Raw genomic sequence first — 56,250 nt, 5'->3', positions numbered from 1 at the left:
CCGCGTCCACGGCGCTCAGTTCGCCGCGGGAGTGCCGGGCCAGCAGGTCGTCGATGTAGGCGCGTCCCGCGCGGGCGGTGGTGACCATGTCGGCCAGCTGGAAGCGGGTGTTCTGGAAGGAGCCGACGGTCCGGCCGAAGGCCTTGCGCTCCTTGACGTACTCCACGGTGCGCTCCAGGACGCCCTCGATGGACGCCACGGCGTTGGCGGCGATCGAGATCCGTTCCTGGGGGAGGTTGCGCATCAGGGCCTTGAAGCCGGAGCCCTCCGCGCCGAGGAGGTTGGCGGCCGGAACGCGGACGTCCTGGTAGAACAGCTCGCTGGTGTCCTGGGCGTGCAGGCCGACCTTCTCCAGGTTGCGGCCGCGGGAGAAGCCGGGCCGGTCGGCCTCGACGACGAGCAGGCTGATCCCGCCGTGCCGGTCCGGCCCGGTCCGTACGGCGGTGACGACCAGGTCGGCGTTCTGGCCGTTGGAGATGAAGACCTTGCTGCCGTTGACCACGTAGTCGTCGCCGTCCCGGACGGCGGTGGTGGCGATGCCGGCCAGGTCGCTCCCGGTGCCGGGCTCGGTCATCGCGACCGCGACGACGAGCTCACCGGCGGCGATGCCCGGGAGCCAGCGGGCCTTCTGTCCGTCGTCGGTCAGATCGGTGAAGTACGGCACGACGATGTCGTTGGACAGGCCCACCGCGGCGAGGCCGTCGGACGCGGGGTGGCGGGAGAACTCCTCGCCGATCACCGCGTTGAAGCGGAAGTCGGTGACCCCGCCGCCGCCGTACTCCTCGGGGATGTTGAAGCCGAGGATCCCGGCCCGGGCGGCCTCCCGGAAGAGGGCGCGGTCGACCTTGCCCTCGGCCCGCCACCGCTCGGCGTGCGGCGCGGCGTGCCGGTCGACGAACGCCCGCACCGTCTTGCGCAGGAGTTCGTGGTCGTCGTCGTACAGCGACCGTTCGGTGCGGATCGCACGCGTCATCAGGACTCCGATCTGGTCTGTTCAACTGGCCGGAAGCAGAACGGGCTTGAGCGTGCGGCCCGCCCGCTGGTCGGTGACCGCCCGCTCGAAGTCGCCCAGGGCGTACGGGGTCACCAGGTCGTCGAGGGGCAGGCGTCCCGTCTCGTACCGCCGGATCAGCTCGGGCACGAGCAGCGACGGGTCGGCGTCGCCCTCGACGCAGCCGCGCAGACGGAGCCCGCGCAGCATCAGGTCCCGCAGGTCGATCGCGGCCTCCGCGGGCCCGAGGCCGACCACGGCCAGGGTGCCGCGGGGCCGCAGCAGGGCGAGCGCGCGGGCCACCGCTTCGGGGCGGCCCGTGGTGTCGAGCGCGTGGGTCACCGGCGGCAGCGGGTCGTCGAGGGAGGTGACGGCCGTAGCTCCGTGCCGGACGGCGAGGGCGCGGCGCGCGGCGACGGGTTCCGCCACCACGACCTCGACGCCCTCGGACAGCGCGGTCAGTGCGGCCGCGGTGCCGACCGCGCCGCAGCCGACGACGAGGAGCCGGTCGCCGGGACCGGGGCGCAGGGCGCCCAGCACGGCGCCCGCGCCGGTCAGGAATCCGCACCCGAGGGGCGCGGCGACCTCCGGGGGCACGGCGCCGACCGGCACGCACGACCGGGCGTCGGCCAGTGCGGCCGCCGCGAACGACGACTGTCCGAAGTAGGCGCCGAACACGGGCTCGTCCCCGACGCGGATGGTCGGCGATCCGTCGGACCGCCCGCCCGAACCGTTGAGCACGGTCGCCAGGTCGCAGTACGCCGGATGCCCGGCCCGGCACTGTCCGCACCGGCCGCAGGACGCGAAGGAGATGACGACCCGGTCCCCCACGGCCAGCGTGTCGACGTCCTCGCCTAGCTGTTCCACGACGCCGCAGCCCTCGTGCCCGAGCACCGCGGGCCGGTCGCCGAGCGCTCTGCGCATGGCGAGGTCCGTGGGGCACACGCCGACCGCCTCGACGTGGACGACGACCTCGTGCGGGCGCGGGCCGTCCAGTTCGGCCTCGACGATCTCGCCGGGCCCGGGGCCGCGCGAGAGGAGCACCCTGGTCCTCATTCGCGCTCCAGGCCGAAGTAGAAGTGGCGGCCTTCCGCGAGTACGACGCCGGGCTTGCCGTTCATCACGCCCATGAGGGTGTTCTCGTCCACGCGCTTGAAGTGGTCCAGCACGGGCATGCCGTCGTACACCATCGTGGCGGTCACCTCGCCGCGGAACTCGACGTTCCACAGGCCGGCCCCGCCGCGGCCGGACGTGGTGTCGGAGTAGAGGCTGCCGTCCTCGGCCCGGCAGATGAGCGGTTGGGCGTCGTCCAGCGCGTCGAACCGCTTGCCGTGCCATCGACTGGCGGCCAGCACCTTCTCGATGGGGTGGCCGGTCAGGAACGCGAACCCGCGCCAGGAGCCGAGGATCGACGACGCGTCGACGACCTCCAACTCGGCCCACAGCGCGTCGAGTTCATTCGGGTCGTGCGTTCCCCGCGCCGCCCGGAGCGCCTGCCACCGCTCGTGGACGGTCGTCGCGTGGACGGTCGTCGTGCGGTCGGTCATCGTGCGGTCGGTCATCATGTGGTCGTTCATCGCACCCCCAGGCGGCGCAGCAGGGCCAGTTGTTTGTTGGTTCGGCGGACGAAGTTCTCGACAGAGGCCCGCGTCGGTTTCGGCGGTCCGAGCGGCAGGAGTCGCTGGACGGCGACGGTCTGGCTCTCGGTGTACTTGCGGATCCCCTCGGCCCCGTGGCGTCGGCCGAGTCCGCTGTCGCCCATGCCGCCCATCCCGGCCTCGACGCTGCCGGCCGCCGCGGCGGCGCCGTCGTTGATGTTGACCGATCCGGCGCGGATCCGCTCCGCCATCCGCGCGGCTTCACCGGTGTCCTTCGACCAGATCGACGCGGACAGTCCGTACGTTCCCCGGTTGGCCAGGTCCACCGCTTCGCTGTCCGTGCCGTAGGGCTGGAGCGAGAGCACCGGGCCGAACGTCTCCTCGCCGCACACGGCCATCTCGTCCGTGACGCCTTCCAGGACCGTCGGCTCGTAGAAGAGCGGACCGATGTCGGGGCGGGCCCGGCCGCCCACGAGGACGGTCGCCCCCTTGGCCACCGCGCCGTCGACGTGCGCCTCGACCGCCGCGAGTTGCGCGGCCGATGTGAGGGAGCCGACGTCGGCCGCGTAGTCGTAGGACCGGCCGAGCCGCAACTCCCCCATTGCCCGAACGAGTTGGGTACGGAAGGCGTCGTGGACGGTCTCGTGCACGTAGACGCGTTCGATGTGGATGCACATCTGCCCGGTGTTGGCGAAGGCCGCCGTCACCGTGCCGGCCACCGCCGCGGCGATGTCGGCGTCCGCGCGGACGATCAGCGGGTTCTTGCCGCCGAGTTCGAGGGAGGCCCCGACCAAGCGGCGTGCGGCGCGCTCCGCGACGGTGCGCCCGGTGGCGGTCGACCCGGTGAAGCAGACGAAGTCGACGGCGTCGACCAGGGCGGTCCCCACGACCGCCCCGGGGCCGGTCACGATCTGCCACAGATCGGCGGGCAACCCGGCACGCGCCATCAGAGCGCGCGTCCAGAGCAGGGTCAGCGCGGTCTGCGCGTCCGCCTTGGAGACCGCGGCATTGCCGGCCAGCAGGGCCGGCAGCACGTCGCCGACGCCGAGGTACAGGGGGTAGTTCCACGGGGAGACGATGCCGACGACGCCCTTCGGCACCCGGATCTCCTTGACCTTCGTCAGGCCGGGCACCATCCCGCGCACGGGGTGCGGGGCGAGGTAGTGCCGGGCCCGGCGCCCGTAGTGCCGGGCGATCGCCGCGACCTGGCCCACCTCCTGCCAGGCGTGGTAGCGCGCTTTGCCGGTCTCCCACTGGATCAGGTCGAGCACCTCGTCCTGCCGCGCCAACAGGAGGTCGTGGAAGGCGAGTACGACGTCGCGGCGATGCCGCGGGGGTGTGCGCGCCCACTCCCGCTGAGCGGACCGGGCGCCGGTCACGGCCGCCGTGACGTCCTCCGGTGCGCACGCGGGAACGGCCGCGATCGGCGTCAGGTCGAACGGGGCGATCGCCGCCGACTCCGCCGCGTCGTCGCGCTGTTGAGGCGTGCCGTCCCGGCGCACCCACGCACACCATTGCGCGATCGCGTCGTCCGTCACCCATGCGGGGCGCGCGCTCGCCTTCTCGGGACTGTCGGGCGCCGCGCTGTCGGGCGCGGGGACCCGGTCCTGCTCCGTGGTCATGCGGGCTCCTCGGTCGTACGGGACTGGTTCGAGCCGGAACGCCGTCTCCGATGCCCTTGTCGACGGCAACGCACCTCGCTATGTTAATCAAAAATCACATCCTGGAACAAGCTCCGAAGCGTGGCCGCCTAGCCAACACCGCGCCACGTAAGGCGTGATGAGCCGCACGTCCTACCAGGAAGGCGAGTAAGTTAATGGACAATCTCAGCCGTAGAAAAGTCCTGTCCTTGAGTGCCGCGCTGGGCCTCGTGGGCGCGGCGGGCACGGCCGCTCCCGCGTGGGCGTGGTCCCCGACGGGCTCGGTCGCCGGAGCGGGCGCGGGCACCGACCCGGAGTACGTGTGGGACGACGAGGTGGACCAGCTGGTCGCCTCACTGATCGAGAAGGGCCAGGTTCCGGCGGTCAACACCGCGCTGGCGTCGTGGGTGAACAACAACGACCCGCTGCCCGGCGGGCTGCCGGCCGACCTCACCGCGTACCTGAAGAAGGTCAACGGGCTTCCCTCGTGGGCCGATCCGGCGAAACTGGCGCGTGCCGCCGACTTCAACCGGCGCAAGGACACCTACCTCTTCGTGCTCTACGGTCTCGGCAGCGGAATCATGAGCACGGTGATCCCCCGGGAGGCCAAGAGCGTCTACTGGTCCGCGGGCGGCGCGAACATGAAGGACCGCGCGGCGAAGACGTTCACGTTCGGCTACGACCTGGCCCAGTTGAAGGGCTTCGGGCCGACGGGCCAGTTCGTGGTCACCGCCAACAAGACGCGGCTCGTGCACGCGGGCGTACGGCATCTGCTGCCGCAGTCGCCCCATTGGTCGGCGGTGACGGACGAGTCGATCCCGATCAGCAACGCCGACATCCTGGTCACCTTCCACAGCCTCGGCACCTACGTGCGCAGGCGGCTGCTGGACTGGAAGGTGCCGTTCCCGGCCGCGGACCAGGAGGCGTTCCTGCACAGTTGGCAGGTCGCCCTGCACCTGCTCGGCGTGCGCGACGAGTACATCCCCAAGTCGTGGGCGGACGCGGAGGCGCAGTCGGCACAGGTGCTCACACCGATCCTCTCCCCGACCACCGAGGGCATCGAACTGGCCGAGGATCTGCTGGGGTTGACCGCCCAGGTCGACCTGGGCGTCACGCGCGGATTCCTCAACGAGTTCGTGCGCTACGTCCTCAGTGACGAGATCGGCGACTGGCTGGGGCTGAAGCGCGACTACGCGTCGGCGACCCTGATCCGCACCGTCTGGCCCGCCTTCATCCTGTTCCGCGAGGGCCTGTCACCCGTGGCGCCCGGCGCGTTCTACCTGTTCGACCAGTTCGTGCGCGCCCTGGCCATGGCGTTCCTGAACAACGGCACGTCGGGGACGACCACGCCCATCGTGATCCCGACCGGGAACAGGCCGTCCTCCTGAACCGCCGGGCTCAAAGGCCCAGAGCGCTCAGGACCAGGCCCGTCACGGCGGCACGGTGGCCGGGCGTGTCCCGCCAGCGCAGGCTGCGTCCGGCCTCGACGACCACGCCGAACCCGGCGTGCACCAGGACCCGGGCCTGGCGCGGGTCGAGCTCCGGACGGGCCAGCCGCAACTGCTGCTCCCAGACGGCGATGTGCTCGCGCTGCGCCTGCACCAAGGGGCGCTGCAGCTCGGCCGGCAGACCGCCGAACTCGGCCTCGGCCACGCTCGTCAGCGCGGTGTGCCCGAAGCTGTAGGCCACGTAGGTCGCGGCCAGCGCGGCGACGGCCTCGTGCGGATCGGTCACCTCGTGCAGGCTCTGGTCCACGGCCTGGGCCAGCAGCCCCGCCGCCTGCAGACATGCCGCCGCCAGGATGTCGACCTTGCCCGGGTAGTGGCGGTAGAGCGCGGACGGGGCGAGGCCCACCGCCCGGGCGATCTGGCCGTTCGTGACGTTGCTGAACCCGTCCCGGGCGAACAACGGGACGGCGGCCGCGAGGATCTCCGCGCGCCGGGAGCGGGGCACCGGCAGGGCGGGCAGTTCGACGGGGCGGCCACGGCCCGCGCCCGGCGCGGGCCCGGAGCCCCGTACGGGATCGGTGGCGATCACCCGCAGGGCGCAGGCCAACAGCAGTTCGTCGAGCCGACGTTGAGCGATGGAGGTGTGATGCATCGTGATGGACCCGATCGCGCCGAGCGCCGCCACCGTGCGCAACTGTTCGTCGGGCAGCGGGAATTCACGCCGCGCCGCCTCGGCCACCCGTCCGACGACGCGCGCGAACTTCGCCCTGAGCAGCCGCCGGTCCTCCCGGTCGAGGTACCGGGCCTCCCATCGGTACACGCCGCCCGACGCGCGATGCGCCACGGTGACCCGGACGAGGGCGGCGAGCACGTCCTCGGGGCCCGCCTCGGCCGGCGTCTCGTCGAGTGCGGCGACGAGCCGGTCCACCATGACGTGCGCGCATTCGGCGAACAGCGCGTACTTGTTGGGGAAGTGCCGGTACAGGGCCGTGGCGCTGATGCCCACGCCCGCGGCGATCTCCTCCATGGACGCCGCGTGGTAGCCGCGCTCGCTGAAGAGCTTGCCGGCCGCCTCGACGATCAGCTGCCGGCGATTACGGGGGCGGGTGACCGCGATCGAGTCGGCGGTCATGACCGGCCTGACGCGTACGGAGAAGGGGCCATACGGCTCAGTCAATCACACGCCGGGCCAGGCCAGGGCCCGCCCGCAGCCGGATCGCGCGACGGGCGGCGCGCACCGGACCCCATGTGATTCCTGATTAACAAACTTGCTCCACGCTCCTTCTCGCTCAGCGGACTTGAAAGGCACAATGCCGCAGCGGCCACCGCTCGATACGACGCCTCAGACGCCTCGAACGCCTCAGACACCCCTGACAGCCCTGACACCCCAGGAGTCGCCCATGTCGACAGCCACGGCTCCCGCCTGGTCCTTCCGGCACCACTGGATGTCCCAGGCGGCCACCCACGCGATGATGCGCCCGGACAAGCCGGCGCTGCGTCATCTCGGGGAGACCACGACCTGGGCGCAGTTGTCCCGGCGGTCCCTGCGACTGGCCGCCGCGCTCGCCGACCGGGGCGTCGCCGCGGGTGACCGCGTCGCTCTGCTCACGCTGAACCATCCCTGGTTCGTGGAGAGCGTGTTCGCGGCGAACAGCCTGGGTGCCATGGCCGTGCCGCTCAGCTTCCGGCTCGCGCCGCTGGAGCTCGGCCACATCCTGGCCGACTGCGCACCGTCGGCGATCGTCGTCGACGCACAGCTCCTGCCCCTGCTCCGGGCCGTGCCGAACGCCGCGTCGATCGGCACGGTCGTCGTCATCGGCGCGACGAACGCGCCGGAGGACGGCGACCGCCCCGCGTTCCTCGCGTACGAGGAGTTCCTGGCGGCGTACGAGCCGATGGAACTGCCCGACATCAGCGAGGAGTCGACCGCGCTGATCATGTACACCTCGGGCACCACCGGCCGGCCGAAGGGGGTGATGCTGTCCCACCGCAACATGCAGATGCAGGCGCTCACCTGTATCCGCGCGATGGAGATGTTCGACGACTCCGACGTCGGGTTCCTGACGGCACCCTTCTTCCACATCGCCGGGCTCGGTTCGGTCGTCGCGAACTTCGTGGTCGGCGGCACGGTCGTGCTCCATCCGCTGGGCGCCTTCGACCCGCGGGCGGTGCTCGACGCCTACGAACGCGAGGGCGCCACCGTCGTGTTCAACGTCCCGCAGCAGTGGGACCTGATCTGCGCGCAGCCCGACATCGACAAGCGGGACCTGAAGCTGCGGATCATCAGCTGGGGCGCCGCGCCCGCGAGCGACGCGACGCTGCGCGCGATGGGCGAGGCGTTCCCGGACGCGCTGAACGTGGCCGTGTTCGGCCAGACCGAGACCTCCCCGATCACCTGCGTACTGCGTGGGGAGGACGCCCTGCGCAAGCTCGGTTCGGTCGGGCGGCCGATCCCGAGCATCCAGCACCGCATCGTCGACGCGGACATGAACGACGTCGCCGTGGGCGAGGTCGGGGAGATCGTCTACCGCGGGCCCACGCTGACGCAGGGGTACTGGCGCAAGCCGCGGGAGACCGCCGAGGCCTTCGCCGGCGGCTGGTTCCACTCCGGCGACCTGGTCAGGCGGGACGACGAGGGCTTCGTCTGGGTGGTGGACCGCGCGAAGGACATGATCATCAGCGGCGGCGAGAACATCTACTGCGCCGAACTGGAGAACGCCGTCGCCGCGCACCCCCGGGTCCGGGAGGTCGCGGTGATCGGCAGGCCCGACGAGCGCTGGGGCCAGGTCCCGGTCGCCTACGTCACGGTCGCCCCCGGCGCCGACCTGTCGCTGGGCGAACTGACGGACTTCCTCGACGGCCGGCTCGCCTCGTTCAAGCGACCCAAGGACCTCGTGCTGGTCGACGAGCTCCCGCGGAACGCGGGCGGCAAGGTGGTCAAACCCGTGCTCCGCACCCGCGACGCCGAACACGGCCGGACACCGTAGGGCGGCCCGGCCCCACTCCATGGCCCTTGGTCGCCGGATCGGTGGACCGGATCTCCCGTGTACGCCGCTGGGCTACTCTCGCCGCGTGATCGGCAACCGGATTCGCGAACTGCGCCAGGCCCGCAAGATGACCGTCCGCGACCTGGCCGCGCACGCCGGAGTGTCGACCGGACGGGTCAGCCAGGTCGAGCGCGGCCTGACCGACCCCAGCCTGGAGACGCTGCGCAAACTCTCCGCCGCCCTCGGCCTCCCGCTCTTCGACCTGTTCCGGCAGGACGAGCCGGACGACGTCGCCGTGGTCCGGCGCGACCGTCGGATCGTGGTGCGTTCACCGCAGGGCGGGATCGAGTACACCCGCGTCTCGGCCGGATCCGCCCGCCTCGAAGTGCTCGAGGGCGTCCTGGAACCGGGCGGCGCGTCCTCGCGGGAGGGCTTCAGCCACCCGTCGGAGGAGTGCGTGGTGGTGCTGAGCGGTCGCCTGGTCGTCGAGGCGGGCGGCGGGCGGCACGAGCTGGGGCCCGGGGACAGCTGCACCTTCGACTCCCGGGTCCCGCACCGCTACCTCAACGAGGGCGGCGACCCGGCACGGTTCCTGGTGAGCGTGACACCGCCGAGCCGGTGACCCTCTCCCACACTTCGGCGGGACCGAACCGTTGACGGGCACACGCATCGACTGATTCGATCACTCGCACTGAACACGTTCACCGTGAATGAATTCACGAGGGAAGCGAGTCGCCCTGTGCCCACCGTGCCCGCCGCGCCCCCGGGTGCCGCCGACAGCTTTCGTGTCCGGTTCCCCTCCCTCAAGGACACGGTCCACCTGGCGAGTTGCAGCCAGGGAGCGATGTCCGAGCACGTACTGACGGCTCTTCAGGAGTTCCAGTGGTCCCTGCGCGACCGGGGAGCGCCCTGGGGCGAGTGGATGGCCCAGGTGGACGCCGCCCGCGCCGCGTTCGCCGCCCACATCGGCGCACGGCAGGACGAGATCGCGGTGGTGAGCTGCGCCTCCGAAGGGGCCTACCAGGTGGCCTCCACTCTGGACTGGTCCCGCCGCCCCGGCCTTGTCTCGACGGACATGGAGTTCCCGTCCGTCGCGCACGTCTGGCTGGCCCAGGAGCGACGCGGTGCCCAGGTGCGGTACGTGCCGGAGCGTGACGGCCGCGTCCCCGCCGAGGACTACGCCGCCGCGATCGACGACTCGACCAACCTGGTCTCCGTCCCCCTGGTCTCCTACCGCAACGGAGCCCGGCTGCCGACGGCCGAGACGGTGCGCGCGGCCCACGCGGTCGGCGCCCGGGTGTTCGTCGACGCGTACCAGGGACTGGGCGTACTCCCTGTGGACGTAAGGGAGTTGGACTGCGACTACCTGGTGTGCGGGGCGCTGAAGTATCTCCTCGGCGTCCCCGGCATCGCGTTCCTCTACGTACGCGGCGGGCTGCGCGACGACGTGGACCCGCAGCTCACCGGCTGGTTCGGGCGGGTCGACCCCTTCTCCTTCGACCCGCGCCACCTCGACTTCCCCGACACCGCGCGCCGCTTCGAGACCGGGACCCCGTCGATCCCGTCCGCGTACGCGGCCGCGGCCGGCCTGCGCACCCTGGCGGACGTCGAGCCGAAGGAGATCGAGGCGCACGTCGACGCCCTTGCCGGGTACGCCCATGCGCGGCTGACCGAGATCGGTGAGACTCCGGCCTCGCCCGCCGGTCCGGAGCGGCGCGGCCCGCAGGTGGCGATCGCCGACCCCGCCCCGGACGCGCTCGCGGCCGCGCTCGCCGAGCGCCGCATCGTCACCAGCCCGCGCGGCTCCCTGCTCCGCCTCTCCTTCCACTACTACAACAACCGGTCCGACGTCGACGCGCTGATCGACGCGCTCGGCGAGATACGCGCCCTGTAGCCCGTCCAGCAACACCGCACCCCACGGAGCGAGTCCGATGCCCGACGACGGCAGCAAGAACGGTCAGGAGCAGGGCCTGAAGCGCACCTTGACGGGGCGTCAGCTCAGCATGATGGGTCTGGGCGGAGCCATCGGCACGGGCCTGTTCCTCGGCTCGGGTCTCGCCATCTCCGCCGCGGGCCCCGCCGCCGTGATCGCCTACGTGCTCTGCGCGTCGATCGCCCTGGTGATCGGCTGGGCGCTGGCCGAGATGACGGCGGTGCACCCGGCGACCGGCTCGTTCGGCACCATCGGCCGCCACTATCTGGGCCCGCTGGCCGGCTTCGTGATCCGCTGGACGTACTGGACGATCCAGGTGATCGCGATCGGCGGCGAGGTCATCGCCGCCGGCATCTACGTCCGTTTCTGGTGGCCCCAACTGCCGCTGTGGGCCCCGGTGGTGGCGTTCTCGGTGCTGCTCCTGGCCGCGAACGCGCTGAGCGTCGGGGTGTTCGGGCGCCTGGAGTACTGGTTCTCCACCATCAAGATCACGGCGATCGGTGTCTTCGTCCTGCTCGGCTGCGCCTACGTCCTGCTCGGACTGCCCGGTCACGCGGCGGTCGGCACCGCGAACCTCTCGGGGCACGGGGGCCTGCTGCCGCACGGGCTGAGCGGCCTCGGCACCGCCTTCGTCTTCGTGATCTTCAGCTACATCGGGACCGAGATCATCGCGGTGACCGCCGCCGAGTCCGAGGACCCGGTGCGGGACATCCCGCGCGCCGCCCGGCGGATGGTCGTGCGCCTCGCGCTCTTCTACGTCCTGGCCATGGCGGTGGTGGTCACCGTGGTGCCGTGGCAGCGCACGGCCGCGGGCGGGGACGTCACGGCGAGCCCCTTCGTCCAGCTCTTCGACGTCGCCGGGATCCCGGCCGCCGCGGGCATCATGAACTTCGTGGTCCTGACGGCGGCGCTCTCCAGTGCCAACGCCAACACCTACCTGGCCACCCGCATGATCCACTCCCTGGCCGTGGACCGGCACGCGCCACGGCCGTTCGCCCGGGTCGGCCGCGGCGGGGTCCCGCACCGCGCGCTCGCCGTGTCCGGCCTCGGCCTGGGCGCCGCCGCGCTCCTCTCGGTCCACTCCGAGGACACGGCCTACGTCCTGCTCTTCGGCATCTCGGTCTTCGGGGCGCTCGTCGTGTGGATCCTCATCCTCCTCACGCACCTGATGTTCCGTCGCCATCGCGCCCGCCACGGCCTGCCCGGCTCCCCGGCCCGGCTGCGCGGCGCGCCGTTCACCACCGTCACGGCGGCCCTCGCCCTGGCCGCGATCCTGGTCTCCACCGCGTTCATCGACGGCCTGGAGGACTCCTGGAAGGCCGGTCTGCCGTTCTTCGCGCTGCTGGTCGTCGTGTACCGCTTCGGCGCGCGGCGCCACGAGACGGCCGAGCCGCTGCCGGACAGCACGCTGCCGCCGGAGGGTTCCGGGGACCGCGTTCCCGGCGCCCGCGCGCCCGGCAGCCGCGTCGTCGGCTGAGGTCCGCGCGGACGTCACCGCTCCGCCGCACGCACACGGGACGGGCACGAGGGCGCCTTACGGGATGCGAGGCCGTGCGGCATGCTGGTGATCGTGGGCGCCGACCTGTCGAGCATCCGTTGCGCGACCAGCTCCGTCTGCCGGACGTCTCGTTGCCGCCACCGCCGGATGCGCAGGGCCGCCCGACTCTCCCCCCACCCCACCGTGTGAGGAACTCGCCGTGCCCGAACAACAGTTACTCGTCCTGGACCCCAGCGCCGCCGACCACCATGCCGAGCACCGGGCCCTGCACGCCCGCGGCCCGGCCACCCTCGTGGACATCCTCGGGGTGACCGCCTGGTCCGTGTCCGACCCCGCGCTCCTCAAGAAGCTCCTGACCAGTGCCGACGTCTCCAAGGACGCCCGGGCGCACTGGCCGGCCTTCGCCCAGACGGTCACCACCTGGCCGCTGGCGCTGTGGGTGGCGGTCGACAACATGTTCACCGCCTACGGGAGCGACCACCGCCGCCTGCGCCGGCTGGTCGCTCCCGCCTTCTCGGCCCGCCGGGTCACCGCCATGAAGGCCGACATCGAGGAGCTCACGACCGGCCTGCTCGACCGCTTCGCCGACGTTGCGGCCGGTGGCGTCGTCGACCTGCGCGAGTACCTGGCGGTTCCGCTGCCGATCGCCGTCGTCGGCCGGCTGATGGGCGTACCGGACACGCACGGGGCCGAGTTCCGCAGGCTCGTGGACAACATCTTCTCCACGGTGCTCTCCGCCGACGAGGCGGCCAAGAACACGGCCGCCGTCTATCAGTTGCTCGACGAGCTGATCGGCGAGAAGCGGGCCCGGCCCGGCGACGACATGACCTCCCTGCTCATCGCCACCCGCGACGAGGAGGGCGACGGCAGCACCCTGACCGACGCCGAACTCCGCGACACCCTGCTGCTGATGATCAGCGCCGGTTACGAGACGACCGTCAACGTCATCGACCAGGCCGTCTGCTCCCTGCTGACCGACCCGGCCCAACTGGCCCACATCCGCGCCGGCCGCTGCACCTGGGAGGACGTGGTGGAGGAGACCCTGCGCCACGAACTGGCCGTCAAGCACCTGCCCCTGCGCTACGCGCTGCGGGACATCCCGCTGCCCGACGGTCGCACGATCCGGGCCGGTGAGGCGATCCTCGCCTCGTACGCCGCGGCCAACCGCCACCCGGACTGGCACGGTGAGAGCGCGGACCGCTTCGACGCCACCCGCCCCGCCAAGGACCACCTGGCCTTCGGGCACGGCGTCCACTTCTGCCTCGGCGCCCCACTGGCCCGGCTCGAGGTGACGACAGCCCTGCGGAGCCTCTTCGAACGCTTCCCGGGCATCGAACTCGCCGTCCCCGTCGAGGAGTTGCGGCCGCTCCCGACCCTGATCAGCAACGGGCACGTATCGCTGCCCGTGCGGCTGCGTCCGGCGCAGCCGGGCTGACATCGCCGAGGGCCCGCCTCCCGTGCGCGGGAGGCGGGCCCTGCCTCGGCCGGCACCTCAGTCGGCGAGGGAGCCCATCGGGTCCCAGGCCGGCAGGACGATCGGCGGCTCGTCGAGGACGGCGGCCAGCTCCGCCGGCAGCGCGGAACGCCGCACCGCGACCTCGAAGACGTGCTCGCCGAACCATGAGTCGTTCATCGTCCAGAAGCCCTTGTCGGCCCGCTCGTCGCCCCAGCTGTTCTCGACCCGCCAGCGGCGCGGCGCCCCGTCGACCACGTCCACGCCGGTGAACAGCATCGCGTGGGTCATCAGGGTCTCGCGGTGGAGGAGCCGGGCCGCCTTGTCCATCTCGAACGACGCGTCGTAGACGGCCTCGTAGTCGTACAGCTCGGCGTCCCAGATCCCGAGGTCGGCCCGCATCATCTGGCCGACGTCGCAGCCGAACCACACGGGTTCGCCGCCGACGACGGCGTCCATGCTCAGCTTCTTCAGCAGGTCCATCTCCACGTTCAGATAGACCACCGGCGGAGCCTCGACGATGTTGCCGAGGTGCTCGACGGTGAAGGTCCGCCCGACCGGGCTCGACTCGCGGGGGTCGTGGACGAGGCACACGTAGTCGTCGACGGGTATCTGCACGTACGCGGCGGCGAACTCGGTCGGGGTCATCCAGCCTTCGCGGTGGAACTCCTGGTCCTTGTCACGCCACTGCCACAGGAACTTCTGCGGCGGCGTGCCGAGGTGGATGCTGAGCACCCGGTGCACGGCGGCCAGCACCTCACGCTTGTGCTCACGCTGCGCCTCGACGCCCTCCGCCGCGAGTCGGCGCAGATCCCGGGCGCCTCGCCGCAGCAGTCCCTTCAGGGCGCGGTTCATCGGCCCGGTCGCGGACGAGCTGTCCGTCTCCGGCATGGCCGACTTCGGTACGAGGCCGTGCTTGGCGACGAGCGCCACGAACATGTTCCACTGGCCGCCGTCGCTGATGGGGTCACCGAGCAGGTGCGCCACCGTGCGGTCGTCGACATCGCGGTCGGAGGTGGCGACGATGCTCTCGAGGAAGTAGTTGGCCCGCTCGAACTTGTCCCACCACAGCACATAGTTCTGCGAGAACTCGAAGTCCTTCACACCGAGCTTCTCCGCGGCGCCGACGCGCAGCAGGTTCAGCCCGGCGAACATCCAACATCGGCCGCTCTTCTTCTGGTTGGTGACCTTCCAGTCGTCCAGGTGGTGGGAGACCGAGTGGTCGACGGCGGTCACGATCCGCCGGTCCAGGGCTATGTCGTCGACGGGCGTCTGGGTCACGGCGTTCTGCATCAGCCGGTTCGCCGGGCGGGCGGCGAACTCCTTCTCGAAGTGCTCGAGTTGCGCGGGGGTGATACTGCGGTCGTTGGCCTGAGGGGAGTGAGAGTGTCCGAGCGTCACAGGGATCCGCTTCCAGTTCTTGAGTCGGCCCGTGGTGGCGCGGGCCCGGGGGCAGGTGATGGGGGCTACCCGCTCTCACCGTTCCACGGCGCTTCCACCCCAGTCAACGGGGTCGCCGCCCCGAACCACGAGCTGACCTGCCCGTACGGGGCCCGCGACGGTCCGCCCCGCCTCCCCGGTCAACCGGAGTGCCGCACCGTCCCGGGCCGCGCGCACGCCGCCCAGTCGACGATCTGCACCGCCGCGCCTGCCCCCTCCTCGCCCCGGCAGTGGGCGTGGTGCCTGCGGGCGATGCCGTCCAGGTCGAGGTGGGAGCCGAAGGCGGGATGGGCCGTCAGGCGGCGTGCGTACGCCCACAGGCGGGGGTGGTCGGTGATGCGGTGCACCGCGGCGGCGTCCAGGTGGTGGCGGTGCACCGTGTCGAGCTGGACCAGCGTGACCCACAACTGCACGTCGGCGAGGGTGAGTCCGTCGCCCAGCAGGTGGTCCCGGGAGCCGAGCCGGGACTCCAGCCCGTCCAGCGCGTTCAGGAGCGTGGCGAGGGCGGTGTCGCGGGCCGCCGGGTCGTCGCCGGGCTCGCCCGCGCGCTGGGCGGCCTCGGTGATCTCCCGCTCGCAGAGCCGCCCGACGGCCTCGATCTCGTCCTCGGCGCCGCGCGGGTGCAGATCGGGGCCGTGCCCGCCGAAGCGCCGGGCGAGGTCCCGCAGGATGTCGGGGGTGTGCGTGCTGACGATGGTGCCGGTCCAGCCGTCGCTGAGGACGGGTGCCGCCGTCGCTCCCCGGTACTGGTGCGCGCTGGCCTCGTACAGCGGGCGCAGCGCGCGGTGCCCGCCGTCCGGGGCGTCCGGCACGGCGGACAGCAGTGTCACCGGGAGGGTGTCGCCGAGGTCGAGGAGGCGGTGCGTGACCGCGATCTGCAGACAGTGCGGACAGGACAGCGAGAGGTGGAGCCGGTAGCGGCGCGGCACGGCGTAGTAACCGCTGCGCGCGTCACATCCGATCCTGCTCCGGAAGGACGGCAGGGCGGTCTGGGGTGAGGCGGGCATACGACTCCCTCGGAGTGCTCGGACACAGGCGTACGACGGCTGCAGCGCGGCCGGGATGCGGTGGTTGCGCGCGCCGGTCAGGCCGGCGCGGGGGCATCCGCGAGCGGGGAACTCGCCGCGCTGCACACACGCGCGAGATCGATGTGACGGCGGGACGTCAGCAGGGGCAGCGGCCGGACGGCGACGCGGACAGCGTCACCACCGAGGTCCGGCACGGCACGACCCATGTTTCCCTACCAATTCACTAGGATTCCCGTAGTGGAGTGTCGGGCCCATGTCGAACCACGTCAAGAGGCCCCCGCGTCGTCCGGGTGCGCGAGCCCGAGGTGGTGGCGCAGGGTCGGGCCCTCGTACTCGGTGCGGAACACGCCTCGTTCCTGGAGGAGCGGGACGACCTTGTCGGCGAACTCGTCGAGGCCGGTGGGCGTGATGTGCGGGACGAGGATGAAGCCGTCGCTGGCGTCGGCCTGCACGTACGCGTCGATGGTGCGGGCGATCGTCTCCGCCGAACCGATGAAGTCCTGCCGGTTGCCGGTCTCGATGACCAGGTCGCGGATGGACCAGTTGTGGGCGGCGGCGCGCTCACGCCACTCGCGGGCGGTGGCCAACGGGTCGCGGTACATGCGTACTTGGGCCCGACCCTTGGAGATGTGGGTGTCGCTGACGTCGGGGTCGATGTCGGGGAGCGGCCCGTCCGGGTCGTAGGAGGACAGGTCCCGGTTCCAGACGAACTCCAGGTGCTTGAGCGCGGTGGCGCCACTGACCTGCCGGCGGCGCACCTCCCTGGCGAGCTCCTGCGCCTCGGCGTCGGTGTCGGCGAGCGCGAAGGTGGCGGCGGGGAGGATCAGCAGCTGCTCGGGGCGGCGGCCGTAGTGGGCGAGGCGGCTCTTGACGTCCGTGTAGAAGGCCTGTCCCGCCTCCAGCGTCGCGTACCGGCTGAAGATCGCGTCCGCGCCGGAAGCGGCGAACTCGCGGCCCTCCTCGGAGTCTCCCGCCTGGAAGACGACGGGGCGGCCCTGTGGGGAGCGCGGGACGTTGAACTGGCCGTGGATGTCGAAGTGTTGCCCGGTGTGGACGAAGGAGCCGGCCTTGGCGTCCCGCAGGAAGGCGCCGGTCTCCTGGTCGGCGAGGACCTCGTCGCCGTGCCAGGAGTCGAAGAGTTCGTTCGCCGTGGCCAGGAACTCCTTGGCGCGGGAGTAGCGTTTCTCCTGCGGCAGGAAGCCGCCGCGTCGGAAGTTCTCGCCAGTGAAGGCGTCCCAGGAGGTGACCACGTTCCACGCGGAGCGGCCGCCGGAGAGGTGGTCGAGGCTGGCGAACTGGCGGGCGACCTCGTAGGGCTCGTTGAAGGTGGAGTTGATGGTGCCCGTGAGCCCGAGGTGCTCGGTCACGGCGGCGAGCGCGGCGAGGACGGTGAAGGTGTCCGGGCGGCCGACGACGTCCAAGTCGTAGATCTGGCCGCCCTGTTCGCGGAGCCTGAGCCCCTCGGCGAGGAACAGGAAGTCGAACCTTGCGCGTTCGGCGGTCCGCGCGAAGTGGGCGAAGGAGCTGAAATCTATGTGGCTGCCGGACCGCGGGTCGCTCCACACCGTGGTGTTGTTGACGCCGGGGAAGTGGGCGGCCAGGTGGATCTGCTTCAGTGGCTTGCTCATGATCGTGGAGGTCCCTCCGGCTCAGGCGGTGGCGGCGGCGTAGCGGTTGGCGGGGCGGGCAAGGCCCAGCAGGCCGCGCAGGGTGTCGGCCTCGTAGGCGCTGCGGAACGCGCCCCGGCGCTGGAGTTCGGGGACGAGCCCGCGGGTGATCGCCGGCAGGTCGTGGCCGACGACGGCGGGCCGCAGCCGGAATCCGGTCAGCCCGGCGCTCGCCAACTCCTGCAGCAGATCGGCGAGTTCGCGAGGCGTGCCGGCGAAGATCAGGGCGTCGCTCGTGTACGGCTTTCCCGCGAGTTCGTCGAGCCGTGCCCGACGGGCGTGCGCGGTGGCCGCGTCGTCGTCGAGGAGGACCACCAGGTCGCCGAAGACGTGGAGGGGTTCGGCGGCCCGGCCCGCCGTGTCCTGCTCGGCGCGGATCCGCGCGACGATGGTGCGGGCCTCGTCGGGGTCGTGCGGGGTGACGTAGCCGATGTCCGCGGAGCGGGCCACGAGCCGGTAGGGGACGGTGTCGTGGGCGAGGGCGCTGACGACGGGCTGGCCCTGGGGCGGCCGGGGCGTGATCGAGGGGCCCTTGACGTCGAAGTGCCGGCCCTCGAAGTCGATGTAGTGCAGCTTGTCGCGGTCGATGAAGCGGCCGGTGGCGGCGTCCCTGATCTCGGCGCCGTCCTCCCAGCTGTCCCAGAGGCGGCGCACCACCTCGACATGATCGGCGGCCTCGTCGAAGAGGTCGGCCACCGTGTCCCGGGCGGCGGGGCTGTCGTAGGCCTCGATGCGCGGGACGGTACGGCGACCGAAGTGCGCGGCCTCGTTCGGACGGGCGGTGATCTGTACGCGCAGGCCTGCGCGGCCGGTGCTGACGTAGTCGAGGGTGGCGATCGCCTTGGAGATGTGGAACGGCTCCGTGTGCGTGGCGACGACCGTCGGCACCAGACCTATGTGCCGGGTCAGCGGGGCGACGCGGGAGGCGATGAGCACGGCGTCGAGGCGGCCGCGGACCTGGTCGGTGCGCTCGTCCGGGTCCAGGAAGTGGGAGGACTGGGGGCCGAGGCCGTCCTCGATGGTGACGAGGTCGAGCAGGCCGTGCTCGGCCTCGGTGACCAGATCGGCCCAGTAGGCGGCGGTGAACAGCTCGCGTGGGCGGGCCACCGGCTCGCGCCAGGAGGCGGGGTGCCAGCCGGTGCCGTCCAGGGCGACGGCAAGGTGCAACGGAGAAGGGGGTGTTGAGGACACGAGTGGGTGCCTTCCTGAAAGTCTTCCTGAGGGGCCGTGGCAAGAGAGCGCGCGGCGGAACGGGATCCCCGCCGGAGCCGGGAGGGGAAGGTCAGGGGCGACAGAGCGCGGCGGCCACACGCTGCAGATCGATGTGCGGCCGGGAGTGGAGGCGGACGACGCGGCGCGGGTGCAGGGCACGGGGGCGGGGCAGGTGTCGCACGAGCCGCACCTCCGTCCGCCGCGCGTCAGCGCGTCTCTCGTCGTGCGTCACAACGCCCCGACTCCCTGGTGTGTTCCCGGTGTGGGGCAGGGCCGGCGTCGAGCCGGTTCGCCGCCGAGGGGACCACCCCACCATGTGTAACAGGAAGTTCAGGGGTGGATCATTGCGGCTGCATGAAATCGAGCGCGCCCTCCGACGAGCAGGACTTCACCCATGACATCGCAGCCCGGACCCGACGCCTTCCACCCGCATCTGCCCGAGCCCGGCGAGCGGCCCCTGAGCTCCCGTCTGCATCACGTCCGTGCCGACGGGCTGGACGGTGACACCGCCCAGAGCGGCGGCATGCGCCGGTTCGCCGCCATCAGCGGACGCGGCGTCGGCTCCGAGCGCATCTGGATGGGGCAGACGCATGTCGCGCCCGTCACCGCCTCGTCCGATCACCACCACGGAGCCTCCGAGACGGCGATCCACGTGGTGAAGGGCCACCCGGAGTTCGTGTTCCTCGACGACTCCTCCGGCACGCCCGAGGAGGTCCGCATCCGCACGGCACCGGGCGACTACATCTTCGTACCGCCCTACGTCCCCCACCGCGAGGAGAACCCGAGCGAGGACGAGGAGGCCGTCGTGGTGATCGCGCGCAGCACCCAGGAGGCGATCGTGGTCAACCTCCCGGAGCTCTACGTCCTCGGGAAGGAGCCGGGCGGCGGCGCCGAATGAGCGTTGAGCGCGCCCCGTCAGACTGCCGCCGCGTTCCGGGTGGCGGCGGCCAGTTCGGCCCGCAGAGCGGCGAACCGGGGGTCCCCGCGCAGGGCGGCGACGTCGGTCGTCGCCTCGCGCGGGAGCGGCACGGTCACCTCGTCGATCACCCGCCCCGGGCCCGCCGCCATCACGACGACGCGGGAGCCGAGCAGGACGGCCTCCTCCGCGGAGTGCGTGACGAACAGAACGGTCGCCCCGGTGACCGCCGCCAGCGTCCTGACCTCCTCCTGGAGGCGTTCGCGGGTGAGCGCGTCCAGTGCGGCGAACGGCTCGTCCATGAGCAGGATCTGCGGTTCGGCGGCGAGCGCCCGGGCGATGGCCACACGCTGCTGCTGTCCGCCCGACAGCTCCCAGGTCCGCCGCCCGGCCATGCCGGGCAGGCCCACCAGGGACAGCAACTCCTGTGTGCGGGCGGCTCGTTCGGCGCGTACGACGCCGTGCCGGGCCAGCGCGAAGGAGAGGTTGCCGCCGACCGTGCGCCAAGGGAAGAGCCGTGGCTGCTGGAAGACGACGCCGACCTTCCTGCGTACCTCCACCGACCCGGTGGCGGGCCGCTCGAACCCCGCCACCAGCCGCAGCAGCGTCGTCTTGCCGCAGCCGGACGGGCCGACGAGGACCACGAACTCGCCGGGGCCGACGGCGAGCGACACGTCGGCGACGGCTGTCACCGGGGCCTTGGCCGTGCCGTAGCGGACGCCGACGCCGGAGAGTTCGATGTCGGAGGCGGGCACCGTGGCCTCGGCCGGCTCAGCCCGCGACACGGGACAGCTCCTTGACGGCGAGGGCCTCGTCGAAGACCGACTGCTTGGGCACCGCGTCGATGGCCTTCTGTCCCTTGAGGAAGACGGCCGCGTCGTGCAGGTTCTTCGCGAGCTCGCCGGGGGCGCCCGGCTTGCCGAGGTAGTCGGCGCCCTGCTGCTCCTTCGCGGTGAGCAGGACGAGCTGGGCGAGCTGCTTCTTCGCCTCCTCGGGGCTGAGGTTGAGCTCGGCGCCGATGGCGGTGGCCGCCTTCCCCGGGTCGCTCTTGGCCAGCTTGACGGCCTTGTCCTCCGCCGTGAGCCAGGCATCGACGATCTTCGGGTGCTCGGCCGCGAACGCGTCGGTGACCACGCCGAGGTCGGCGGTCGGCTTGCCCTGGTCGGCGATCTGACGGCTGGTGACCAGCACCTTGCCGTCCTTCTCCAGGTCGGTGAGGGCGGGGGTCCACACGTACGCGGCGTCGATGTCGCCGCGCTGCCAGGCGGCGAGGGCGTCCTGCGGCTGGAGGTCGACGAGGCTCACGTCGGATGCCTTGAGCCCGGCCGATTCCAGGGCCGCGAGAAGGGAGTAGTGCGAGGTGGACCCGAAGGGCGTGGCGATCTTCTTGCCCTTGAGGGCCTTGACGGAGGAGATGCCCTTCTTCGCGACGAGCGCCTCGTTCTCACCGATCAGGTCGTGGATCCACACCACCTTGTACGGGATGTCGAGCGGCGCCGACAGCCCCTTGGTGACGGGGCTGGAGCCGGCGAGCCCGAGATCCACCGACCCGGCGATCACTGCGGTGTTCACGTCGCCGCCCGAGTCGAACTTCACCCACTTCACGTCGACGTCCGGCAGCGCCTTCTCCAGGAGCCGCTGGTTCTTCACCACCAGGTCGGCGTTGGGTATCGCCTGGTAGGCGATGCGCACCTGGGTCTTTCCGTCACCGGTGGCGGCGTCGGCACCGTCGCCGCACGCGGTCGTGGTGAGGGCGACCAGGGACGCGGCGGCGGCGAGGAGGACGGTGCGGCGCGGGGACACGGGCATGACGGTTCCTTAGTACGGAGGGAGGAAAGGGCACGGAGACAGAGACGCAGGACCGGGGAAGGGACGCGGGCGAGGCCCTCAGGCGCGGCCCCGCCACGGGACCGCCACCCGCTCCACGCCCTTGAACAGGGCGTCGAGGAGGATGCCGGAGAGGCCGATGGCGATGATCCCGGCGATGACGACATCGGTCTGGTTGTAGCGCTGCGCGTCGCGGATCATGCCGCCGATGCCCGGCACGCCGTTGATCGTCTCGGCGGCGACGACCGAGGTGTACGCGATGCCGACCGCGATCCGCACCCCGGTCAGGATCTCCGGCAGAGCGGCGGGGAGGCGTACGGCGAGCAGCAGGGACACGGGTCCCGCGCCCAGCGCCCGGGCCGCCTCCACCAGTTCGGCCGGCACCCCGCGGACCGCCGCCGCGGTGGCCGCAGCGACGGGCGGCAGCGCGGCGATGACGAGCAGCCAGATCTTCGGGGACTCGTCGATGCCGAACCAGATGACGAGGAGGGAGAGGTACGCGAGCGGGGGCAGCGTGCGCAGGAAGGTGACGGCGGGTTCCAGGATCACCGCGATCGGTTTGACGGCGCCGATGAGCAGGCCCAGCGGCACGCCGACCAGGGCCGCGTACCCGGTGCCGATGCCGATCCGGCGCAGGGAGACGCCCAGGTGCTCGATGAGCAGGTGGTTGCTGAAGCCGCGCACTCCGTCGTGGACGGTCGAGGCCTCGACGAAGGCGTGCCACACGTCCCCGGGCGACGGCACGAGGACCCGGGGCCAGACACCTGCCACGACGACGGCCTGCCAGCAGGCGAGCAGCACGGCGAGGGCGAGGAGGCGCAGTGCCGTCCAGCGCAGGGCCGCTGCCGCCGCCCAGGTGCGCCGGGTCCGGGACGGCGCCCGGTGCGCGTCCTGGGCGGGGCGGACACTCGGGGATTCCGTTCCCTCGATGAGAGTCACGCCGCCGCCTCGGTGAGGGCCCGCAGCCTGGGGGCGACCTCTTCGCCGACGCGGTAGGCCTCCTCCAGGTGCGGATAGCCGGACAGGATGAACTCGTCGATGCCGAGCTGCCGGTACTCGAAGAGCCGCTGGGCGACCTCGTCGTGCGAGCCGACCAGCGCGGTCCCCGCGCCCTCGCGCACGAGGCCGATGCCGGCCCACAGGTTGGGCGCCACGGTCAGGTTCTCGGCCGAGCCGCCGTGCAGGGCCGCCATCCGCGCCTGTCCGGTGGAGTCCATGCGGGCGAAGCGCTCCTGGGAGGCGCGGACGGCCGCCGGGTCGATGCCGGCGAGGATGCGGTCGGCCTCCGCCCACGCCTCGGCGGCGGTGTCCCGGGTGATGACGTGCAGCCGGATGCCGAACCGCAGGGTGCGGCCCAGCCGCGCCGCCTTGTCCCGCACCCTTGCGATGCGTTCGGCGATCGCGGCCGGCGGTTCGCCCCACAGGAGCTGCACCTCGGCGTGGCGTGCCGCGACGTCCTCGGCGGCCGGGGAGGCGCCGCCGAAGTAGAGGGGAATGCGCGACGCCGTGCTCGGACCGTCGAGGCGGGCGCCCTCCACCCGCACGTGACGCCCCTCGAAGTCGACGGGCTTGCCGTCGAGCAACTCGCGGACCACGTGCATGAGTTCGCCGGTCCTGACGTACCGCTCCTCCTTGGGCAGCAGGTCGCCGTACGCCCGCTGCTCGACCGGATCGCCGCCGGTGACCACGTTCAGGGCGATGCGGTCGCCGAACAACCGCCGGAAGGTGTCGGCCTGTTGGGCCAGCAGTGTGGGCTGGGCGAGGCCCGCGCGGAAGGCGACGAGGAAGCCGATCCGCTCGGTGACCGCGGCGACGGCCGGGGTGAGCACCCAGGGATCGACACAGCCGAGCCCCACCGGGGTCAGCAGCCGGGCGAACCCCGACTGCTCGGCCGCACGGGCCACTTGGGCGAGATAGCCGAGGTCGGCGCCGCGCCGGGTGGCGGACGCGGTGCGGTTCTGGACGGCGGTGACGCCGCCGGGGTCGCGGCCGTCGCCGCCGGTGGGCAGGAACCAGTGGAGTACGGGGCCGGGCGTGGACATGCGGGGGCACCTCGGGGAAGAGCGGACGCGGACGGCAGCCGTCCGCACGAGGACGCACACCACACAGGCTCGGCCCGGGAGTTCGGGACCGAGGGAGTGTCGGCGAAGAGGATGCGGAGGCTGCGCCGGCCGACAGCGCATGACGCGGTCAGCGGCGAGAAGGGGTGCTACGGCGCGGTGGGGCCGTCAGCAACAGAGCGCGCTACAGCGCGTGGTGCCCTGACACAGCATCCCCGAGACACGCAGCAGATCCACGTGGCGGCGGGAGACCAGGGCGGGATTCATGGCCGCATGATGACCCGAAGCGCGTGTCCACAACAAGCCTCGTCCATCATGTGGAATCCGTAGTCTTCCATACTGGGATCCGGGCCACCGCCCTCCGGCCCGGATCCCCGTTCCGCATCGAGCCTCAGGCCTCGGGCGCGTCCCCGAAGTCCGGGATCTCCAGGCGCGCGCCGCCCTGGCGCGCGGAGTCGTGGGCGACGATGCCCGGCAGGGTGTAGCGGGCGGCCACCCACGCGTTCACCGACGGCAGGGTCCGCGTGTTGACCGCGGTGACGAAGTCGTCCACCAGGAAGTGGTGGCTGCCCTCGTGTCCGTTGGGCATGTGGTCGAAGACGCGGGGCAGCCGGGCCCGGTCGTGCACGGGCGCCGAGCCCGAGGTGAACGCGGCGCGCAGGGAGGGCGCGATCTTCTCGAGCGACGGGTCGTCCGGGCTCAACGACGGCTTCGGTTCGAGCAGTTCGGTGATGTCCTGCACCCCCTTCTTGTCCTGCCAGAAACTCACCGTGGCGAGCTGCTCCATGCTGGCGTCGGTCCCGAAGAACCGGAACCGTGACTCGCGGATGTGCGAGGGGTAGCCGACCCGCCGGAACTCGTTCGTGCGGAACGACCCGCCGCCCGCGACCTCGAAGAGCGCGGTGGCGTTGGAGATGTCGTTGCCGAACTGGCTGACCTCCGTGTCGAAGACGCCGTCGCCGCGCTCGTCCTTCACCCCGATCGCGGACACGCTGACCGCGTGCGTGCGCCAGGCGCCGAGCACCCCGCCCACGGCGTGCGTCGGGTAGAGCAGCGGCGGGTAGCTGGCGGTCTCCTTCCAGCGCTCGCCGCCGCTGTACTGGTACGCCTCGTAGAACCCGAGGTCCATGTCGTGGACGTAGTCGCCCTCGGCGTAGAAGAGCCGCCCGAAGGCGCCGTCGGCGATCTGGTTGCGGGCGTGCACGGTCGCCGGGTTGTACTCGCTGGTCTCCCCCATCATGTAGGTCAGGCCGGTCCTGCGCACCGCCTCGATGATGGCCGCGATCTCCTCCCGGGTGATCGCCATCGGGACCGCCGAGTACACGTGCTTGCCCGCGTTCAGCCCTTGCAGGACCAGCGGGCCGTGCGTCCAGCGCTGTGTGAAGACGGCGACCGCGTCGATGTCGGGGGACTCGAGCATCGCCTCGTAGGAGGGGAAGGTGCCCGCGAGGTGCTCTTTGGCGGCCATCTGTTCCGCCCGCTCCGGCAGCAGGTCGGTGACGTATACGTCGTCGACGCCCGGGTGCGCGAGGAACAGCTTCGCGAAGCTGCCGGAGAACTGCCCGGCGCCGACGATGCCGAGGGTGAACGTCATGGGTGCGTGCCTTTCGCTGGAGAGGTGTCTGCCGGTCGGGGACGTGGCTACTGGCCGAGCAGGAGGTTGATCTGGTCGTTGGTCTCGTCGAGCCGGCTCGCGGGGGCCCCGTTGCCGTAGACGTCCTGCATGGCCGGGTGCATGAGGGCGTAGACGTCGGCGGCATAGTTGGTGATCGGGAAGGAGAAGGTGCGGTACGTCTTCCGGTCGTCCACCGGGGTGGTGAACGCCGAGACGTCGATGCCCTTCTTCTTGTACGCCGCGGTGGCCGCTTCGGTCCCCGACGGTGTCGCGGGGAAGACGATCCCGTACCTGCCGACCGTCTTCTGGCAGGCGTCGGAGGCCAGGTAGGCGACCCATTTCTTGGCGCCCGCCTTGTTGTGGGCGCCCTTGGTGACGGAGTCGGCGAGCCCGTTCATCATGGTCGCGCGCTTGCCGGTGGGGCCGACGGGGTTGAGGGCGGTGCCGAAGTCGATGCCCTTGAAACCCGAGTAGGTGGAGATCATCCAGGCGCCGTCGAAGGCGGTGGCGGCCCGGCCCGCGGCGAACTGGGCGTTGGGCTGGTTCAGCCCGGAGTTCCAGTCGGTGAAGGGGGCCAGGTATCCCTTCTTCGCGAGCCCGAAGTACCAGTCGATGACGGTCTGGAACTTCTTGTCGCCGTAGCGGTACGTGTCGCCCCACCGCTTCTTGTCCGTGTACGACCAGCCTGCCGAGCCGGTGAACGGGCTCCACTGGGTCTGGCCGTCGGCGTCGCCCGCCCCGTTCGTCGCGAGGCCGTAGACCTTGACGTGGTGCTTGTCGAAGCCGGGTTCGTCGCCGCGTCGGCCGTTCCTGTCGACGGTGAGGTGGGCGATGGTCTTCTCGAAGGAGCCGCCGTCCTCGGGGTTCCAGTTCAGGTCGTTCAGGTCGTCGGCGGACACGCCCGCGTCTGCGGCCATCTTCTTGTTGTAGAAGAGCGAGACGGTGTCCCAGTCCTTCGGGGCGCCGTAGCGGTGCCCGTCCTGGGCGACCCAGTTGGCGGCCAGCCCCGGCTGGTAGTCGGAGTCCTGGATACCGAGGCCGTCCAGAGGTTCGAGCACTTCCAGGTCGGCGAACTGGCCGAACTTCTGGACGTGGTTGGTGAACACGTCCGGCTGGGTGTCCGAGATGAAGCTCGCCGTGAGCTTGGTCCAGTAGTCGCCCCAGCCGAGCTGGGTGAACTGCACGTCCAGGCCCGGGTTCCGCTTCTCGAAGTCCTTCGCGCAGGCTTCGTAGGCGGGCATCTGATTGGCGTCCCACAGCCAGTACGTCACGGTCCTCGACGACGCGCCGGTATCGCCTCCGGCGCAGCCGGTCAGCGACAGGGCCATTGCCCCGGTCAGCGCGATGAGCGTACGGAATCGCATCCGGTGCCTCCTACTTGATGCCGGTGAAGCTGAGGGAGCTGACGATCCGGCGCGCGAACACCCCGAAGAGCAGCAGCATCGGGAGGGCCGCGATGAGCGTCGCCGCCATGAGCCCGGACCAGTCGAAGCCGGACTGCGGGGTCTGCGCGCGGAACATCGCGAGGGCGACGGTGAGCACGCGGGAGCTGTCGCTGTACGACACCATCAGCGGCCAGAAGTAGTCGTTCCAGGACGTGATGTACGTGAGGACGGCGAGGGTGATCACGGGCGTCGACGCCATGGGCAGCAGCACCCGGAAGAAGATCCGGATCCGGCCGGCTCCGTCGAGCAGCGCCGCCTCCTCGACCTCGCGCGGGACGTTCATGAAGAACTGGCGGAGGAAGAAGACCGCGAAGGGCGTCATGAACATCGTGGGCAGGGCGATCCCCAACAGGGAGTCGATCAGGCCGAGCTCCTTCACGAGCACGAAGTTCGGCAGCAGCGTGAAGATCGTCGGCACCATCAGTCCGCCGAGGAAGAGCGCGAACACGGTGTTCCTGCCGCGCCAGTCGAGGCGTGCGAAGGCGTAGGCGGCCATGGCGGAGAACAGGATCTGGCAGACGGTGATCAGGGTCGAGACGACGATCGAGTTGAGCAGGTAGCGCCAGAAGTCGAGCCCGCCGCCCGCGCCGCCCTGCGCGACGGCCTCCTTGGTCGACTGCAGCCCGAGGGCCCGTTCGAAGCCGCCGCTGGTGAGGTCGACGGGGAGGGGTGAGGTCGGGTCGGCGGCGATGCCGGGGTTGGAGGACAGCGCGGTGCGCAGCACCCAGTAGAACGGGAGCAGGGTGATGAGCACGATGACACCCATCACGGTCCAGGCGGCGGCCCGTCCGAGGGAGAGGCGGCGCCGCTTCGGCCGTGCGGCGGGCGGGCGTGCGAGTGCGGTGGTGGCCATGTCGGTTCTCCTCTCCTCAGCCGAGGTCGGTCTGTCCGGCGCGGGTGATGCGGTACTGGACGACGGTGATGGCGCTGAGCACCACGAGGAGGGCCACGGACATCGCGGAGGCGTAGCCGAACTGGAAGCGGCCGAACGCCGAGCCGTAGATGTAGTACTGCAGCACGTTGGTGGCGTTCGCCGGGCCGCCCGCCGTGGTCACGGCCACGGTGTCGAAGACCTGGAACGAGCCGATCACCGTCATGATCAAGACGACGGCGAGGACCGGCCGCAGCAGCGGCATCGTGATGCGGGTGAACATCCGCCACTCGCTCGCGCCGTCGACCCGCGCCGCCTCGTACATCTCGTGGGGTATCGCCTGGAGTCCGGCGAACAGGAGAAGGGCGGTGTAGCCGACGTGCCGCCATACGTTGATCAGGGCGATCGTCGGGATCGCCCAGGTCTCGTCGGCGAGGAACGGGATCCGGTCGAGGCCGACGGCCGCGATGATCTCGTTGCCGATGCCCAGCTGGGTGTCGAGCATCCAGAGCCAGACGATGCCCGCGACGACGTTGGACATCAGGTACGGCGTGAGCACGATGCCGCGCAGCAGCGAGGACTGGGTGAGCCGGTGGAGCAGGACGGCGATGGCGAGCGCGGCCACCGTCTGCACCCCGATGTTGATGACGACGTACTCGACGGTGACCTTCAACGAGTCCCAGAAGATGGGGTCGTTGATCATCCGTTCGTAGTTGGCGAGGCCCACCCACTTCGGCGGTGTCAGGAGGTTGAAGCGGGTGAAGCTCAGCCAGATGCCGCGCAGGGTCGGCCACAGGAGGAAGACGACGAAACCGAGCATGGCCGGGGCGACGAAGAGCGCGGCGATCGCCCCGTCCCCGAGAGGGCGTCGGCGCCTGACCCGCACGGCGCCGCCGGCCCGCGGCAGGTGTCTCGGTGGGCTGCTGGAGGCGACGGTCATCGGAGACTCCCTCGTCCGCGGTTCGGCCTCATCTCGGCTCGATACTTTCGCGACAGAACTCTCGCGCCGTCAAGACGCGTGCAGGAGACTCCTGGAACAAGGATCTGCGCCCCAGGGTGACGTCGTCCCTTTCGCAACAGAAGGTAGGAGAGGTCGAGTTGGCGGTGTACGCCGAGGCTCGGGCGGGCCGGGGCCGCCGGCGTGGCGGCCCCGTCGCGCGCTACTTGCCGTACGTCTTCGCGTAGAGGTCGCCCTCGTAGGCCTGGGCCGAGTTCGGGTTGAGGACGAGCCGGTGCACCGGGCGGCCGCGACCGGCCGGAGCGCCGGGTGCCGGGGCGGCCTCTTCCAGGAGGACCGCGTCGGAGAGGAGTTGGCCGATGATGCCGGACAGCGTGGTGCGGGAGAGCCCGGTGACCTCGGCCACCTCGGCCCGCGTACTGGGCCCTTGCCGGCGCAGCACCGCGAGCCACCCGTTCCACGTTCCCGTAGCGCAGCTGTCGCAGCACGGTGGGGTTCTTGTCCACGGCCATGGGGCACGCGCTGCCCAGGCGCTTTATTTTCGTCAACAGTGCGAACGAAAATCAGCGGGCGGCGCTCGGCTCGCCCGATGCACGACGCGACCCTCCGGAACAGGCCGTGGGCCGGGTGTCCACCCGGCCCACGGTGGGGTGTGTACGGGGATCAGCTCACCCCGGCCACCGACCAGCGCCCGTCCTCGGCCTGTGCGGCCAGGCCGCCGTCGGCCAGGGTCTTCAGATGGCGGGTCACCGTGCGCGGCGTCCAGCCCACCACCTCGCACACCTGCTCAAGCGTGAGGCCTTCGGGCGCCTGCTCCAGGGAGTCCAGCGTGAGCCGGGTGTTCTTGTTCAGCGGCGCCGCCCCCTCGGGAGCGGGGCGGCGCGGGGCCGACTCGGCGGGCTTCACCTGTGCGGCGGGCGCGGCGGGCGCCGCCTGCGCGGTGGTCTCGGGGGGCGCGGCCTGTGCGGCGGGCGCGGCCTGCGCGGTGGTCTCGGCGGGCGTCACCCGTGCGGCCGGTACGGTCGGTGCCGGGACGCGCAGCCGCCCGTAGCCGAGCCCCCGCAGCACCCTGTCCAGGTCGGGTTCGCCCTTCTGCTCCGGCACCGGCATTGCGGCCGCCGTCCGGGCGCCGGGCACCGTGGCTTTGCCCACGGGCCGCGGCGTGCGGTTGACCGTGCGATGCTTGCGGCCCTTCTTCTTGGTGCTGTTACTCATCCGTCGCCTCCTCGAACGCGTTGATCATGGTCACGTGTTCAACGACGGAAGGGCCCCGAGGACGCGCCTTACTCGAACTCGGTTGCGAGCAAAGGGCTGAATGTCCGTCAGCGCTTGAGCACGCCGTCGAGCCATTCCAGGACCTCGGGCGTGACCGGGTCGGTGATGTCGGCGTACTCCTCGTGCTTCTTCAGGAACTTGGCCACGTACGGGCAGACGGGCACGATCCGCTTCCCCGCGCGGCGGACGTCGTCCAGGGCCTCCCGTACGAGCGTCGAGGCCAGGCCCTGCCCCGCGTAGGCGTCGTCGATCTCGGTGTGGAAGAAGACGCGCCGGTCGTCGCGGTCGCGGTAGGCGGTGAATCCGGCGGTGGCGCCGTCGACGTCGATCACGTAGCGGTGGCGCTCGTCGACGCGGCGGACGACCGGGGCGGCGGCGGGCTGGGGCTCGGCGGTCATGGCGGATCCTTCGGTCACGGGCGGGTTCTTACGGGGCGTGAGGGTGGCGTGCGGCAGGGCGGGGGCGGGCAGGCGGTCGCCGGGGTAGCCCACCACCTCGCCGAAGCGGTCGGAGGAGGCCTTCCACTCCGCGCCTCGACGATGTCCTGGTGGTCGCGGCCGATCAAGTTCCACCGCATAGAGAGTACTTCGCTGCTTTGCGCAGGTCAGAAGCACCCCAGTCCTCGGGCGGTCAGCAAACCGTCAGCATTGGGCTTCAGGAGTCGGCGACCGATGGCGAACAAGACCCTGGGACGCCAGCCAGTACGCCTCCACCGACGCCAGTGAGTGTGTGAAGCTCGGCGAGACACTCTTCCACAACGGACCCGTTGGCCTATCGGCGACCACAACTGCCGGTGTGGACACGGGATTCATCCGCAGCCCGCAGGGCTCATTGAATTCCATGCCCCGTAGCGGGAAGAGCTACTACTACCTCACCGACGCCCTCGGCTGTCTTCGCCTCATGTACGAAGCGCATGCTCAACGGCCTTGAGGCGGCCGCTCGCGGTCGGGTGGTTGGGATCGCGAGCGGCCTTCCGCCCGCGGGGGCACGGCGGACGGCGCACCCAACATAGTTGCCGGATGGAAAGTTTTGGCGGCAAAGCCGATCCCGGTCTGCGCCGACAGACCCCCGAGCCCATGTACGACTACCGGACCAGACGGCAAACCTGGACCGTCATGCCGAGGGCGGGGCCGTCCAGTGGCCGGCCCCGCCCTCGGCATGACGGTCGCGTGAGCGTCAGTGGTTTCCATGAGCGCTGGCAGAAGCACCACCGAAGAGCCGCGCGACCGCGCGGAACGGAAGCGTGACGACCGTGGCGATGGCTCCACCGATGGCTCGCAGCACGTCTGCAATCGCCTTCAGCATGTCGGGACCTCCAAGAACGGAACTTGATCTCTTGCACCACGAGCTACGAACTCCTGCACAAGCTGCTCCCTCCCGGCTGCCCGGTGCCCCACGGTGAAAACCAAGAGCGTCGAGGGTCCGATGGTGCGCTGGAACAGCGATGGCAGGCGCCACCACCCGTCCGTCGCCTATACCGTTCCCGCGTCCCTCGTCTCGGACCGTCGCAGGGCATCAACGGGCGTTACCGGCCTGCGCGGACTGGGACGCTACCTCCGTAGGCGTGAAGGCCGGCTACGCAACGGCGCCGTCTCCGTGGCTCAGCTGAAGCCTGTGCCCTTCAAGGCGTCGCAGGTGTGCTGGAATTCCTCCATGAGGCGGGGGCGCCTCGATGTCGAGTTCGGCGACGACGTGCGCGATGTCGCGCAGGCATTCCGCTCAGTCGGCGTAGGCGGCCGGCGCGGGACCGTGGTGCAGGCGTTCTCGCTGTCCCGCCGACGGCCCGGACTCCGGGTCAAGGAAGCCGACTGGAACACCGCGCGCTCCAGGGCCGCGAGGAGGCCGGGAAGCTTGCCGGGCACCAGGTCCCACACGCGGGTGGTGAGGTGACCGTGGACATCGACGGCATCCTGGTCCTGGCCCACTCCGGGAAGGAGCGGATCCGGGGAGCCCGTGGCGGGCCTGCTGCGACCGGGGAACGCGGGCAGTAACACCGCCGCCGACCACATCACCACAGCCCTGATCGCGCTGGCCCAGCTCCCGACCAGGTACCGGCGCGGGCGGCGGACACTGATCCGCGCCGGTACCGGCGACGCCCACGAGATCCACCACGCCGTACTCCTGGTTCCGGCCTCGGTCTGGAGCCCGGCCATCGAGCCCGGCGGCAAGGTCCGCGGCGGCGCACGGGTCGCCGACCTCGCCGGGGATGTCCTCATCGGCCGGCCGAAGGGCAAACGACTGATAGTGCGCGAGGAATGCCCGCACCCGGGCGCGCAGTTGCGCTGCACCGACGTCGTTCCACCGTTCCCAGGCGTCGGCTCCGTGCTCAAGGGTGGCTCCGGCGAAGCGGTGCAGCTGAAACCGGAGGGCGGGGGCATGGCCGGGGCCAATCCGGGCGAGCCGAAGCCGGACGCGAAGCAGTCCGTCCGACCCGCGTCGACGCGAGAAGTGCGGGGCGCCGAGGGGACGGCCCGCATTCTGCCGTCCCCTCAGCGGGCGCCGCTGCTGTGGGCCGCCCCTGCCCCTGTCTCCGAGGAGGCGGTCGCGACGCCCGACTCCGACGGACGACGTCGAGGCGCTGCTTCGCGCGGACGCCGAGGCCGCGTGGTCCGGGTACGGCCCGGCAACGCGACGATGACATATTCCTGCCGTGTTCCGCGGCTTTTGGGGTACGCGGCGACAGCACCCCGGGAAATCCTTCTGCTTCTGGAGATCCATGTCACTCAAAACCCTTCCTCTCCGGCGGCGCCTTCGTCGCAGCGCCCGGGACGTATTCGGCTGGAAGCAGTTGAGGCCCGCTCAGGTCGATGCGATGACCGCCGTGATGAAGGGGCAGGACACCATCGTCGTGATGCCCACCGGCGCCGGGAAATCGGCCGTTTACCAAGTGCCAGGGGTTCTCCTCGACGGCCCCACCGTGGTCGTCTCCCCCCTCATCGCCCTACAGCGCGACCAAGTGGCCTCGCTGACCGGAGCCCGGGGCCGGCCGGACGCGAAGGCCATCAATTCCGCGCAGGGCAAGCGGGCCAATGCGGCGGCTTGGGAGCGGGTACGCGAAGGGGCTCTGGACTTCCTGTTCGTCTCCCCGGAACAACTGGCCAAGAACGACGTCGTCGCCGAGATCGCCGCGGCACGCCCCGCGTTGATTGTCGTCGACGAAGCCCAGTGCGTCTCGACCTGGGGCTACGACTTTCGACCGGACTACCTCTCCCTGGGGCAAGTACGCGAACGGATCGGCCGGCCACCCCTGCTGGCCCTGACGGCGAGCGCCGCGGCGCCGGTCCGCGCCGACATCATCGAGCGGCTCGGCATGCGGGAACCCCATCAGGTGATCGCGGGCTTCGACCGCCCCAACATCCAGTTGGAGGTCGTCCGTCACCAGGAGGGCGCGGCGAAGCGTCGCTGGGTCGTGGAACGCGCGGCAGCCGAGGCGAAGCCCGGAATCGTCTACGTCGGAACGCGGCGCGAGGCGGAGCAGTACGCCGAGGAACTGTCCGGTCTCGGTTTCGACAGCGCCGCGTACCACGCCGGGCTCCAGGCCGCCGAACGCACCCGGACCCATGAGCGTTTCCGCGACGGCGCGCTGGACGTCGTCGTGGCCACCTCCGCTTTCGGGATGGGCATAGACAAGGCGGACATTCGTTTCGTGCTGCACGCCACGGTCCCCGGCTCCCTGGATGCCTACTACCAGGAGATAGGGCGCGCCGGACGCGACGGAGAACCGGCTGTGGCCATCCTCGCCTACCGGCCCGAAGACCTGTCGTCCCAGCGCTATCGCGCGGGCGGCGAACCCAACGCAGACGTCCTCCTGCGGCTGATGGACGCCGTACGTGCCCATGCGGACGGCGTCACCGGCACCGCCCTGCGTGACGAGCTGGAGATGTCGCAGACGGCGCTGACCTCGCTGGTGCACCTCTTGGAGGAGGCGGGCGGCGTACGGTGCGAGGCCGAGGGACTCATTCACGCGGTCCCCGGCGCCCGACGCGACACCTGCGCCAAGGAGGCGCTGCGCATCGCCGCCGCCCGGGTGCGACTCGAGCGCTCCCGCCTGGAGATGATGCGGGCATACGCCGAGACCGCCAGCTGCCGCCGACGTCATCTGCTGGGCTACTTCGGCGAGCTCCTCGGCGCCAGCAACTGCGCGAGCTGTGACGTATGCGCCCCCGTGTCACCCGAGTCTTTGTCCCGCGAGCAGCACCAGGGTGTACTCGCCGGCACGGGCGGAACAGCGCACCGCGGTGAACCGTGCGACGACGTGTTCCTTCCGGGCACGCGGGTGCGGCACAAGTCCTGGGGCGAGGGCGAGATCATGAGCCAGGAGGGGGACCGCGTCACGGCTCTCTTCGCCAGTGCCGGGTACCGCACCCTGTCACTCTCGGCTGTCAGTGACCACGGTCTGCTGACGCCCATGGCTGCGATCGGGCAGAAGACGTCAGCGTGAGCCAGGTCCGTCCCGATCGGGATCCGATCCGGCGACAGCGACCTGTCGACTCCCGCTCGGCGTCAGCGACGACGGCCGGCCCCGTGACCATGTGGCGGTCCGGGTCGCGTGGCCAGGACCGAGATCCGGACCATTCCCGGACCATGCCGCCACTCGCCCGCCGGCAACACGCCATCGCTGCAGTTCAGGGCGGGGCCGGCTCGTGTACCACCAGCAGCCGAAGAACCTGTTGGAACGCTGAGCGCACGGCTGATGCGACCCTCTGGGCACGAAGCACCCATGAGACCTGTCCATGCCTGCGCGACCGCCAGCGGGCAAGAGCCCCAAGTTGTCGAATGTCTCCAACCAGCCCGCTCTTCATCAAAAGGCCGGCCGCGAACCGAGGAGCATGTGCGCCCCGTCGCGCTCCGCCAAGTCAGGAGCGAGCACTGGAGTGATCGGCTCCCACAGAGCAGTGGCAGACAGGGCCGGCGGATCGCCGACACACGGGTCGAACTGACACACCATCAGAAAGATCAGCATCGGGTCAGCATTCGGTTTGCTGAACCTGCCTGCACAAGATCGCATCCTGCAGTCCAGCGCTCCCCCTCAGTACCGGCGCAGAGGATCTCGGCACAGCCTTGATCAGCCGCCTATCGAGCAGGGAACCATATGGATCGCACCCCAGGGCGGTTGGACATGCCTGCAGCTCAGCGCACCCGACCCCGAGGTTTCAGGGGCACAGACGGCAACTCCGGGGCCGGAAGCGGATCCCCGTCGTACCCCAGCACCTCGCCGAACCGGGTCCCGGCCATCCAGTCCGAACGCGCCTGAGCGATGTCCTCGTGCGACCGCCCGATGAAGTTCCACCACATGACGATCTCCTCGCCGAAGGGCGGGCCGCCGAGCAGGACCACACGGGCGGCCGCGTCCGTCTCGTTGCCGAGGGCGAGGGTGGCGCTCCCCGGAGCCGCGTACCCCAACTCGGCCTGGGCGAGCGGGGTTTCGTTCAGGCGGACCGTGCCGCGGTCGACGAGGAGGCCGTGCTCGAAGGCGGGGTCGACGGTGAGGGTGACCCGCGCGCGGGGTGCGAGGACGATCTCGGCGCCGAGCAGAGGAGTGAAGGTGCGCACCGGCGAGACGGAGCCGGCCAGCTCGCCCAGGAACACGCCGATCTCCGCCCCGTCCACCGTGACCGGGGAGGGCGCGTAGTGCTGGAAGTCCCGGTCGGCGTGCCGGTCCGCGTCGGGCAGCGCGACCCACAGCTGGACGCCGTGCAGCACGGTGGTCGCGGGGGTGGAGACCTCCGTGTGGCTGATCCCGTGGCCGCCGGTCATCAGGTTCAGCTCGCCCGGCCTGACCAGGGCGTGGCTGCCGAGGCTGTCGCGGTGCTCGATCTCGCCGCTGAACAGCCAACTCACCGTCTGCAGACCGGTGTGCGGGTGGGGCGCGACATCCATGCCACCGGTGACGCTCACGTCGTCGGGGCCGTAGTGGTCGACGAAGCACCAGGCGCCGATCAGGGTCCTCGCCCGCTGCGGCAGCGTCCGGCGCACGGTCATGGAACGCGGCCCGCCGAGCGGTACGTCCCGTGCGGTCAGGACCTCGACAGTGCTGCTCATGCCCCACCCACCCATATAGGTTAAAGTTCAACTATCTTTGAGTCGATCATACGTCCTCGCCCGCGAAGCGACGACCACAGCCCGCAACAGCCCGCCAAGGAGTCAGAGTTGAGCGCCAGCGCAGCCGCCCGGGACCGGCGTGTCTTCGTCGACAAGCAGAGCCCCGAGGCGTACCACGCCCTCGTCGAGACCGCGGAGGCGGTCCGCGCCACCGCCGCCGACGCGGGGCTCGACCGCAGGCTCGTGGAGCTCGTCAACCTGCGGGTCTCCCAGCTCAACGGCTGTGCCTACTGCCTGAACGTGCACACCCGTGCCGCACTCCGCGCGGGCGAGACGACGCAGCGGCTCGGCGTGCTCGCGGCGTGGCGCGACACCGCGGTCTTCACCGAGCGCGAGCGCGCAGCGCTGGCCCTCGCCGAGGCGACGACCGCCCCGGCGGACGCCGCGCTCCAGTCCGATGCGTACGACGACGCCCGCGCGCACTTCACCGACGCCGAGATCTCGGCGGTCATCTGGGTGGCGATCACCATCAACGCGTTCAACCGGGTCTCGATACTGAGCAAGCATCCGGTACGGGCCGACCGGAGCGGCGGACCGCTGCCGTCGGGAAGCCGGGAACTCGGGAAGCAGAGAGAGGGACTGTGATGGACGAGCGCGAACTGAACCATCTGCGCCGCTGCGTGGAGCTGGCCGCCGAGGCCTTGGACGCGGGCGACGAACCCTTCGGATCGGTCCTGGTGGACGGCACCGGCGCGGTGCGCGCCGAGGACCGCAACCGGATCGCCGACGGGGACTCCACTCGCCACCCCGAGTTCGAACTGGCCCGGTGGGCCGCCGAGCACCTGACGCCCCAGGAGCGGGAGTCGGCCACCGTGTACACCTCCGGTGAGCACTGCCCCATGTGTTCCGCCGCGCACGCCTGGGTCGGTCTCGGCCGGATCGTGTACGTGGCGTCGTCCGCCCAGTTGACGCAGTGGCTGACCGAGTGGGGCCGCCCCCAGGCCCCCGTACGCGCCCTGCCCGTCCAGGAGGTCGCCCCGTCCGTGAAGGTGGAGGGGCCCGTCGACGCGCTCGTGCCCGCCATCAAGGATCTGCATCACCGGCTCGCCCGGCGGTCAGGCGCCCTCTGACCTGGCCGGGTCGCCGCTGGGCCGCGGTGCCTCGTCGGCGGTCGCGGGAAAGGCGCCCGACGCCGTCCGGCCGCGCCGCGACGGTTCGACCGCCGGCGCGAGGAACGCCGCGCAGGCCACACCGCCGAGAACGACCAGCATGGCCCCGCGCAGGCCGACATGCTCGCCGAGGAAGCCGAGCCCGGGCGGTCCGACGAGGAACGCGACGTAGCCGATCGTGGCGACCAGGCCGACCCGGGCCGCCGAGTCGGGCCCCGACTCACCGGCGGCGGACAGCGCGAGCGGGAAGCCCAGCGCGGCGCCGAGGCCCCAGAACAGCACCGCGGCACCGGCCAGGACGGCGCTGTCGGAGACGATGACGATCAGCAGGCCGAGCGCACCGGACACGGCGCTGGCGCGCACGACCGCGGTGGGGCCGAACCGCTCCAGGACGTACGTTCCGCCGAACCGGCCGAGCGTCATGGCCGCGGCGAATCCGACGTAGACGAGAGAGCCCGCCATGGCGCTCATGCCGTGCCCGTCGACCATCAGGAGCGGCAGCCAGTCGTTGGCGGATCCCTCGGCCAGGGCCATGGCGAGCACGATCGCGCCGATGAGGAGCAGCTTCCGCTCCCTCCAGAGCGCCGGACGCCGTTGCCCCGAGGACTCTTCGGCCATGTCCGGCGCGGCGGCCCTGCCACGGTCGGCGTCCGCGGGGACGGAGCGCATCGCGTACAGGAACAGCGCGGTGGCGATCAGGGTGACGGCGGCGAGGTGCAGACTCACGGGCACGTCGGCGGCGACGGCCGCCATGCCCGCGCCGCCGCCGATGACCGTGCCCAGGCTGTAACTGCCGTGCAGGGCGGGCATGGTCGTCACGCCGGTGTCCCGCTCGACGAGCGTCGCGTCGACGTTCACCGCGACGTCACCGGAGCCCACGCCGAGCCCGAACGCGCACAGGCCCAGGGTCACCAGAGCCGTCGAGGCGGCGGCCGCGCCCGCGCAGATCGCGGCGAGGCCCACGACGAGCACGACCGTCCCTACACGCATGACGGCCCGAGTGCCGTACCGGGCGACCAGTCGGCCCGACGAGGAGATGCCCGCCATCGCTCCGAGGGACAGGCCGAACAGCACCAGACCCATCTGGGCCGTGGACACGTCCAGCCGGTCGCGGAGCGCGGGAGTGCGCGTCACCCAGGAGGCCGTGCCGATCCCGGCGAGCAGGAACAGCAGGAACAGCGCCTGCCGGTGGCGGCGCACGGCCTGGTTCATGTCATGCCCTTCCGCTGGCTCACATTGCTCGAAGTTGCTCGAAGAACCCTTCAATCACGCAACATTGACAGTGCATCACCAAGGTGGTCTAGTCCGCTAGAGCATGTGCCAACCGTGGAGGCTCACCTATGTTCCGCACGAAGCACAGAACCACCAGCACCCCGCTCATAGCCGTCCTCGCCGTGGCCGCCCTGGCCGCCGCTCCCCTCACGTTCGGCTCCGGACCGGCCGCGGCGGCGCCCCGGCCCGGTGAGAGCCCGCCCGTCATCAGCCCGACCCCGCACACCGAGCGGCAACGCGCCGACCGCGTCACCGTCACCCCTGACGTCACGCTGGTCACCGGCGCCGACTCCGACCCTGCCGCCGTGGAACTGACCACCGCCGTACTGAAGGCGGCCGGCGCCCGGGACGTCACCACCACCCGGCACGCCCCGGCCGGCTCCGGCTCGCTGACGGTCTACGTCGGCGGGCCGGCCGAGAACCCGGCATCGGCTTCGGCGCTCGACGCGCTGCACACCGACGGCCCGTCCGGACTCGGCGCGGAGGGCTATGTCCTCGCCCTGGGCGGAAAGGGCGCCGGCCGCATCGTCCTGTCCGGCGTCGATCCGACCGGCACGTACTACGCGGCCCAGTCGCTGCGCCAGGTCCTGCCGCACCGGAAGAGTCCGGGAGCCACCGTGCGCGGCCTGACGGTCCGCGATCAGCCGTCGACACCGGTCCGTGGGGTCATCGAGGGCTTCTACGGCACGCCGTGGTCGCACCAGGCCCGCCTGGACCAGCTCGACTACTACGGCAAGCACAAGATGAACATCTACGTGTACTCGCCGAAGGACGACTCCTATCTGCGCGCCAAGTGGCGCGACCCCTACCCGGCCGACCAACTCGCGCAGATCGAGGAGCTGGTGGATCGGGCGCGGGCGAACCACGTCGAGTTCACCTACGCGCTCTCCCCCGGACTCAGCGTCTGCTACAGCTCCGACGACGACCTCAAGGCCCTGACGGACAAGTTCCAGACGCTCTGGGACATCGGGGTGCGGCAGTTCGCGGTGCCGTTGGACGACATCAGCTACACCGACTGGAACTGCGACGCGGACAAGGCGAAGTGGGGCACCGGCGGCGGCGCGGCCGGGCAGGCGCAGGCGTATCTGCTCAACCGCGTCAACCAGCAGTTCATCAAGACGCACGACGGCGCGCTGCCGCTGCAGATGGTGCCGACGGAGTACTACAACACCACCTCCAGCCCCTACAAGACGGCTCTCGCCGGGCAGCTCGACAAGGACGTGCTCGTCGAGTGGACGGGCGAGGGCGTGGTGGCGCCGACGATGACCGTGGATCAGGCGAAGCGGGCCAAGGAGGTCTTCGGGCACCCGATCCTGACCTGGGACAACTACCCGGTCAACGACTACGCGACCGGGCGGCTGTTCCTCGGCCCGTTCACCGGCCGGGAGAAGGGGCTCGCCGAACAGCTCGCCGGGATCACCGCCAACCCGATGATCCAGCCGTACGCGTCGAAGCTCGCCCTGCACACCGTCGCCGACTACACGTGGAACGACTCCGCGTACGACGCCGACGCGTCCTACGACAACGCTGTCCGGGAGGCCGCGGGCGGCGACGCCGGGGTCGAGCGGGCAATGCGGGCGTTCACGGACGTCAACCACAGCTCGCCGATCAACTCGGTCGAAGCGCCGGACCTTTCGGCGCTGATGAAGGGCTACTGGGCGGGGTCGGTCCCCGCCTCCCGGCTCAAGGCGGCGTTCGTGGCGCTGTGGGACGCGCCGGCGACGATCCGCGACGGCGCCGAGAAGGGCTTCGTCGAGGATGCCGGCCCCTGGCTCGACGCGGCGCGGGACTGGGGCGTCGCCGGGATCGCGGCGGTCCGCCTGCTGGAGGAGCAGCGTGCCGGTCACACGGCCGCGGCCTGGACACTCCGCCAGCAACTGCCGGGCCTGATCGCCGAGGCGAAGGCGCACCGGTACACCGACCTCAACGGCGGCAAGATCCCGGTGGTCGTGGGCGAGGGCGTGCTCGAACCGTTCTTCTCGACGGTGCGGAACACGTCCGACGCCCTGCTCGGCCTGCCGCCCCAGCCCACCGCCGGCACGGAGCTGCCGGTGTACAACGGCAACACCGCCGACCGGATGACGGACGGCGACGACTCCACGTACTTCTGGAGCAGCCGGTCGCCGAAGGCGGGCGAGAGCGTCGGCCTCGACCTGGGGAGCCGGCAGCCGCTCGGCTCGGTGACGGTGGCCATGGGCAAGCCGGGCAGCACCGACGACTACCTGCACCGAGGCGTGCTCGAGTACTCGTCGGACGGCAAGGAATGGCACACGCTGGGAGCCGAGTTCGACGGGAAGGCGACGTGGACGGCTGACGTGCCGAGCGGAACGACCGCCCGGTACGTGCGCGCCCGCGCGACGGCCGACCAGACGAGCTGGCTGGTCGTCCGGGAGTTCACCGTGGCCCGCCCCGACCGCCCGACGGTGGGCGGCGGCCCGGCCGCGGCGGACGGCAGCAGCCTGTCCGCGGCCGCCGACGGCGCACCCGAGACCTCGTACCGCGCGGCTTCCGCACCGGCCCCGGGCGACGCCCTCACGGTGACGTATCCGGTGCCGCGCGCCGTGGCCTCGGTGACCGTGCTGCGTCCGGACGAGGCGACCGCCTCGAAGGCCCAGGTGCAGGTACGCGTCGACGGCTCGTGGCGTTCGCTCGGCTCCCTCGACGGCACCGTCACGACACGGCGCGCGCCCGCGGGGACGAGCACGGACGCGGTGCGGCTCGTGTGGGACGACGGCGCGGCCCCGCCCGTGGTGAGCGAGGTGATCGTGAAGTAGCCGGTCGTTCGAGGACAGGTGGGTGCCGGAAGCCGGTCTCGGTTTCCGGCACCCGCCTGGTTCAGGGAGCGGCCCGGTGAACGCTGACGGCGTAGCCGCCGCCGTCGTAGGGGACCGCGTCCCAGGTGGCGAAGCGGTCGACGAGGGTGAGTCCGGCCGCGGCGCAGTGGGCGTCGTACTCCGGCAGCGTGATGGTGGGCGGCACGGGCAGGTGGGCGGCGTCGAGGCCGAAGCCCGCGACCAACAGGCCACCCGGGACCAGCACCGCGGCCAGGCGTGCGACCACCGTGGCCTCCGTCCCGGGGGTGAGCAGCGGCAGGACGTTGCCCGCGGCGACGACGAGGTCGAAGCCCGCGGCGACACCGAGCCGGGCCGGATCGAAGTCGGCGAGGTCCGTCTCGAACCAGGGCAGCTGAGGCGCCTGCGCCCGCGCCACGTCCAGCATCGAGGCGTCGAGGTCGATCCCCACGCAGTCGTACCCGAGCTCCGCCAGCCGGATCATGACCCGCCCGGTACCGCACCCGGCGTCCAGCACGCGGGCTCCGGCGGGCACCAGCGCGGAGCAGAACGCCGCCTCGCCGTGCACGTCCTTCCCGCCCCGCGCCAGCGCCTCGAAGCGCGCGGCGTACTCGCCTCCGGACGTCCCACCGGTCAATTCCTGCCAACGACTCATGAGAGGGACTCTAGATCGTCGCGGTGGTCCGGCCCCCGCCCGGACCCGCGGGTGCGCTCGTACGGTCGGATATCCTGACGAGGTGGCGGACAGAACCGGCGGAGAGCCGCAGATCGACGGACGCTCCACCCGCTGGGACGAGCACAAGGCACAGCGTCAGGTCGAGTTGGTGGACGCGGCGGTCGCCCTCATCGAGGAAGAGGGCACGCGTTTCCGGGTGCAGCGGCTGGCCGAGCGTCTGAGCCTGCCGCGGTCGGTCCTCTACCGGCATTTCAAGGACCGCGCCACGCTCGACGAGTTGATCCGCCGCCGGGTGGTGGACTCGTTCCTGCGCCGCATGGAGCCCACCCTCACCTTCGAGGGGACCGTCGAGGACGCGGTGCACCGTGTGGTGGGCGCGCACCTGGACTGGGTCATCGAACACCCCCGCCTGTACGCCTACATGGGGGTCGCGGAGCACGCGATGGGTGACGGCTCGCTGGTGGCGGACACCAAGACGGCCATCGCCCTGATGCTGAGCGAGCGGTTCGGGGACGTGCTCAAGGCGCTCGGGGTGCCGCAGGCGCCGATCCGTTCGGTCGCGGTAGGCATCGTGGGGTTCGTCGACACCGCGGTCAACCAGTGGGTGCACGACGACCGGCGTGAGCTGTCCGAGGACGAGCTGCGCGAGATGCTGTGCCGCTCGGTCTGGGCGGTCCTCGACACGACGCTGCGGGGCCTGGGTGTGGAACTGTCGCCGCAGCAGCGCGTGTCGGATCTGGAACAGCACTGACCGTCCTCCCCCGCCGTCGGTGGGGGGCTGATCGCCGGGTCCGTCAGCCGCGTACCGCCGGAACGGCCCGGGCCGCCGCGCGGTGCAGGGACTCGGTGTCCGTGAGCTTCACGCGGGGACGGCCCTGGGCCTCGCCCGCCGCCCGCTCCGCCCGGTCGATCGCCCGCCAGGCGTCCAGGCCCAGGGCGTTCGCCGCCACGCTCACGGTGGACACCGGCCGCGTCAGGCGGCCGGCGGCGAAGTCGTCCAGGAGGGACTCGACCGTCTCGTGGGCGCAGGTCTTGTTCGTCCCGATGAAACCGGTCGGCCCGCGCTTGATCCAGCCCGCGACATAGACGCCGGGCTCGACCCGGCCGGACTCGTGCGGGACCGTCGCGGTGTCCTCGTCGAAGGGCAGGCCGGGGACGGGCCGGGCCCGGTAGCCGACGGAGCGCAGGACGAGGCCGGTCTGCAGGACCTGGGTGTCGCCGGTGGGCACGGCGCGGACGGTGCCGTCGTCGTCGGTGCGCAGCGTGGTGGTGGTGACCTCCAGCGCCTGTACGGAGCCGTCGCCGGTGATCCGGACCGGGCCGGTGAGGAAGCGCAGGACGATCCGGCGGCGCCCCTCGACGGGGGTGCGGGCGGCCAGCTCCGACAACAGCTTCGTCTTCTCGGTGGCGTCGGAGGCCAGGTCGTCGGGCCAGCCCTCGACGCTTACGTCCACGTCGTCGAGGGCGCTGAGCGCGAGGAGTTCGGGCACGGTGAACGCGGCCTGCGCGGGTCCGCGCCGGCCGAGGAGCACGACCTCACGGACCCTGCTGGCGCGCAGCGCGGCGAGCGCGCGGTCGGAGATGTCGGTGCGGGCCAGGGCGTCGGGGTCGGCGGTGAGGATGCGGGCGACGTCGAGGGCGACGTTGCCGTTGCCGATGACGACGGCGCGTTCGGAGCCGAGGTCGTGGTCGTCGAGCGCGCGGTCGGGGTGGCCGTTGTACCAGGCGACGAAGTCCGTGGCGGACACGCTGCCGCGCAGGTCCTCGCCCTCGATGCCGAGGCGTTTGTCGGTGGCGGCGCCGACCGCGTAGATCACCGCGTGGTGCTCGCGCAGCAGGTCGGCGTGGGTGACGTCGGTGCCGATCTCGACCCCGAGGCGGTAGCTGAAGGCGGCCTGTGACTCGATGGCCCGGAACAACTCCGTGACCTGCTTGGTGTCCTGGTGGTCCGGCGCGACACCGGCCCGCGCGAGACCGTACGGCGTCGGGAGCCGGTCGTGGACGGTGACGCGGACGCCCGGGTGCCGCAGCAGCTCGTCGGCGGCGAACAGTCCGGCCGGTCCGGCGCCGACGACCGCGACGGACAACTCGCCCTCCGGGAGGCGGCGTTGCTTCGGCACCACGTACATGGGGGCGCGGTCGGCGTGCGCGTTCTCCTTGTAGTACGAGGCGTTGAGCTCCAGGAACGGCAACTCCGCCTCGCCGAGGGCCGTGTGGGGCTTGAGCGCGTCCACGGGGCAGGCCGTCGTGCAGGCGCCGCAGTCGACGCAGGTACGCGGATCGACGTACAGCATCTCCGTGGTCCCGAAGCCGGGTTCGCCGGGCGCGGGATGGATGCAGTTGACCGGACAGGCCAGCACGCAGGAGGCGTCGGCGCAGCAGGATCGGGTGACGACGTACGGCACGGCGGGCTGGTCTCCGTTCGGGCGTTCAGGGAAAGGCGGTGCGGGGCCTGCGGGGCTTCAGTCGGTGAGCGGGGCGGGCTCGCCGCGGAAGCGGGCGGGGCGGCCGTCGATGCGCAGGGCCCTCCACAGCGGGCGGGACGCCTTGTTCATCAGGCCGATGTCCTCGGCGAGCATCCGCACGTCGGAGAAGAGCTCGTGGAGCATCCTCCGGCCCGCCTCGGACTTCCAGAAGACGTCCTTGATCACCCAGGCGGGGATGCCGACCTGCGCGGCGGACTTCCGGTCCGGGATCATGATGACGTCGCACAGGCTGCGCATGATCAGCGGGAAGAGGAGGGACAGGGCACCTCGGCGGGCCTTGCCGAAGCGCGGGACGCGCAGGCGCAGGAACTCATGGGCGAAGGAGATGTGCCTGGCTTCCTCCGCGATGTGGATCTGCATGATCCGCTGCGGCAGGGGGTGCACCGGCTCCCCGCTGCGCAGGGCGCCCTTCTGCAGGTGGTCGATGGGCTCCTCGCCGGCCAGGATGCCGGTGAAGAACGCCTCGGGGTAGAGGGAGCCGAACAGCGGCAGGACACGGCTGAGTTGGCGGAACCAGCGCTTTCCGCCGGCGGTGTCCACGCCGGTGCGGTTGACCAGTTCCTGGAACATCTGGGTGTGGTGGGTCTCTTCGGTGATCTCGTGGGTGAGATACCGGAACTCCTGGTCCTGGTTGCCCAGTTGGTAGACGTAGTCCAGCGCTCCGCGCATCAGCAGGTTCTCGAACTGCATGCCCACCTTGGCGATCACCGCCCAGCGCCAGATCCCGATCCGGATCTGCGTCTCGAGCGGCTGCTCCTGGTACCAGGGGTGCGCGCCCAGCGCGTCGGCCGAGGTGAGGACCCAGCGGGTGTCGCTCGTGTCCACGGCGAACTCGGGATCGTCCCACTTGATGTCGATGAAGGCGTTGAAGTTGACGTTGACGGAGCCCTCGGACAGGGTCCGCAGGCGCTCGTCGTAGGCCTTCCTCGTCAGGTGCGCGGTCATCTTCGTCCTCGCTTGTCTGGTGGGCCGCCCCGATGCGGAGGCGGGTGGACGGTGCGGGGGCCGGCGCGAGGGGGTGCGCCGGCCCGGCGGTCAGGCGGCGCGGGTCGCTTCCTGGGCGTCGGCCGTGGTCTGCGCGGTCTCGGCGGTTTCCGCGCCGGACGGGCCCGCCTTCTCGAAGCGCAGCGGGGCGTCCTCGATGGGGGCGCTCCGCAGCACGGCGCGGTCGCGGTAGTAGTTGTTCCACAGGCGCCACGGGTCGCGGGTGCCCTGGCGCGGCATGGCCTTGTCGGCGCGCGCGATGTAGCCGGAGGTCAGGGCCTCGCCCATGACGGAGAACTCCGAGCGGTCGTCGTCGGAGGCCACCGGGGTGGCGATGTCGTGGCCGTGGCGCCGCATGTGCGCGAGCAGGCGGGCGGTGTAGTCGGCCGCCAGGTCGGCCTTCAGGGTCCAGGAGGCGTTGGTGTACCCGATGACGAGGGACATGTTGGGCACGCCCTCCAGCAGGACGGCCTTGTAGAGGACGCGGTTGGTGACGTCCACCGGGGTGCCGTCGACGGTGAGCGCCATGCCGCCCATGAGGCGGACGTTCAGGCCGGTGGCGGTGACGACGATGTCGGCCTTCAGCTCCTTGCCGGACCTCAGCCGGATGCCGTCGGCGGTGAACGTGTCGATGTGATCGGTGGCGATGGCCGCCTTGCCGCTCCTGAGCACCTTGAACAGGTCGCCGCCGGGGACGACGCACAGTCGCTGGTCCCACGGCTTGTAGCGCGGGCTGAAGTGGCGCATGTCGACGCTCTTGCCGGCCCGGGCGCGCACCAGGCCGAGGAGGACCCTGCGGGCGAGGCGGGGGTACTTGCGGCAGAAGGCGTAACTCCCGCGCTGCAGCGCGATGTTGCGGGTGCGGGCGATCTTGTGGATCAGCCGGGCCGGTGCCCGCAGCTTCTGCAGGACGGAGGTGACGGGGTCGACCTCGGGCAGGGCGAGGATGTACGTGGGCGAGCGCTGCAGCATGGTGACGCTCGCGGCGTCGTCGGCCATGGCGGGGAGCAGGGTGATGGCGGTGGCACCGGAGCCGATGACGACGACGCGCTTGCCCGTGTGGTCGAGGTCCTCGGGCCACTGCTGGGGGTGGACGAGCGTGCCCTGGTAGTCGGCCTCGCCGGGGAACTCGGGGCGGTAGGGCTGGTCGTAGTCGTAGTAGCCGGTCGCGCCGACGAGGTAGCCCGCGCTGTACGACTCGCGCTCGCCGGTGGTCTCGTCCTCGACCTCGATCGTCCAACGGCCGTCGGTGTGCGAGAAGTCGGCGCTGATCGCGCGGCGGCCGAAGCGTGTGCGCTCCAGCACCCCGCCGTCGGCCGCGGCGTCCTCGACGTACTGCCGGATCTCCGCGCCGCCGGCGAGAATGCGCGCGTCGCGCCAGGGGCGGAAGCCGAACCCGAAGGTGGACATGTCGGAGTCGGAGCGGATGCCGGGGTACCGGAACAGGTCCCAGGTGCCGCCGACCCGGGTCCGCCGCTCCAGCACGACGACCGAGGCGCCGGGGTTGTCCCGCAGGACATGGCGCGCGGCGCTGATTCCGGATATCCCGGCGCCTATGACCAGGACGTCGACGTGCTGCTGCTCCATCGCGGAGACCCTCACTCTCGCTCGTGGGCACCTGAGAGGGACAGGGACGGAAGGCCTCTGCCGCTCGGGGCGCTGACGCTTGCTCAGACTCGTGGTGACACCCGTGCGCGTTCCCGCAATTTACCTGCGACACAGCGTTTCAGATACCGTCGGTAACGTGATGTGGATCACGGACGTTCGGGGTCTTCGGGGGGTTTCGGCGTGCGGACGATGCCTACCACCGAGGTGAGGGGCGGTGCGGGGGTCATTCCGCCAACGGGACATGCCCCAGCAGGTGGAGTTCCTCGGTGTCCAGGCGGCCTTGCAGTCGGCGCAGCACCGTGTCGTCGATGTCGCCCGTGTCCCGCAGTCGGATGACGACGGCCCGGCGCTCGGCGAGGAGCGCGAGGCTGAGGGCCGTGTGATCGTCGGTGAGGCGCAGCGGGTGGAGGGCGAGTTCCTCGGGGTCGTCCGGGATCGTGGCGCAGCGCTGAGCCACCGTGTCCGCCCGCAGCTGGTGGGAGCGCAGGATCGCCTCCCGTACGGTGGGTGCCGTCTCCAGTCGGGTGGCCAGGTCGGGCAGGGCCGCGAGCGCCGCCTCGATCGCCGCGGACTCGGCGAGCCATTCCTCCCGGGCGACGGTGCGGTCGTGCGGGATCCGCGCCCAGCGCACCACCCACGGCAGGATCAGCGCCTGCGCCATCGTCACGACGATCACCACGCCGGTGACGAAGACGATGAGCTGGCGGGACGGGAACGCCGAGCCGTCGTCGAGGCGGGCGGGGACACCGAGCACCGCGGCCAGCGAGATCGCCCCGCGGAACCCGGACAGGGCGCTCACGGTCAGGCGACGGTGCGAGTACGTCGTACCGGAGGCGCGGGCGGTGCCCCTGCGGGCGATCCGGAAGAAGCCGGCGACACCGAAGTAGTAGGCGAAGCGGACGGCGACGAGTGTGCCGGCCACGGCGAACCCGGTGGCGATCGCGCGCGGGATCTCGTCGTTGCCCATCGTGCGGACGGAATAGTCGAGTTCGACGCCGATGAGGACGAACAGGGAGCCGTTGAGGAGGTAGGTGGCGACCATCCAGAAGTTCTGCGCCTGGACCCGGACCTCGGCCCGTACGGTGCGCGGCCCGCTCTGGCTCAGCATGAGCCCGCACACCACGACGGCGACCACGCCCGAGGCGTCGACGTCCTCGGCGACGAGATACGCGGAGAACGGGGCGAGCAGCATCAGCACCTGGCCGCGCAACGCGTCCGCCTGCGCCATCCGGGCCCGCAGCCACTGCACGACCGTGCCCGTGACGAGGCCGATCAGCGCCCCGCCGCCGTAGCCGAGGACGAACAGCCACCCGACGTGCGGGACGGTGATGTCCTCCGTGCCGACGGTCACTCCGACGGCGATGCCGTAGACGACCAGCGCCGTACCGTCGTTGAGGAGGCTCTCGGCGCGCAGCAGCGTGATGTCCCTGCGCGGCAGAAGACGGGCCACGACGTTGACCGCGGTCGCGTCGGTCGGCGCGACGGCCGCTCCCAGCACCCAGGCCGGGCCCCAGTCGATGCCGAGTCCGTGCGCGACGCAGGCCACCGACGCAGCCGAGGCGATGACCAGCAGGGTGGCGGCCAGCGCGACGTCGGTGAGGTGGCGGCGGATCTCGCGCAGCGACGTGTTGAGGCTCTCCCATGCCAGCAGCGCGGGCAGGAACAGCAACAGGACCACCTCGGAGGGCAGTTCCACCTTGCTCAGCGCGGGGATCAGGCCGATCAGCACGCCCATGACCATGAGGACCACGGGCGGCGCGATGCGCAGCCGGTCGCCCAGCGCTGAGCCGACCAGCACGGCGATCCCCAGCAGCACGACAAGCTCCAGACCGAGCACACGTTCCTCCCTCAGACACGGTGGTGGCCTTACTGTGCCGTGTGCCTGCGCGGAAGGCGTCTCGGACGACCGGGGTGTCGGGGGCGGTCCCGGATCACCCGGGTGCGCTCGGGGTCGCCGTGGGGCCGCCGCCGTCCGGCGCTGTCGGAGTGGCCGACGGGGACGGGGCCCGGGAGCTCGGCACCGAGGAACTCGACGGTGTGGGGGACTCCGGGCCGGGCGTCGCGCCACGGTCGGGAGCGGTCGGCGCCGAGGGGGCGGCGGGCGGTGCGGGGTTGCGGTCCGGTTCGTCTCCCGGGACCAGGGTGACGTAACCGATGACCAGGGCCGCGGCGGTGGCGAGACCGGCGAGCGGCAGGGCGTACCGGCGCCAGGCGCGGTGGAGCCGGGGCAGGCCGCGCAGGTGCGGTCCGGGCGGCCGTGCCGGGCGCAGTGCTCGTACGTCGATGCTGTCGGCACGGGCGGACAGTGCCTCGCGCAGTCGTTGCTCGGTGGGACGCCCAGGGCGACCGGCCGGCTCGGCCCGTGGCGTTCGGGGCGTCATGTCCGACCCTCCAGGATCTTCTCGAGTGCGTCGAGGGCGCGGCTGGCGTTCGATTTCACCGCGCCTTTGCTGATGCCGAGGGTGGTGGCTATCTCGGCCTCGCTCAGTTCGGCCCAGTAGCGCAGGACGAGGACTTCGCGTCGGCGCGGCGTGAGGCGGGCGAGCGCGGCGAGGACTTCGCGGTGCGTCTCGTCGAGGACGACGGAGTCCTCCGCCGACGGGGCTTCGCCGGCCGGTGGCGGGGTCCAGGCCCGGGCCGTGCGGCGACGGCGCAGCACGGATCGCGCGGTGTTGACGACCGAGGTCCGCAGGTATCCGAGGGCGTTGTCCACCTCCGTGATGTGCTCACCGTGGCGGCGATAGAGAGCGGTGAACGCGTCCTGCACGACGTCCTCCGCGGTGCCCAGGTCGTCCACCAGCAACACCGCGAGCCGGACCATGCGCAGCCGGTGCGCGTGATAGAGCTCGCTGATGGTGGGCGGCCGGTCGGTGTACGGACACGCGTACGACGCGGTGGCCGGGCCGGGCACCGCTTCGAGCGTGGACCGGTCGCGGCGCAGCAGCCCGCGCAGCAGATCCCGCCATCGGCGCGGGACGCTGAACGGTCGTGACGGCAGGGCGAGTTCGGTCGCTGCGGGGCTGTGCACAGGGTTCCTCGGGGTGGGCGACGTCAGCGGTGCGAGCGGCGGCGTACGGCGAAGAGGGCGCCCGCACCACCGGCGACGAGGACGACGGCCCCGGCGCCCATGACGGTGGTACTCGTGTTCGAGGAACCAGTATGGGCGAGCTCGTCCTGAGAGGGGACGGGCGAGGGGGCCTCGGGCGCGGTGGCACCGTCACTGGTCGGCGCTGCGGACGGTTCCGCGGACGGCTCGACGGACGGCGGCACGCTCGCGGTGGCGGTCGGCTTCGGGGTGCTGCCGGTGGGCGCCGGGCTGGGTGTCGCGGTGGCGGCGACCGAGGGCTTCTCCGACGGTTGCGCCGTAGCGGTGGCGTGGGCGGCGGGCGTCGCGGCCAGGGCGGCCAACAGGCCGGTGGCGAGAACGGCGCTGCGGACGGGGACGAGGCGGTTCACGGGCGTACTCCACGGTCGGGGCGAGGACACCGGACGGCGCCCTTCACCCCCACACGACGCGCGACTTGGTGGGAGGTTGCCGCGGTCGCACGAAAATCTTCTCCGGCTCCGGCTCCGAGCGGTCACCGACTTCGCGGTGACCAGCAGCCTGCCGGAAGTACGGCGGCACGCGACCTCTAGCATCGGCGTCGGGTACGGAGCAGTCGAGGAGAGGAACGTCCATGCGCGCTCGGAACATAGGTGCGGCCGCCGCGACAGCGTTGGCGCTGGTGGCTGCCCGCGACCTCGCGCAGAAGAAGCACGCACTGCTGAGAAACTTCCCCGTGGTCGGGCACGCCCGGTACCTGTTGGAGACGATCGGCCCCGAGCTGCGGCAGTACGTCGTGACGTCAAACGACGAGGAGCGCCCGTTCAGCCGCGACCAGCGCACCTGGATCTACGCGTCGGCGAAGGAAGAGAACAACTACTTCGGGTTCGGCACCGACAATGACGTCGAACACGTGCAGGGCCACGCCTACATCAAGCAGCGCACGTTCGCAGGGCCGCTTCCCGATCTGCACGACCCGCAGGCTCCCCTGCCCTCGGCCAAGGTGCTGGGCGGCCCGCGCGGGCGCGCCAAGGCGTTCCGTCCGGCGAGCGTCGTGAACATCTCGGCGATGAGCTTCGGCTCGCTGTCCGGCGCGGCCGTCACGGCGCTCAACAAGGGCGCGGCGCTGGCCGGGACGATGCACAACACGGGCGAGGGCGGTCTCTCCCCGTACCACCGGAGCGGCGGTGACCTCGTCCTCCAGATCGGCACCTCGTACTTCGGCTGCCGCAACGAGGACGGCACCTTCAACCTCGACAAGCTCAAGGCCGTGGTCGCCGGTGCCCCCGTCAAGGCGATCGAGATCAAGCTCTCGCAGGGCGCCAAGCCGGGGCTCGGCGGGATGCTGCCGGGCGCGAAGGTGACCGACGAGATCGCCGAGATCCGCGGCATTCCCGCCGGCAAGGACTGCGCGTCGCCCTCGCGGCACACCGCGTTCCACGACGTGGACTCGATGCTCGACTTCGTGGAACTGCTCGCCACGGAGACCGGGCTGCCCGTCGGGATCAAGAGCGCCGTCGGGGAGATGAGCTTCTGGGAAGAGCTGGCCACCCTGATGGCGCGGGGTGACCGAGGGGTCGACTTCGTGACCGTCGACGGAGGCGAGGGCGGCACCGGGGCGGCACCGCTGATCTTCAGCGACTCGGTGTCGCTGCCGTTCCGGATGGGCTTCTCGCGCGTCTACGGCACGTTCGCCGAGCACGGCCTGACCGACCGGCTCACGTTCATCGGCTCCGGCAAACTCGGCCTGCCCGAGAACGCCGTCGTCGCCTTCGCGCTCGGCGCCGACATGATCAACGTGGGCCGCGAGGCGATGCTGTCCATCGGCTGCATCCAGGCGCAGAAGTGCCACACCGACAAGTGCCCGACCGGCATCGCCACCCAGAACCCGTGGCTGGTCCGCGGTGTCGACGCGCCTTCGAAGGCCACCCGCGCCGCGATGTATCTGCGCACCCTGCGCAGGGAGTTGCTGAAGATCTCGGGAGCGGTCGGCGTCGCCCACCCGTCGCTCATCACCCCCGCCGACATCGAGATCCTGAACGGCGACTACGACGCCCGCACCCTGGCGAGCGTCTACGGCTACAAGGACGGCTGGGGCGAACTCGCCCCGGCCCTCGCGCAGGAGATCACCGCCCTGCTCACCGCCGAGCCGGCGCAGCTGCCTGAGGTGGCCGGCTGAGGCGAGGGGCCCGGGCCCGCCGCCCTGGCGGGCCCGCAGGCGGCACGACCTCGATTCACCTCCGAGCCCGGTGCGGTGCCCTTCAGCGAGCCCCGGCCACTGCCCGGCACAGCACAGGACAGGACACCACCAAAGCCTGCGCGTCGCATCGAAGGTGCCCGCCTCGTCGGGCGCCAAGTACCGCGAGGGGATGGCGACTCTGGTGCCGGACACGGTGATCGGTGCCGCCGACGCAATCAAGGATCGGATCACCAGGGTGATGTGCAAGGGCTTCTCCCATGTCTTCGGCCCCTCCCCCATCGGCCCGCTGAACGACTGACCAAGGTGCTCGGCTGAGACCTCCACCCTCAAGCATTGATGAGGTCGCGACGCCGCAACGAATGGCTCGGCGAGCGGCACGCCGTCCTGCACTGCGGCTCGGCGACGACGGGTCGGCCTGTCGGCAGCCCCGCCCTGTCGACAGGCCGTGGGGCCCAGTAGGCTTTTGGGGCCATTGCGACGCTATTTCTCAACGGGGGCGAGGTATGGCCAACGAGTACGCGGTCACGCAGGATGCGTTGACCAGATTCTCCAAGACCGCACAGGAACGAGCCGACCGGCTCAGGAAGATCCGTACGGCGCTTGGCGCGGAGTCGCCGAACTCAGACGCCTTCGGCAAGCTTCCGGAGTCCGAGCAGACCTCCAAGGACTACCTCGAGCGTGTGGAGGCCACTTTGGAGAACCTCGATTTCGCCGCTGGCCAGCAGGAACAGATCAGCGAGTTCATAGAGAAGACGGCTCGCTCGTACCAGGAGACCGAAGAGCACACGGGCGACCAGATCCGCACGATCGCAGCGCAGAGCCGGGCAACGATATGAGCGGGCCCGCGGGAGCGGCGGTTGACGCTTACAGCAAGGTCAACGACTGGATGAGCCCCCTCAGCGGGCTCCTCGACGAATTGATGCGCCCCGTCGTCGAGCCGCTCGCCGAGCAGCTCGAATTCGTCACCGGCGACCCCGAGGGGCTACAGGAAGCGGCCGACCTCTGGAAGAAGCAGGCCGAAGAACTCCGCGACCTCATCGCCGATCAACGCCGCGATCGCAGCGACCTCGCTCATGAGTGGACCGGCGAGGCCGCTGACGCCTTCATGGGGCAACTCGACGAACTGGAATCGGAGTTCGAGGCGGAGGCCTCCGACATGGAGGGGCACGGCCGAACTGCTCCAGGAGGCGGCCGACGAGTGCCGCATGATCCAGGACATGGTCGAGAGCGTCATCCGCGAGCTGATCGAATGGGCGTTGATCACGCTCGCGGCTTCGGCCGCCTTCGCCGCGCTCACGGCGGGAGTCTCGGCCGCCGCCGGGGCCGCCGCCGCAGCGGCGGAGGGCTCGCTCGCTGCCACCCGGATCGCGAGCCTTGTGGCCCGGCTGGCCAGATCCCTCAAGGAGATCGCGGACGCCATGAAGGCACTCAAGGCGCTCGCCAAGACGAGCAGGTTCAGCACCGCGAAGCCGTGGACCTGGAAGCACGTCGGTGACCTCAAGACCGTAGACGGACTGGCCGCGTTCGGTGCCAAGAAGGTCGTCAAGGCCACCGGCAAGGCAGCACTCGGGGCGGTCGGCCTCACCGGGGATCCAGTGGGCCAGACCGCTCAAGAAGGCGCGACAGGCGCTGCCGGCATCGCAGCCGACGAAGCCGACGATCGACTGTCCGGCAACCGCAGTCCCAGCACGGCAGCCCGCGAGGGCACAGGCATCGCCAATCCGTCCGACGCGGATCACCGGACGGTGGAGCCCCGCTTCCGGGACAATCCGTTCGGCTGATCACCCGCTCCGACTGAGGTACGTACCCGATGAACAAGGAATGCAGCAGCCAGGTCGAACCGCACTTGCAGGCTGGCGAGCAGCTGATCGCTGCCTGCGAGTGCGAATTGGCGCCAGGGGTTCCGGACCGGCCGGTCTGGCTGCGCCGGCCGCCGCATGAATCCGATCTGGAACGCCGGATCAAGTCGCGGCTCCCGGGCGCCGTGCAACGCTTTCTGCAACCGAGCCCTCCCAAGCCCGACTCACGAATCGAGCGCACCATGGAAGGCGCCGAGCAGGCAGTAGACAACAGTCTGTCGAGGGTCGCACATGGTGAGGGGCTGCACGGCGGCTGGGAGAGCCAGGCCGGAGAGTTCCTGGTCAGGCACTACGCCGCCGCTCATCTTCCCGCCCCTCGGTTGGCTGTCGCGTTCACCGACCGCCGCGTGCTCGTCCTCGCGGATCGCGCGAAGCTGTGGCAGCTCAAGCAGGCGTACGAACCCCAGTGGGAGGCGCCCCGAGCGGCCGTGGCCGGAATCCGTGCGAACCCCAAGGGCATTGTCCAGCGGGGACGCTTCGAGCTCGTCTTCGCCGACGGTTCGTGGATTGCACTGGTGGCATCGGTGCCGACGCATGCGACGCCGTTCGCCGCGCAAGCAGGCATCTGAGGGGACAGTTCGGCCTACCGCCTGAAGCTTTCCGTGATCGTGGACACGGATTCGTCATGCCGCGAGGGCCTGCCCCGGCTGCTTGGGCCCGGCGCAGCATCCGCGAGCGGGGTATTGGCACCGTCCGGTGCGGATGATGGAACAGAAGAAGGGCCGTTCGAAAACGGCCTCTCACCTGCACCATTCGATGAATCGAACTGTCGGGACGACAGGATGTGAACCTGCGGCTCCTGGCTCCCAGTCAAGTATGGCTGCTCCCAGGCGAGTTCAATCTCGTCATGGACCTCGAGGATGCCGGTTGCCGGGCGCGCTTCCTGATCCGGGACCGGGACGGGAAGTCCCCTGACCTGTTCGACGCCATCCTGGCGGACGCGGGGATTGAGGTTGTGCTCAGCGGGATCCGGATGCCGGGGATGAACTCGATCATGGAGAGGTGGGTACGGACCTGCCGACGCGAGCTGCTGGACCGCACCGTGATCCGGAACCAGCGGCATCTGCTCCACGCCCTGCGCGAGTTCGAACACTTCTATAACGGCCATCGGCCCCATCAGGGCATCGCGAACGCCCGGCCGCTCCGTGCTGACGATCGACAGCGACATCGAAGGATCATCCCAGGCGCCATCGAGGCTGCTGCCCCGCGTGGAGAAGCTCCAGGCCAGAGCCGGAATCGTATTTCCGAGCGGGACATGACGCGCCACACAGCCGAACAGGCTCGCGACGAATCCCAGTTCCTCCTCCGCGGGCAAGCTCTCCACCTGTCCGAGTACGACACTCAACCCGACACCGGCGACTGGCTCGCCCACCAGCAGCCCACCGAACGCCCCGGTCGACCGGCGCGCCCTCTGGCTCAACTTGCGCAGCGTCGCGGCCGCTTCCCTGCTTTCTCGTGCAACCCTCGGACGCCTTTGCGAGTCTCCTGTTTGCCGAACGGTGGTCACGCCTGGAACAAATGCGTGCAAACACCAACGGCCCAGCACCTCATCGAAGCGGGATGTCCGCCGGACGCCTCTGTCCCCTGCAGGAGCTCAACGCATGGCCAAGCACATACGCCCTACCACCCCGCCTCCGACGCGCATCCGCGTCGCCACAGCGAACGCCTCGGCGGCGCCCCTGACCGGCGATCTCCTCGCCGCGTCGGCGGGCACGGCCGGCGCGGCCGACTCCGTCACGCACCACAAGGCGGATTTCGACGGGGAGGGCTACGGCGACGTCGCGTTCTCCGCCGACAAGGCCACTGCGTCCGAGCAGAAGAACGCCGGGGACTTCGTCGCCCTGTACGAATCGGCGAACCGCATCACGTCGGCCGAACGCACCGCCGTCAGCCAGAACACCACCAGCGTGCCCGGCTCCTCCGAGGCGGGTGACGGCTTCGGCCGCGTCAGCGCCTACGGCGACTTCCACCACGACGGCTTCGACGACCTGGCGATCGGCGCCGAGCACGAGAAGGTCGGTACCGGCCTCGACGGCGGCACCGTCGCGATCCTTCAGGGCTCGACCTGCGGCCTGCCCGGCGGCACCACCATCGCCGACTCCGCGGCCTCCTCTCACGACCGCTGGGGCGCCGCCCTCGCCGCGAGCGACATCAACGGCGACGGCTGCCCGATGTTCGGGGCGAACGCCACCAACTGATCCGAAGCCATGAGTAGTTCATCCGACCGGATGACGGGTGGTCCCGTCACACCGAACTG

At 71.0% G+C, this 56,250-nt stretch carries 51 protein-coding genes and 4 pseudogenes (1 of these 55 cut by a window edge); 22 read left to right on the top strand and 33 right to left on the bottom strand.

Going from position 1 to position 56,250, the window contains the following annotated elements:
• The 4 genes in view from B072_RS0134680 to B072_RS0134665 are tightly spaced (at most 26 nt apart) and all read right to left on the bottom strand, a layout consistent with a single transcriptional unit that may run on beyond the window.
• Positions 1 to 973: the 5' portion of an acyl-CoA dehydrogenase family protein gene (locus B072_RS0134680; protein ID WP_018534580.1), read on the bottom strand. 191 nt of this gene lie to the left of the window's left edge; 973 of the gene's 1,164 nt are visible here — the first part of the coding sequence; it begins with the start codon at positions 971 to 973; its stop codon lies off the left edge, out of view.
• Between the two features lie 21 nt (positions 974 to 994).
• On the bottom strand, positions 995 to 2,047 hold the full coding sequence (locus B072_RS0134675) for an alcohol dehydrogenase catalytic domain-containing protein (protein ID WP_026246605.1): 1,053 nt from the start codon (positions 2,045 to 2,047) through the stop codon (positions 995 to 997).
• On the bottom strand, positions 2,044 to 2,538 hold the full coding sequence (locus B072_RS0134670) for a DUF4334 domain-containing protein (RefSeq protein ID WP_051127367.1): 495 nt from the start codon (positions 2,536 to 2,538) through the stop codon (positions 2,044 to 2,046). The genes B072_RS0134675 and B072_RS0134670 overlap by 4 nt, the downstream gene beginning before the upstream one ends.
• Before the next feature lie 26 nt (positions 2,539 to 2,564).
• Positions 2,565 to 4,211, bottom strand: coding sequence for a succinic semialdehyde dehydrogenase (locus tag B072_RS0134665; RefSeq protein ID WP_018534577.1), 1,647 nt, complete (start codon positions 4,209 to 4,211; stop codon positions 2,565 to 2,567).
• Between the two features lie 194 nt (positions 4,212 to 4,405).
• Between B072_RS0134665 and B072_RS0134660 the strand changes: the two genes are divergently transcribed.
• Entirely contained in the window at positions 4,406 to 5,617 is a 1,212-nt protein-coding gene (locus tag B072_RS0134660) for an oxygenase MpaB family protein (RefSeq protein WP_026246604.1), read from the top strand.
• 10 nt (positions 5,618 to 5,627) lie between these two features.
• Here B072_RS0134660 and B072_RS0134655 read toward each other — a convergent pair whose 3' ends face one another.
• A complete protein-coding gene (locus tag B072_RS0134655; RefSeq protein WP_018534575.1) occupies positions 5,628 to 6,809 on the bottom strand; it encodes a TetR/AcrR family transcriptional regulator in 1,182 nt (393 codons plus the stop codon).
• Between the two features lie 268 nt (positions 6,810 to 7,077).
• Between B072_RS0134655 and B072_RS0134650 the strand changes: the two genes are divergently transcribed.
• From B072_RS0134650 to B072_RS0134630, 5 genes are all read left to right on the top strand, one after another.
• Positions 7,078 to 8,664, top strand: coding sequence for a long-chain-fatty-acid--CoA ligase (locus tag B072_RS0134650; protein ID WP_018534574.1), 1,587 nt, complete (start codon positions 7,078 to 7,080; stop codon positions 8,662 to 8,664).
• Positions 8,665 to 8,749: 85 nt separating this feature from the next.
• Entirely contained in the window at positions 8,750 to 9,286 is a 537-nt protein-coding gene (locus B072_RS0134645) for a helix-turn-helix domain-containing protein (protein WP_018534573.1), read from the top strand.
• A 222-nt stretch (positions 9,287 to 9,508) separates the two neighbouring features.
• The gene (locus tag B072_RS0134640; protein WP_018534572.1) at positions 9,509 to 10,558 is read left to right on the top strand and encodes an aminotransferase class V-fold PLP-dependent enzyme; all 1,050 of its coding nucleotides are present in this window, start codon (positions 9,509 to 9,511) and stop codon (positions 10,556 to 10,558) included.
• A gap of 37 nt (positions 10,559 to 10,595) precedes the next feature.
• A complete protein-coding gene (locus tag B072_RS0134635; RefSeq protein WP_018534571.1) occupies positions 10,596 to 12,074 on the top strand; it encodes an amino acid permease in 1,479 nt (492 codons plus the stop codon).
• A gap of 220 nt (positions 12,075 to 12,294) precedes the next feature.
• Complete coding sequence (locus tag B072_RS0134630; RefSeq protein WP_018534570.1) at positions 12,295 to 13,530, top strand: cytochrome P450 family protein; 1,236 nt, start codon at positions 12,295 to 12,297, stop codon at positions 13,528 to 13,530.
• 57 nt (positions 13,531 to 13,587) lie between these two features.
• Here B072_RS0134630 and B072_RS0134625 read toward each other — a convergent pair whose 3' ends face one another.
• The 5 genes from B072_RS0134625 to B072_RS49880 form a co-directional block, all read right to left on the bottom strand.
• A complete protein-coding gene (locus B072_RS0134625; RefSeq protein WP_018534569.1) occupies positions 13,588 to 14,949 on the bottom strand; it encodes an aminopeptidase C in 1,362 nt (453 codons plus the stop codon).
• Positions 14,950 to 15,128: 179 nt separating this feature from the next.
• Positions 15,129 to 15,995, bottom strand: coding sequence for a glutathione S-transferase C-terminal domain-containing protein (locus B072_RS44795; protein WP_018534568.1), 867 nt, complete (start codon positions 15,993 to 15,995; stop codon positions 15,129 to 15,131).
• 287 nt (positions 15,996 to 16,282) lie between these two features.
• Positions 16,283 to 17,644: an NtaA/DmoA family FMN-dependent monooxygenase gene (locus B072_RS0134615; RefSeq protein WP_018534567.1), complete on the bottom strand. Its 1,362-nt coding sequence runs from the start codon at positions 17,642 to 17,644 to the stop codon at positions 16,283 to 16,285.
• Positions 17,645 to 17,665: 21 nt separating this feature from the next.
• Positions 17,666 to 18,874 (bottom strand): LLM class flavin-dependent oxidoreductase, encoded by a 1,209-nt coding sequence (locus tag B072_RS0134610; RefSeq protein ID WP_026246602.1) that lies wholly within the window; start codon positions 18,872 to 18,874, stop codon positions 17,666 to 17,668.
• A gap of 91 nt (positions 18,875 to 18,965) precedes the next feature.
• Positions 18,966 to 19,211, bottom strand: a complete 246-nt coding sequence (locus B072_RS49880) for a putative leader peptide (protein ID WP_324603840.1) — start codon at positions 19,209 to 19,211, stop codon at positions 18,966 to 18,968.
• A gap of 78 nt (positions 19,212 to 19,289) precedes the next feature.
• Here B072_RS49880 and B072_RS0134605 point away from each other — a divergent pair, with 78 nt between their 5' ends.
• Positions 19,290 to 19,793, top strand: a complete 504-nt coding sequence (locus B072_RS0134605) for a cupin domain-containing protein (RefSeq protein WP_018534565.1) — start codon at positions 19,290 to 19,292, stop codon at positions 19,791 to 19,793.
• A gap of 17 nt (positions 19,794 to 19,810) precedes the next feature.
• Here B072_RS0134605 and B072_RS0134600 read toward each other — a convergent pair whose 3' ends face one another.
• From B072_RS0134600 to B072_RS0134550, 12 genes are all read right to left on the bottom strand, one after another.
• Positions 19,811 to 20,596, bottom strand: a complete 786-nt coding sequence (locus B072_RS0134600) for an ATP-binding cassette domain-containing protein (protein WP_018534564.1) — start codon at positions 20,594 to 20,596, stop codon at positions 19,811 to 19,813.
• The gene (locus B072_RS0134595) at positions 20,583 to 21,620 is read right to left on the bottom strand and encodes an ABC transporter substrate-binding protein (protein WP_018534563.1); all 1,038 of its coding nucleotides are present in this window, start codon (positions 21,618 to 21,620) and stop codon (positions 20,583 to 20,585) included. The genes B072_RS0134600 and B072_RS0134595 overlap by 14 nt, the downstream gene beginning before the upstream one ends.
• A gap of 78 nt (positions 21,621 to 21,698) precedes the next feature.
• Positions 21,699 to 22,577: an ABC transporter permease gene (locus B072_RS0134590; protein ID WP_018534562.1), complete on the bottom strand. Its 879-nt coding sequence runs from the start codon at positions 22,575 to 22,577 to the stop codon at positions 21,699 to 21,701.
• Positions 22,574 to 23,680, bottom strand: coding sequence for an LLM class flavin-dependent oxidoreductase (locus B072_RS0134585; RefSeq protein WP_018534561.1), 1,107 nt, complete (start codon positions 23,678 to 23,680; stop codon positions 22,574 to 22,576). The genes B072_RS0134590 and B072_RS0134585 overlap by 4 nt, the downstream gene beginning before the upstream one ends.
• 186 nt (positions 23,681 to 23,866) lie before the next feature.
• Positions 23,867 to 23,965: a putative leader peptide gene (locus tag B072_RS50045; RefSeq protein ID WP_420707604.1), complete on the bottom strand. Its 99-nt coding sequence runs from the start codon at positions 23,963 to 23,965 to the stop codon at positions 23,867 to 23,869.
• A gap of 124 nt (positions 23,966 to 24,089) precedes the next feature.
• On the bottom strand, positions 24,090 to 25,292 hold the full coding sequence (locus tag B072_RS0134580) for a Gfo/Idh/MocA family protein (RefSeq protein ID WP_018534560.1): 1,203 nt from the start codon (positions 25,290 to 25,292) through the stop codon (positions 24,090 to 24,092).
• 47 nt (positions 25,293 to 25,339) lie between these two features.
• The gene (locus B072_RS0134575) at positions 25,340 to 26,677 is read right to left on the bottom strand and encodes an ABC transporter substrate-binding protein (RefSeq protein WP_018534559.1); all 1,338 of its coding nucleotides are present in this window, start codon (positions 26,675 to 26,677) and stop codon (positions 25,340 to 25,342) included.
• Between the two features lie 10 nt (positions 26,678 to 26,687).
• Entirely contained in the window at positions 26,688 to 27,611 is a 924-nt protein-coding gene (locus tag B072_RS0134570; RefSeq protein ID WP_018534558.1) for a carbohydrate ABC transporter permease, read from the bottom strand.
• Between the two features lie 16 nt (positions 27,612 to 27,627).
• Entirely contained in the window at positions 27,628 to 28,569 is a 942-nt protein-coding gene (locus tag B072_RS0134565) for a carbohydrate ABC transporter permease (protein WP_018534557.1), read from the bottom strand.
• 220 nt (positions 28,570 to 28,789) lie between these two features.
• On the bottom strand, positions 28,790 to 29,029 hold the full coding sequence (locus tag B072_RS0134560) for a hypothetical protein (protein ID WP_018534556.1): 240 nt from the start codon (positions 29,027 to 29,029) through the stop codon (positions 28,790 to 28,792).
• 221 nt (positions 29,030 to 29,250) lie between these two features.
• Complete coding sequence (locus tag B072_RS0134555; RefSeq protein ID WP_018534555.1) at positions 29,251 to 29,802, bottom strand: winged helix-turn-helix domain-containing protein; 552 nt, start codon at positions 29,800 to 29,802, stop codon at positions 29,251 to 29,253.
• A 107-nt stretch (positions 29,803 to 29,909) separates the two neighbouring features.
• Entirely contained in the window at positions 29,910 to 30,260 is a 351-nt protein-coding gene (locus B072_RS0134550) for a GNAT family N-acetyltransferase (protein WP_026246601.1), read from the bottom strand.
• Between the two features lie 295 nt (positions 30,261 to 30,555).
• Here B072_RS0134550 and B072_RS49500 point away from each other — a divergent pair.
• Positions 30,556 to 30,750: pseudogene (locus tag B072_RS49500) on the top strand (RHS repeat-associated core domain-containing protein); the annotation flags it as partial.
• Positions 30,751 to 31,038: 288 nt separating this feature from the next.
• Here B072_RS49500 and B072_RS49715 read toward each other — a convergent pair.
• Positions 31,039 to 31,167, bottom strand: coding sequence for an LPFR motif small protein (locus tag B072_RS49715; protein WP_267880643.1), 129 nt, complete (start codon positions 31,165 to 31,167; stop codon positions 31,039 to 31,041).
• A gap of 527 nt (positions 31,168 to 31,694) precedes the next feature.
• On the opposite strand from B072_RS49715, the pseudogene B072_RS49495 reads away from it, so the two are divergent.
• Positions 31,695 to 32,154, top strand: a pseudogene (locus B072_RS49495) (IS1380 family transposase); the annotation flags it as partial.
• 424 nt (positions 32,155 to 32,578) lie between these two features.
• Positions 32,579 to 34,303: a RecQ family ATP-dependent DNA helicase gene (locus tag B072_RS0134540; protein ID WP_026246600.1), complete on the top strand. Its 1,725-nt coding sequence runs from the start codon at positions 32,579 to 32,581 to the stop codon at positions 34,301 to 34,303.
• Between the two features lie 689 nt (positions 34,304 to 34,992).
• Here the strand turns inward: B072_RS0134540 and B072_RS0134530 are convergent.
• Positions 34,993 to 35,904, bottom strand: coding sequence for a pirin family protein (locus B072_RS0134530; RefSeq protein ID WP_018534550.1), 912 nt, complete (start codon positions 35,902 to 35,904; stop codon positions 34,993 to 34,995).
• A 108-nt stretch (positions 35,905 to 36,012) separates the two neighbouring features.
• On the opposite strand from B072_RS0134530, the gene B072_RS0134525 reads away from it, so the two are divergent.
• Positions 36,013 to 36,549: a carboxymuconolactone decarboxylase family protein gene (locus tag B072_RS0134525; RefSeq protein ID WP_018534549.1), complete on the top strand. Its 537-nt coding sequence runs from the start codon at positions 36,013 to 36,015 to the stop codon at positions 36,547 to 36,549.
• Positions 36,549 to 37,034 carry a nucleoside deaminase gene (locus B072_RS0134520; protein ID WP_018534548.1) on the top strand — a complete coding sequence of 162 codons (486 nt, stop codon included), beginning with the start codon at positions 36,549 to 36,551 and terminating at the stop codon, positions 37,032 to 37,034. Before B072_RS0134525 ends, B072_RS0134520 begins: the two co-directional genes overlap by 1 nt.
• Here B072_RS0134520 and B072_RS0134515 read toward each other — a convergent pair.
• Positions 37,020 to 38,285, bottom strand: a complete 1,266-nt coding sequence (locus tag B072_RS0134515) for an MFS transporter (protein ID WP_018534547.1) — start codon at positions 38,283 to 38,285, stop codon at positions 37,020 to 37,022. The two genes, B072_RS0134520 and B072_RS0134515, sit on opposite strands and share 15 nt — an antisense overlap.
• A gap of 128 nt (positions 38,286 to 38,413) precedes the next feature.
• Here B072_RS0134515 and B072_RS0134510 point away from each other — a divergent pair, with 128 nt between their 5' ends.
• On the top strand, positions 38,414 to 41,119 hold the full coding sequence (locus tag B072_RS0134510; RefSeq protein ID WP_018534546.1) for a beta-N-acetylglucosaminidase domain-containing protein: 2,706 nt from the start codon (positions 38,414 to 38,416) through the stop codon (positions 41,117 to 41,119).
• Between the two features lie 61 nt (positions 41,120 to 41,180).
• Here the strand turns inward: B072_RS0134510 and B072_RS0134505 are convergent, their stop codons facing one another.
• Positions 41,181 to 41,792, bottom strand: coding sequence for a class I SAM-dependent methyltransferase (locus B072_RS0134505; RefSeq protein ID WP_026246598.1), 612 nt, complete (start codon positions 41,790 to 41,792; stop codon positions 41,181 to 41,183).
• Between the two features lie 82 nt (positions 41,793 to 41,874).
• Here B072_RS0134505 and B072_RS0134500 point away from each other — a divergent pair, with 82 nt between their 5' ends.
• Positions 41,875 to 42,564, top strand: a complete 690-nt coding sequence (locus B072_RS0134500) for a TetR/AcrR family transcriptional regulator (RefSeq protein WP_018534544.1) — start codon at positions 41,875 to 41,877, stop codon at positions 42,562 to 42,564.
• Positions 42,565 to 42,607: 43 nt separating this feature from the next.
• On the opposite strand, the gene B072_RS0134495 is transcribed toward B072_RS0134500, so the two are convergent.
• The 7 genes from B072_RS0134495 to B072_RS0134470 all read right to left on the bottom strand — a co-directional run bounded on the left by B072_RS0134495 (position 42,608) and on the right by B072_RS0134470 (position 50,347).
• Entirely contained in the window at positions 42,608 to 44,218 is a 1,611-nt protein-coding gene (locus B072_RS0134495; RefSeq protein WP_018534543.1) for an FAD-dependent oxidoreductase, read from the bottom strand.
• Between the two features lie 57 nt (positions 44,219 to 44,275).
• Positions 44,276 to 45,244 carry an AurF N-oxygenase family protein gene (locus B072_RS0134490; protein ID WP_018534542.1) on the bottom strand — a complete coding sequence of 323 codons (969 nt, stop codon included), beginning with the start codon at positions 45,242 to 45,244 and terminating at the stop codon, positions 44,276 to 44,278.
• A 90-nt stretch (positions 45,245 to 45,334) separates the two neighbouring features.
• A complete protein-coding gene (locus tag B072_RS0134485) occupies positions 45,335 to 46,870 on the bottom strand; it encodes a flavin-containing monooxygenase (RefSeq protein ID WP_018534541.1) in 1,536 nt (511 codons plus the stop codon).
• Positions 46,871 to 47,114: 244 nt separating this feature from the next.
• On the bottom strand, positions 47,115 to 48,728 hold the full coding sequence (locus B072_RS0134480; protein WP_018534540.1) for a Na+/H+ antiporter: 1,614 nt from the start codon (positions 48,726 to 48,728) through the stop codon (positions 47,115 to 47,117).
• Positions 48,729 to 48,822: 94 nt separating this feature from the next.
• On the bottom strand, positions 48,823 to 49,272 hold the full coding sequence (locus B072_RS48445) for a hypothetical protein (protein ID WP_158689281.1): 450 nt from the start codon (positions 49,270 to 49,272) through the stop codon (positions 48,823 to 48,825).
• Positions 49,269 to 49,919: an RNA polymerase sigma factor gene (locus tag B072_RS0134475; protein ID WP_018534539.1), complete on the bottom strand. Its 651-nt coding sequence runs from the start codon at positions 49,917 to 49,919 to the stop codon at positions 49,269 to 49,271. Before B072_RS0134475 ends, B072_RS48445 begins: the two co-directional genes overlap by 4 nt.
• Positions 49,920 to 49,942: 23 nt before the next feature.
• The gene (locus B072_RS0134470) at positions 49,943 to 50,347 is read right to left on the bottom strand and encodes an LAETG motif-containing sortase-dependent surface protein (RefSeq protein ID WP_018534538.1); all 405 of its coding nucleotides are present in this window, start codon (positions 50,345 to 50,347) and stop codon (positions 49,943 to 49,945) included.
• Between the two features lie 221 nt (positions 50,348 to 50,568).
• Between B072_RS0134470 and B072_RS0134465 the strand changes: the two genes are divergently transcribed.
• The 8 genes and pseudogenes from B072_RS0134465 (at position 50,569) to B072_RS48430 (ending at position 56,191) form a co-directional block, all read left to right on the top strand.
• The gene (locus B072_RS0134465) at positions 50,569 to 52,113 is read left to right on the top strand and encodes an FMN-binding glutamate synthase family protein (RefSeq protein WP_026246596.1); all 1,545 of its coding nucleotides are present in this window, start codon (positions 50,569 to 50,571) and stop codon (positions 52,111 to 52,113) included.
• 190 nt (positions 52,114 to 52,303) lie between these two features.
• Positions 52,304 to 52,432 (top strand): hypothetical protein, encoded by a 129-nt coding sequence (locus tag B072_RS49710; RefSeq protein WP_267880642.1) that lies wholly within the window; start codon positions 52,304 to 52,306, stop codon positions 52,430 to 52,432.
• A 205-nt stretch (positions 52,433 to 52,637) separates the two neighbouring features.
• Positions 52,638 to 52,970: a hypothetical protein gene (locus tag B072_RS0134455; protein WP_018534535.1), complete on the top strand. Its 333-nt coding sequence runs from the start codon at positions 52,638 to 52,640 to the stop codon at positions 52,968 to 52,970.
• Positions 52,967 to 53,245, top strand: a pseudogene (locus B072_RS50040) (WXG100 family type VII secretion target); the annotation flags it as partial. The gene B072_RS0134455 and the pseudogene B072_RS50040, both read left to right, overlap by 4 nt.
• 106 nt (positions 53,246 to 53,351) lie before the next feature.
• Positions 53,352 to 53,915, top strand: a complete 564-nt coding sequence (locus B072_RS49485) for a hypothetical protein (RefSeq protein WP_051127349.1) — start codon at positions 53,352 to 53,354, stop codon at positions 53,913 to 53,915.
• A 29-nt stretch (positions 53,916 to 53,944) separates the two neighbouring features.
• On the top strand, positions 53,945 to 54,562 hold the full coding sequence (locus B072_RS0134445; RefSeq protein WP_018534532.1) for a hypothetical protein: 618 nt from the start codon (positions 53,945 to 53,947) through the stop codon (positions 54,560 to 54,562).
• A gap of 278 nt (positions 54,563 to 54,840) precedes the next feature.
• A pseudogene (locus B072_RS49875) lies at positions 54,841 to 55,074 on the top strand (integrase); the annotation flags it as partial.
• A 520-nt stretch (positions 55,075 to 55,594) separates the two neighbouring features.
• On the top strand, positions 55,595 to 56,191 hold the full coding sequence (locus B072_RS48430; RefSeq protein ID WP_018534531.1) for an FG-GAP repeat protein: 597 nt from the start codon (positions 55,595 to 55,597) through the stop codon (positions 56,189 to 56,191).
• The last annotated feature ends 59 nt before the right edge of the window (positions 56,192 to 56,250 follow it).

Origin of the sequence: Streptomyces sp. HmicA12 (assembly GCF_000373565.1) — a bacterium.
GTDB lineage: Bacteria > Actinomycetota > Actinomycetes > Streptomycetales > Streptomycetaceae > Streptomyces.
The sequence above is the reverse complement of the archived record's forward strand: the minus strand, read 5'-3'. Positions and strand labels throughout refer to the sequence as shown.

What these genes read in the sequence shown, in the direction of transcription:
- B072_RS0134640 (WP_018534572.1), top strand. Translation starts at nt 9,509, where the DNA reads ATGTCCGAGCACGTACTGACGGCTCTTCAGGAGTTCCAGTGGTCCCTG.
- B072_RS0134485 (WP_018534541.1), bottom strand. Translation starts at nt 46,870, where the DNA reads ATGGAGCAGCAGCACGTCGACGTCCTGGTCATAGGCGCCGGGATATCC.
- B072_RS0134585 (WP_018534561.1), bottom strand. Translation starts at nt 23,680, where the DNA reads ATGTCCACGCCCGGCCCCGTACTCCACTGGTTCCTGCCCACCGGCGGC.
- B072_RS0134655 (WP_018534575.1), bottom strand. Translation starts at nt 6,809, where the DNA reads ATGACCGCCGACTCGATCGCGGTCACCCGCCCCCGTAATCGCCGGCAG.
- B072_RS0134540 (WP_026246600.1), top strand. Translation starts at nt 32,579, where the DNA reads ATGTCACTCAAAACCCTTCCTCTCCGGCGGCGCCTTCGTCGCAGCGCC.
- B072_RS49485 (WP_051127349.1), top strand. Translation starts at nt 53,352, where the DNA reads ATGGTCGAGAGCGTCATCCGCGAGCTGATCGAATGGGCGTTGATCACG.
- B072_RS49715 (WP_267880643.1), bottom strand. Translation starts at nt 31,167, where the DNA reads ATGCTGAAGGCGATTGCAGACGTGCTGCGAGCCATCGGTGGAGCCATC.
- B072_RS0134575 (WP_018534559.1), bottom strand. Translation starts at nt 26,677, where the DNA reads ATGCGATTCCGTACGCTCATCGCGCTGACCGGGGCAATGGCCCTGTCG.
- B072_RS0134660 (WP_026246604.1), top strand. Translation starts at nt 4,406, where the DNA reads ATGGACAATCTCAGCCGTAGAAAAGTCCTGTCCTTGAGTGCCGCGCTG.
- B072_RS0134650 (WP_018534574.1), top strand. Translation starts at nt 7,078, where the DNA reads ATGTCGACAGCCACGGCTCCCGCCTGGTCCTTCCGGCACCACTGGATG.
- B072_RS0134520 (WP_018534548.1), top strand. Translation starts at nt 36,549, where the DNA reads ATGGACGAGCGCGAACTGAACCATCTGCGCCGCTGCGTGGAGCTGGCC.
- B072_RS0134445 (WP_018534532.1), top strand. Translation starts at nt 53,945, where the DNA reads ATGAACAAGGAATGCAGCAGCCAGGTCGAACCGCACTTGCAGGCTGGC.
- B072_RS0134605 (WP_018534565.1), top strand. Translation starts at nt 19,290, where the DNA reads ATGACATCGCAGCCCGGACCCGACGCCTTCCACCCGCATCTGCCCGAG.
- B072_RS0134510 (WP_018534546.1), top strand. Translation starts at nt 38,414, where the DNA reads ATGTTCCGCACGAAGCACAGAACCACCAGCACCCCGCTCATAGCCGTC.
- B072_RS0134675 (WP_026246605.1), bottom strand. Translation starts at nt 2,047, where the DNA reads ATGAGGACCAGGGTGCTCCTCTCGCGCGGCCCCGGGCCCGGCGAGATC.
- B072_RS0134615 (WP_018534567.1), bottom strand. Translation starts at nt 17,644, where the DNA reads ATGAGCAAGCCACTGAAGCAGATCCACCTGGCCGCCCACTTCCCCGGC.
- B072_RS44795 (WP_018534568.1), bottom strand. Translation starts at nt 15,995, where the DNA reads ATGCCCGCCTCACCCCAGACCGCCCTGCCGTCCTTCCGGAGCAGGATC.
- B072_RS48445 (WP_158689281.1), bottom strand. Translation starts at nt 49,272, where the DNA reads ATGACGCCCCGAACGCCACGGGCCGAGCCGGCCGGTCGCCCTGGGCGT.
- B072_RS0134595 (WP_018534563.1), bottom strand. Translation starts at nt 21,620, where the DNA reads ATGCCCGTGTCCCCGCGCCGCACCGTCCTCCTCGCCGCCGCCGCGTCC.
- B072_RS50045 (WP_420707604.1), bottom strand. Translation starts at nt 23,965, where the DNA reads ATGAATCCCGCCCTGGTCTCCCGCCGCCACGTGGATCTGCTGCGTGTC.
- B072_RS48430 (WP_018534531.1), top strand. Translation starts at nt 55,595, where the DNA reads ATGGCCAAGCACATACGCCCTACCACCCCGCCTCCGACGCGCATCCGC.
- B072_RS0134550 (WP_026246601.1), bottom strand. Translation starts at nt 30,260, where the DNA reads ATGACCGCCGAGCCCCAGCCCGCCGCCGCCCCGGTCGTCCGCCGCGTC.
- B072_RS0134565 (WP_018534557.1), bottom strand. Translation starts at nt 28,569, where the DNA reads ATGACCGTCGCCTCCAGCAGCCCACCGAGACACCTGCCGCGGGCCGGC.
- B072_RS0134515 (WP_018534547.1), bottom strand. Translation starts at nt 38,285, where the DNA reads ATGAACCAGGCCGTGCGCCGCCACCGGCAGGCGCTGTTCCTGCTGTTC.
- B072_RS0134555 (WP_018534555.1), bottom strand. Translation starts at nt 29,802, where the DNA reads ATGAGTAACAGCACCAAGAAGAAGGGCCGCAAGCATCGCACGGTCAAC.
- B072_RS0134580 (WP_018534560.1), bottom strand. Translation starts at nt 25,292, where the DNA reads ATGACGTTCACCCTCGGCATCGTCGGCGCCGGGCAGTTCTCCGGCAGC.
- B072_RS0134665 (WP_018534577.1), bottom strand. Translation starts at nt 4,211, where the DNA reads ATGACCACGGAGCAGGACCGGGTCCCCGCGCCCGACAGCGCGGCGCCC.
- B072_RS0134505 (WP_026246598.1), bottom strand. Translation starts at nt 41,792, where the DNA reads ATGAGTCGTTGGCAGGAATTGACCGGTGGGACGTCCGGAGGCGAGTAC.
- B072_RS0134455 (WP_018534535.1), top strand. Translation starts at nt 52,638, where the DNA reads ATGGCCAACGAGTACGCGGTCACGCAGGATGCGTTGACCAGATTCTCC.
- B072_RS0134530 (WP_018534550.1), bottom strand. Translation starts at nt 35,904, where the DNA reads ATGAGCAGCACTGTCGAGGTCCTGACCGCACGGGACGTACCGCTCGGC.
- B072_RS0134635 (WP_018534571.1), top strand. Translation starts at nt 10,596, where the DNA reads ATGCCCGACGACGGCAGCAAGAACGGTCAGGAGCAGGGCCTGAAGCGC.
- B072_RS0134570 (WP_018534558.1), bottom strand. Translation starts at nt 27,611, where the DNA reads ATGGCCACCACCGCACTCGCACGCCCGCCCGCCGCACGGCCGAAGCGG.
- B072_RS0134465 (WP_026246596.1), top strand. Translation starts at nt 50,569, where the DNA reads ATGCGCGCTCGGAACATAGGTGCGGCCGCCGCGACAGCGTTGGCGCTG.
- B072_RS0134670 (WP_051127367.1), bottom strand. Translation starts at nt 2,538, where the DNA reads ATGACCGACCGCACGACGACCGTCCACGCGACGACCGTCCACGAGCGG.
- B072_RS49880 (WP_324603840.1), bottom strand. Translation starts at nt 19,211, where the DNA reads ATGGTGGGGTGGTCCCCTCGGCGGCGAACCGGCTCGACGCCGGCCCTG.
- B072_RS0134490 (WP_018534542.1), bottom strand. Translation starts at nt 45,244, where the DNA reads ATGACCGCGCACCTGACGAGGAAGGCCTACGACGAGCGCCTGCGGACC.
- B072_RS49710 (WP_267880642.1), top strand. Translation starts at nt 52,304, where the DNA reads ATGGCGACTCTGGTGCCGGACACGGTGATCGGTGCCGCCGACGCAATC.